This window comes from Paraburkholderia sp. SIMBA_027 (assembly GCF_046535315.1).
In the GTDB taxonomy this organism is placed as follows: Bacteria; Pseudomonadota; Gammaproteobacteria; order Burkholderiales; family Burkholderiaceae; genus Paraburkholderia; species Paraburkholderia tropica.
Genome location: NZ_JAWRWY010000002.1, coordinates 282,983 through 340,082, shown reverse-complemented (window position 1 = coordinate 340,082; position 57,100 = coordinate 282,983). Strand labels below are relative to the sequence as shown.

48 protein-coding genes and 4 pseudogenes (2 of these 52 cut by a window edge) are annotated in these 57,100 nt (G+C 65.5%); 26 read left to right on the top strand and 26 right to left on the bottom strand.

The window, feature by feature from the left end; translation table 11 throughout:
• Positions 1-262, bottom strand: partial view of an asparaginase gene (locus SB764_RS04510; RefSeq protein WP_410862774.1) — the 5' end (the start) only. It extends 806 nt beyond the left edge of the window; 262 of the gene's 1,068 nt are visible here — the first part of the coding sequence; its start codon is at positions 260-262; the stop codon falls past the left edge of the window.
• A 236-nt stretch (positions 263-498) separates the two neighbouring features.
• On the opposite strand from SB764_RS04510, the gene SB764_RS04505 reads away from it, so the two are divergent.
• A complete protein-coding gene (locus tag SB764_RS04505) occupies positions 499-714 on the top strand; it encodes a hypothetical protein (RefSeq protein ID WP_146229948.1) in 216 nt (71 codons plus the stop codon).
• 167 nt (positions 715-881) lie between these two features.
• Positions 882-2,039 (top strand): porin, encoded by a 1,158-nt coding sequence (locus SB764_RS04500; RefSeq protein WP_065060685.1) that lies wholly within the window; start codon positions 882-884, stop codon positions 2,037-2,039.
• Between the two features lie 133 nt (positions 2,040-2,172).
• On the opposite strand, the gene SB764_RS04495 is transcribed toward SB764_RS04500, so the two are convergent.
• Positions 2,173-3,747, bottom strand: coding sequence for an MFS transporter (locus SB764_RS04495; RefSeq protein WP_110326932.1), 1,575 nt, complete (start codon positions 3,745-3,747; stop codon positions 2,173-2,175).
• 133 nt (positions 3,748-3,880) lie between these two features.
• Here SB764_RS04495 and SB764_RS04490 point away from each other — a divergent pair, with 133 nt between their 5' ends.
• Complete coding sequence (locus SB764_RS04490) at positions 3,881-4,759, top strand: LysR family transcriptional regulator (RefSeq protein ID WP_065060687.1); 879 nt, start codon at positions 3,881-3,883, stop codon at positions 4,757-4,759.
• A gap of 15 nt (positions 4,760-4,774) precedes the next feature.
• Here the strand turns inward: SB764_RS04490 and SB764_RS04485 are convergent, their stop codons facing one another.
• Genes SB764_RS04485 through SB764_RS04470 form a run of 4 tightly spaced genes read right to left on the bottom strand, consistent with a single transcriptional unit; the run spans position 4,775 to position 8,355 of the window.
• Complete coding sequence (locus tag SB764_RS04485; protein WP_410862772.1) at positions 4,775-5,224, bottom strand: hypothetical protein; 450 nt, start codon at positions 5,222-5,224, stop codon at positions 4,775-4,777.
• The gene (locus SB764_RS04480; RefSeq protein WP_080180206.1) at positions 5,211-5,894 is read right to left on the bottom strand and encodes a nucleotidyltransferase domain-containing protein; all 684 of its coding nucleotides are present in this window, start codon (positions 5,892-5,894) and stop codon (positions 5,211-5,213) included. The genes SB764_RS04485 and SB764_RS04480 overlap by 14 nt, the downstream gene beginning before the upstream one ends.
• 48 nt (positions 5,895-5,942) lie before the next feature.
• Positions 5,943-7,106: a M20 aminoacylase family protein gene (locus SB764_RS04475; protein WP_183713570.1), complete on the bottom strand. Its 1,164-nt coding sequence runs from the start codon at positions 7,104-7,106 to the stop codon at positions 5,943-5,945.
• Positions 7,107-7,140: 34 nt separating this feature from the next.
• Positions 7,141-8,355, bottom strand: coding sequence for a diaminopropionate ammonia-lyase (locus SB764_RS04470; protein WP_321857801.1), 1,215 nt, complete (start codon positions 8,353-8,355; stop codon positions 7,141-7,143).
• Between the two features lie 173 nt (positions 8,356-8,528).
• Here SB764_RS04470 and SB764_RS04465 point away from each other — a divergent pair, with 173 nt between their 5' ends.
• The 3 genes from SB764_RS04465 (at position 8,529) to SB764_RS04455 (ending at position 11,235) form a co-directional block, all read left to right on the top strand.
• A complete protein-coding gene (locus tag SB764_RS04465; RefSeq protein WP_074982324.1) occupies positions 8,529-9,020 on the top strand; it encodes an Lrp/AsnC family transcriptional regulator in 492 nt (163 codons plus the stop codon).
• 162 nt (positions 9,021-9,182) lie between these two features.
• Positions 9,183-10,292, top strand: coding sequence for an NAD(P)H-dependent flavin oxidoreductase (locus tag SB764_RS04460; protein ID WP_410862770.1), 1,110 nt, complete (start codon positions 9,183-9,185; stop codon positions 10,290-10,292).
• Positions 10,293-10,356: 64 nt separating this feature from the next.
• On the top strand, positions 10,357-11,235 hold the full coding sequence (locus SB764_RS04455) for a LysR substrate-binding domain-containing protein (protein WP_410862768.1): 879 nt from the start codon (positions 10,357-10,359) through the stop codon (positions 11,233-11,235).
• 41 nt (positions 11,236-11,276) lie between these two features.
• Here the strand turns inward: SB764_RS04455 and SB764_RS04450 are convergent, their stop codons facing one another.
• Entirely contained in the window at positions 11,277-11,954 is a 678-nt protein-coding gene (locus SB764_RS04450; RefSeq protein ID WP_074982317.1) for a TetR/AcrR family transcriptional regulator, read from the bottom strand.
• 100 nt (positions 11,955-12,054) lie between these two features.
• Between SB764_RS04450 and SB764_RS04445 the strand changes: the two genes are divergently transcribed.
• The gene (locus SB764_RS04445; protein ID WP_410862766.1) at positions 12,055-13,197 is read left to right on the top strand and encodes an FAD-dependent oxidoreductase; all 1,143 of its coding nucleotides are present in this window, start codon (positions 12,055-12,057) and stop codon (positions 13,195-13,197) included.
• A gap of 44 nt (positions 13,198-13,241) precedes the next feature.
• Here the strand turns inward: SB764_RS04445 and SB764_RS04440 are convergent, their stop codons facing one another.
• The 6 genes and pseudogenes from SB764_RS04440 to SB764_RS04415 form a co-directional block, all read right to left on the bottom strand.
• On the bottom strand, positions 13,242-14,003 hold the full coding sequence (locus SB764_RS04440) for a YoaK family protein (RefSeq protein ID WP_065060694.1): 762 nt from the start codon (positions 14,001-14,003) through the stop codon (positions 13,242-13,244).
• Between the two features lie 255 nt (positions 14,004-14,258).
• Entirely contained in the window at positions 14,259-14,534 is a 276-nt protein-coding gene (locus SB764_RS04435; protein WP_065060695.1) for a DUF4148 domain-containing protein, read from the bottom strand.
• 91 nt (positions 14,535-14,625) lie between these two features.
• Entirely contained in the window at positions 14,626-15,207 is a 582-nt protein-coding gene (locus tag SB764_RS04430) for a c-type cytochrome (protein WP_065060696.1), read from the bottom strand.
• 255 nt (positions 15,208-15,462) lie between these two features.
• The gene (locus SB764_RS04425; RefSeq protein ID WP_234774722.1) at positions 15,463-16,758 is read right to left on the bottom strand and encodes a sensor histidine kinase; all 1,296 of its coding nucleotides are present in this window, start codon (positions 16,756-16,758) and stop codon (positions 15,463-15,465) included.
• Between the two features lie 40 nt (positions 16,759-16,798).
• Positions 16,799-17,488 (bottom strand): response regulator transcription factor, encoded by a 690-nt coding sequence (locus SB764_RS04420; RefSeq protein WP_065060698.1) that lies wholly within the window; start codon positions 17,486-17,488, stop codon positions 16,799-16,801.
• Positions 17,489-17,588: 100 nt separating this feature from the next.
• Positions 17,589-17,786, bottom strand: a pseudogene (locus SB764_RS04415) (N-acetylmuramoyl-L-alanine amidase family protein); the annotation flags it as partial.
• 78 nt (positions 17,787-17,864) lie between these two features.
• On the opposite strand from SB764_RS04415, the gene SB764_RS04410 reads away from it, so the two are divergent.
• From SB764_RS04410 to SB764_RS04385, 6 genes are all read left to right on the top strand, one after another.
• Complete coding sequence (locus SB764_RS04410; protein WP_234774723.1) at positions 17,865-18,002, top strand: hypothetical protein; 138 nt, start codon at positions 17,865-17,867, stop codon at positions 18,000-18,002.
• Between the two features lie 180 nt (positions 18,003-18,182).
• The gene (locus tag SB764_RS04405; RefSeq protein ID WP_074985604.1) at positions 18,183-19,043 is read left to right on the top strand and encodes a MurR/RpiR family transcriptional regulator; all 861 of its coding nucleotides are present in this window, start codon (positions 18,183-18,185) and stop codon (positions 19,041-19,043) included.
• A gap of 219 nt (positions 19,044-19,262) precedes the next feature.
• Complete coding sequence (locus SB764_RS04400) at positions 19,263-20,309, top strand: C45 family autoproteolytic acyltransferase/hydolase (protein ID WP_410862762.1); 1,047 nt, start codon at positions 19,263-19,265, stop codon at positions 20,307-20,309.
• 63 nt (positions 20,310-20,372) lie between these two features.
• Positions 20,373-21,731 (top strand): aspartate aminotransferase family protein, encoded by a 1,359-nt coding sequence (locus SB764_RS04395; protein WP_110326957.1) that lies wholly within the window; start codon positions 20,373-20,375, stop codon positions 21,729-21,731.
• A gap of 123 nt (positions 21,732-21,854) precedes the next feature.
• Complete coding sequence (locus SB764_RS04390; protein ID WP_410862761.1) at positions 21,855-22,421, top strand: carboxymuconolactone decarboxylase family protein; 567 nt, start codon at positions 21,855-21,857, stop codon at positions 22,419-22,421.
• 712 nt (positions 22,422-23,133) lie between these two features.
• On the top strand, positions 23,134-23,418 hold the full coding sequence (locus tag SB764_RS04385; protein WP_065060704.1) for a YodC family protein: 285 nt from the start codon (positions 23,134-23,136) through the stop codon (positions 23,416-23,418).
• Between the two features lie 103 nt (positions 23,419-23,521).
• Here the strand turns inward: SB764_RS04385 and SB764_RS04380 are convergent, their stop codons facing one another.
• Both SB764_RS04380 and SB764_RS04375 read right to left on the bottom strand, forming a co-directional pair.
• Positions 23,522-24,154 carry a LysE family translocator gene (locus SB764_RS04380; protein ID WP_065060721.1) on the bottom strand — a complete coding sequence of 211 codons (633 nt, stop codon included), beginning with the start codon at positions 24,152-24,154 and terminating at the stop codon, positions 23,522-23,524.
• A gap of 218 nt (positions 24,155-24,372) precedes the next feature.
• Positions 24,373-24,741: a superinfection immunity protein gene (locus SB764_RS04375; protein ID WP_065060705.1), complete on the bottom strand. Its 369-nt coding sequence runs from the start codon at positions 24,739-24,741 to the stop codon at positions 24,373-24,375.
• Between the two features lie 162 nt (positions 24,742-24,903).
• Here SB764_RS04375 and SB764_RS04370 point away from each other — a divergent pair, with 162 nt between their 5' ends.
• Complete coding sequence (locus SB764_RS04370; RefSeq protein ID WP_110326961.1) at positions 24,904-26,364, top strand: M20 family metallopeptidase; 1,461 nt, start codon at positions 24,904-24,906, stop codon at positions 26,362-26,364.
• Between the two features lie 116 nt (positions 26,365-26,480).
• On the opposite strand, the gene cadR is transcribed toward SB764_RS04370, so the two are convergent.
• A complete protein-coding gene (gene cadR, locus SB764_RS04365) occupies positions 26,481-26,963 on the bottom strand; it encodes a Cd(II)/Pb(II)-responsive transcriptional regulator (RefSeq protein ID WP_410862758.1) in 483 nt (160 codons plus the stop codon).
• Between the two features lie 82 nt (positions 26,964-27,045).
• On the opposite strand from cadR, the gene SB764_RS04360 reads away from it, so the two are divergent.
• A complete protein-coding gene (locus SB764_RS04360; protein ID WP_410862756.1) occupies positions 27,046-29,601 on the top strand; it encodes a heavy metal translocating P-type ATPase in 2,556 nt (851 codons plus the stop codon).
• Between the two features lie 213 nt (positions 29,602-29,814).
• Here SB764_RS04360 and SB764_RS04355 read toward each other — a convergent pair whose 3' ends face one another.
• Positions 29,815-34,410, bottom strand: coding sequence for a DEAD/DEAH box helicase (locus SB764_RS04355; RefSeq protein WP_410862754.1), 4,596 nt, complete (start codon positions 34,408-34,410; stop codon positions 29,815-29,817).
• Positions 34,411-34,701: 291 nt separating this feature from the next.
• On the opposite strand from SB764_RS04355, the pseudogene SB764_RS04350 reads away from it, so the two are divergent.
• Positions 34,702-34,842, top strand: a pseudogene (locus SB764_RS04350) (aldo/keto reductase); the annotation flags it as partial.
• Positions 34,843-35,086: 244 nt separating this feature from the next.
• Here SB764_RS04350 and SB764_RS04345 read toward each other — a convergent pair.
• The 5 genes and pseudogenes from SB764_RS04345 to SB764_RS04325 all read right to left on the bottom strand — a co-directional run bounded on the left by SB764_RS04345 (position 35,087) and on the right by SB764_RS04325 (position 40,980).
• Positions 35,087-36,814: a ShlB/FhaC/HecB family hemolysin secretion/activation protein gene (locus SB764_RS04345; protein WP_410862752.1), complete on the bottom strand. Its 1,728-nt coding sequence runs from the start codon at positions 36,812-36,814 to the stop codon at positions 35,087-35,089.
• A gap of 894 nt (positions 36,815-37,708) precedes the next feature.
• The gene (locus tag SB764_RS04340; RefSeq protein WP_410862750.1) at positions 37,709-38,485 is read right to left on the bottom strand and encodes a hypothetical protein; all 777 of its coding nucleotides are present in this window, start codon (positions 38,483-38,485) and stop codon (positions 37,709-37,711) included.
• A 2-nt stretch (positions 38,486-38,487) separates the two neighbouring features.
• Positions 38,488-38,991 (bottom strand): annotated as a pseudogene (locus tag SB764_RS04335) (hypothetical protein); the annotation flags it as partial.
• Positions 38,992-39,325: 334 nt separating this feature from the next.
• Positions 39,326-39,844 carry a hypothetical protein gene (locus SB764_RS04330; RefSeq protein ID WP_321893956.1) on the bottom strand — a complete coding sequence of 173 codons (519 nt, stop codon included), beginning with the start codon at positions 39,842-39,844 and terminating at the stop codon, positions 39,326-39,328.
• Positions 39,845-40,035: 191 nt separating this feature from the next.
• Positions 40,036-40,980 carry a helix-turn-helix domain-containing protein gene (locus SB764_RS04325; RefSeq protein WP_410862748.1) on the bottom strand — a complete coding sequence of 315 codons (945 nt, stop codon included), beginning with the start codon at positions 40,978-40,980 and terminating at the stop codon, positions 40,036-40,038.
• Positions 40,981-41,031: 51 nt separating this feature from the next.
• Here SB764_RS04325 and SB764_RS04320 point away from each other — a divergent pair.
• Positions 41,032-41,829, top strand: a pseudogene (locus tag SB764_RS04320) (aldo/keto reductase); the annotation flags it as partial.
• A 109-nt stretch (positions 41,830-41,938) separates the two neighbouring features.
• Here the strand turns inward: SB764_RS04320 and SB764_RS04315 are convergent.
• A complete protein-coding gene (locus tag SB764_RS04315) occupies positions 41,939-42,283 on the bottom strand; it encodes a BON domain-containing protein (protein ID WP_065057530.1) in 345 nt (114 codons plus the stop codon).
• A 395-nt stretch (positions 42,284-42,678) separates the two neighbouring features.
• On the opposite strand from SB764_RS04315, the gene SB764_RS04310 reads away from it, so the two are divergent.
• Together SB764_RS04310 and SB764_RS04305 are read left to right on the top strand one after the other, a co-directional pair.
• Positions 42,679-44,223, top strand: coding sequence for an RNA polymerase factor sigma-54 (locus SB764_RS04310; protein WP_074985619.1), 1,545 nt, complete (start codon positions 42,679-42,681; stop codon positions 44,221-44,223).
• A 159-nt stretch (positions 44,224-44,382) separates the two neighbouring features.
• Positions 44,383-45,033 (top strand): TetR/AcrR family transcriptional regulator, encoded by a 651-nt coding sequence (locus SB764_RS04305; protein WP_410862746.1) that lies wholly within the window; start codon positions 44,383-44,385, stop codon positions 45,031-45,033.
• 24 nt (positions 45,034-45,057) lie between these two features.
• Here SB764_RS04305 and SB764_RS04300 read toward each other — a convergent pair whose 3' ends face one another.
• Complete coding sequence (locus SB764_RS04300; protein ID WP_183716208.1) at positions 45,058-45,912, bottom strand: DUF72 domain-containing protein; 855 nt, start codon at positions 45,910-45,912, stop codon at positions 45,058-45,060.
• A gap of 167 nt (positions 45,913-46,079) precedes the next feature.
• Between SB764_RS04300 and SB764_RS04295 the strand changes: the two genes are divergently transcribed.
• The gene (locus tag SB764_RS04295) at positions 46,080-46,475 is read left to right on the top strand and encodes a transposase (RefSeq protein WP_065057554.1); all 396 of its coding nucleotides are present in this window, start codon (positions 46,080-46,082) and stop codon (positions 46,473-46,475) included.
• Positions 46,476-46,514: 39 nt separating this feature from the next.
• Here SB764_RS04295 and SB764_RS04290 read toward each other — a convergent pair whose 3' ends face one another.
• Positions 46,515-48,212, bottom strand: a complete 1,698-nt coding sequence (locus SB764_RS04290) for an AAA family ATPase (RefSeq protein WP_410862744.1) — start codon at positions 48,210-48,212, stop codon at positions 46,515-46,517.
• 289 nt (positions 48,213-48,501) lie between these two features.
• Between SB764_RS04290 and SB764_RS04285 the strand changes: the two genes are divergently transcribed.
• The gene (locus SB764_RS04285) at positions 48,502-49,473 is read left to right on the top strand and encodes an acetyltransferase (RefSeq protein ID WP_065057535.1); all 972 of its coding nucleotides are present in this window, start codon (positions 48,502-48,504) and stop codon (positions 49,471-49,473) included.
• A gap of 30 nt (positions 49,474-49,503) precedes the next feature.
• On the opposite strand, the gene SB764_RS04280 is transcribed toward SB764_RS04285, so the two are convergent.
• A complete protein-coding gene (locus tag SB764_RS04280) occupies positions 49,504-51,939 on the bottom strand; it encodes a phosphoketolase (RefSeq protein WP_110328214.1) in 2,436 nt (811 codons plus the stop codon).
• Positions 51,940-52,348: 409 nt separating this feature from the next.
• Here SB764_RS04280 and SB764_RS04275 point away from each other — a divergent pair, with 409 nt between their 5' ends.
• The 5 genes from SB764_RS04275 to SB764_RS04255 form a co-directional block, all read left to right on the top strand.
• On the top strand, positions 52,349-53,335 hold the full coding sequence (locus tag SB764_RS04275; RefSeq protein ID WP_074985627.1) for a zinc-dependent alcohol dehydrogenase family protein: 987 nt from the start codon (positions 52,349-52,351) through the stop codon (positions 53,333-53,335).
• Positions 53,336-53,485: 150 nt separating this feature from the next.
• Positions 53,486-53,947: a universal stress protein gene (locus tag SB764_RS04270; protein ID WP_074985781.1), complete on the top strand. Its 462-nt coding sequence runs from the start codon at positions 53,486-53,488 to the stop codon at positions 53,945-53,947.
• Positions 53,948-54,355: 408 nt separating this feature from the next.
• Positions 54,356-54,922, top strand: a complete 567-nt coding sequence (locus SB764_RS04265) for a hypothetical protein (protein WP_065057538.1) — start codon at positions 54,356-54,358, stop codon at positions 54,920-54,922.
• On the top strand, positions 54,912-55,658 hold the full coding sequence (phbB, locus tag SB764_RS04260; RefSeq protein WP_065057539.1) for an acetoacetyl-CoA reductase: 747 nt from the start codon (positions 54,912-54,914) through the stop codon (positions 55,656-55,658). Before SB764_RS04265 ends, phbB begins: the two co-directional genes overlap by 11 nt.
• Positions 55,655-57,100, top strand: partial view of a PHA/PHB synthase family protein gene (locus SB764_RS04255; protein ID WP_410862741.1) — the 5' portion only. The gene runs 426 nt beyond the window's last position; only the first 1,446 of its 1,872 coding nucleotides appear in the window; it begins with the start codon at positions 55,655-55,657; its stop codon lies off the right edge, out of view. Before phbB ends, SB764_RS04255 begins: the two co-directional genes overlap by 4 nt.

Here is a 57,100-nt window from a genome sequence, read left to right as displayed (position 1 = left end):
GGCGCGCTTCGCTGTTGTTCGAGCCGCACATGAGCGCGAGATCGGCGTCGTCGAAACCGAGACGATCGAGCGCGCCCGTTTCGATGACGGCCAGCGCCTGCGCGGGTTTGGCCGCCGAACGCACGAGCGTGAGCCGATGTGGATCGCCGAACGCGTAAAGCAGCGCACCGTGCGCATCGACGACGGCGATATGGGCGAAGTGGGTGGTCTCGACGAGGCCGCCGCGATACAGAACGGCGGCGGGCGGCGTAGCGGTCGTCATGGGGTGTCTCCGTGGCTGGCGGTTCGGGTCGCGCGACGGCTCGCGCCGGATCGGACGTGGCGCACGCGTGCTGCGGATTCTAACGCCGCATGGCGAGCGCATTCGTCATCTGAATGGCGATTTGAATCGCGTCTTGAATACGCTTATGAATTACGCATTGAACGCGCGTAATGTTCACGTCCGGCTTAATCGATATATCGCGATTCAGATTTCATTTTCTTTACGATCGCGTCTGAATGGTCGATTTATTGCATCGCATGCGCTTTTTTGGGGCGCGAATTGCACCGCCGATGCACGCGTTATTGGCAGGTGTTCTTTCGGCGCAACGCCTGCCTCAATTTCAACGCAATTTTTATTTTCGAAGCCTTATGATGCGCCTGATCGTTATTTCCGCCACTGGGCGCGGCGCCACGAGCGGCCTGCCCGGCATGCCTGCCTTGTCTTGCAAGTGAAGGTCGGCATTGCGTCGTTCGCAATAATCGCTTGTCGTTATTGAGGTATTTCGCAATTCAAGCGCGATTCGCATGGATCTGCGAAACGCACTGGCCGCCTCGACAGGTGTTGTGTGGAAAGCGCATTCGATTCAATGAATTAACGCCAAAACCCGGAGCCATAAAACATGAAAAAATCGCTAATCGCCCTCGCACTTACCGGCGCTTTTGCCGTCTCCGCGCATGCCCAGAGCAGCGTCACGCTGTACGGTCTCATCGACACCGGTCTCGTCTACACGAACAACCAGATGGGCCATAGCAACTGGCAGCTCAACAGCAGCTCGACGCAGAACACGGTGTTCGGCCTGAAGGGTACGGAGGATCTCGGCGGCGGTCTGAAGGCGATCTTCAAGCTCGAGCAAGGCTTCATCCTCAACAACGGCGCGCAGGCATTCTCGGGCGACATGTTCGGCTCGCAGGCGTGGGTCGGTCTCCAGGCGGATCAATACGGCACGGTCACGTTCGGCCGCCAGTTCGACGTGATGAACGACCTCGTCGGCCCGCTGACGGCGGAATTCAACACGTGGGGCGGCAGCCTCGCGGCGCATCCGTTCGAAAACGACAACCTCGCGGCGAACTCGGTCGTCATCAACAACTCGGTCAAGTACGCGAGCCCGACGTGGTACGGCGTCACGTTCGAGACGATGTACTCGTTCAGCAACCAGACCAGCTTCGCAAGCAACCGCTCGTACGGCTTCGCGGTGTCGTACGCACAAGGCCCGATCAACCTCGCAGCCGGCTACCTGCAACTGAACGGCGCGGGCAACGGCAGCGGCGCGGTGCAAACGAGCGACGCGAGCGCGAACTTCGTGGCGCAACGTCAACGCGTCTGGTCGCTGGGCGGCAACTACACGTACGGCCCGGTCACGGCCGGCCTCGTCTGGAGCCACTCGCAGATCGACAACGCGTCGGGCGTGTTCTCGTTCGGCACGGGCACGTACCTCGGCAGCGGCGACAACTCGGCCGGCTCGCTCGCGGGCTCGCTGCGTCTGGACAACTTCGAAGCGAACGTGAAGTACGCACTGACGCCGGCATGGTCGGTGTCGGGCGCCTACACGTACACGCACGGCGCGTACAACGGCTCGAACCCGGGCTGGAATACGGCGATGCTGCAAACGGACTACGCGATCAGCAAGCGCACGGACTTCTACCTCGAAGGCGTGTACCAGAACGTCCACGGCGCGCCGGAAGGCTCGGTGCTCTCGCACGCGATGATCAACACGCTGTCGCCGTCGTCGACGGACACGCAGGTTGCCGTCACGGTGGGCATGCGTCACGCGTTCTGATCGACGGGTCGTGTGACTGGCGCGCGCGGCTTGGGCCGCGCGTGTCGATCGAACGATGCGGGTTCGTCCTTCGCGGCGAGCCCGCATTTTCTTTTTCGTCGAATTGTTCGGATGACGAAATAATTGGCGCGATTCAATCGCGTGCGTCGGCCATCAGTTTGACTGCAATGGCGCTCACCAGCGCCACGACGCCGCTCACCAGCAACGCCCGCGCGAAACCGTGCGCGAACGCGAGCGGCGCGGCCTGCGCCAGCAGATGCGCGGTGGGCGCGTCGAGCGTGCGCAGCGCCTCGCCGGGGTCGCCTGCGAGCAGGCTCGCCATGAAACGCGCGTCGATGGCATGGAGCGCGGCCGGCACGCTGGCGATCGACTGCACGAGCGCGCTGTGCGTGCGCACCGCGAGCACGGCGCCGAGCACGCCGACGGCGGTCACGATGGCCGTGAATCGCGTGGTCGTGCTGATGCCCGAGGCCATGCCCGTGCGCTCGCGCGGCACGCAGGCCATGATGGCTTTTTGCGTGTCGCCGTTCATGACGCCCGCGCCGGTGCCGGTCACGAGCATCGCGAACGCCACGGCGAGATAGTGGCCGCCCGCCGCGCACGCGGCCATCGCGAGATTGCCCGCGCCGATCAGCGCGAGGCCCGCGCTCAGCACGCCGCCCGTCGTGACGCGCCGCGCGAGCGCTGCGCCGAGCGACGGCCCGGCGATCATCGCCGCCGCGAACGGCAGCATGCCGAGACCCGCCTGCAGCGCGGTGAAGCCGAACGCGATCTGCAAATAGAGCGGCAGGAAGGTCATCATGACCTGAGCGCAGGCCGCGTAACCGAACATGCCGAGCAGCGCGCCGACGAAGCGCGCGCGCCGGAACAGGCGCAGATCGATCATCGGCCGTGTTTGCCAGCGCTGGCTGCAGATGAAGAGTGCGAACAGCGCGATGCTCGCTGCGCCCCGTCCGAGCGTGGCGCCCGATTGCCAGCCGTGCGCGGGAATGCCGATCAGCGTCGACACGGCGCACGCGAGCGCCGCTGCGAAAAGCATGCCGCCGGGCAGATCGAGGCGCTTGGCGTGCGGATCGCGCGATTCGTCGATGGCGCGCCGCGCGCCGAGCGCGAGCACCGCGCACACGGGCAGATTCATCAGAAAGATCCAGCGCCAGCCGACCCATTGCGTGATCGCGCCGCCGACCCACGGCGCGATGGCGGTCGCGATGCCCATGCACATGCCCCAGATCGCCCATGCGCGCTCGCGCGACGGGCCCTGTGCGAAGCGGTGCGCGATCACGGCGAGCGCAGACGTGAGCAACAGCGCCGCGCCCAGGCCTTTCACGGCGCGCGCGGCGATCAGCAGCGCCGCCGTGGGCGCCGCGCCGCAGCCGAGCGAAGCGAGCGCGAACAGCGCGAGGCCGCATTGCAGCACGCGACGGCGGCCGAAGCGGTCGGCGATTGCACCGGCAGGCAGCAGGCAGGCGGCGAACGCGGTCATGTAGGCGCTCACGACCCATTCGATGTCGGCGAAACTCGCGTGAAAAGCGTGCGCGATCGCGGGCAACGACACGGCGACCACGTTGGTGTCGAGCACGATCAGCGCGCAGGTCGCGGACGCGACGGCAAGCGTGACGTTCGGATGGCGGCTGGAAAACGAATCCGGGTGCGGATCGGTCGGCGCGGCGGAGTCGAGCGCGACGCTGGAAACGGACGAATCGGACATGGCGATGAGCGATGGTGGCGCGCTGGAAAAGACGTGAAGAAAAAGACGCGAAGAAAGAGCCCGCATCGTCGCATCATCGACGGTTATCAGTCATTGCCATAAAATGGCAATTTGCTTCACGAAACCGGTAATCATGAGTCGTCTCGAACTGCGCCACGTGCGGGCCTTCCTCAGCGTGGCGCGGCATCTGCATTTCGCGCGCGCGGCCGAAGAGCTCGACATGGCGCCGCCCGCGCTCACGCGCCACGTTCAGGAGGCCGAGCGTCATCTGGGCGCGCGGCTGTTTCATCGTTCGCGCACGGCGGTGTCGCTGACCGCGGCGGGCGAGGCGTATCTGCCCGAAGCGGCGGCGGCGCTCGAACATCTGCAGCGCGGTCAGGAACTCGCGGCGCTGGCGGCGCGCGGCGAGGTGGGGCGGATCGTGGCGGGCTATGTGTCGTCGGCGGTCTATTCGGGCGCGCTGCAACGCTCGATCGGCGAGTTTCGCGCCGCGTGGCCGCGCGTGGAAGTGAGCGTGACCGAGATCCCGATGGAAGACGTGGCGCGGCGTCTGGAGACGGGTCTGCTCGACGTCGCTTACGTGCGCCCGCCGCTCACGCTGCCCGACACGGTGCGCGTGTTCACCTTGCAGCGCGACGCCTTCGTGGCGGCGGTGCCGGCGGATTCGCCCTATGCGGCGCTGGAGACGCTGCGGCCGGCCGATCTCGCGGAGGCCAGTTTCGCGGTGCCGGAGCAGGAGTTCGGCACGCTCGAACTCGCGCGTCGCGGGCGCTTCGTGCCGCGCATCGCGGCGCGGCCGGGCGGCTTGCTGGCGGTGCTTGCGTGCGTGTCGGTGAACGGCTGGGTGGCGGTGATTCCCGACGCGCTGGCGGGCTGTGTGAGCTTGCCGGGCATCGTGTATCGGCGGATTGCGGGCAAGCCGATTACGTCGGAGTTGGCGCTCGTGTGCCGCAGGCACGAGCGCGCACCCGCGGTGCGGGCGTTTTTGCGGTTGGTGCCGAAGGCGAAGTGAGGGGGCGAGTCGCTTTTACTTGAGCAGCGTCGCGGCGTTGGCCTGGAGCCAGTCGAAGACCTTCGCCTGATACGTCTGTGCCGTTTCGATCGCCTCGGCCACATCGCCTTCCGTCGCAAGAAAAGCCGCCACATACTTGCGGTTCCGCCAGTCCTGCAAGGCCTCGACGCTGTCCTGCAGGCGTTGCGGCGTCTTCATGACGATGGCCGCCGCTTCGAGCACCTTGACGTGATGCCCGGGCCTCGCCGTCGCGCGACAGCCCTGCGTGGAGATCACGCCGAGGGCGCAGAAGAAGACCGCGTCGTAGGCGGCGTCCATGCGTGTGCTTTCGCTGATATCGGTATTGCGTGCGTCGCGCAGTTTCTTGTCGGCCTCGCCGATCCACGCGCGCAGATCCGCCTTGTTCGCCGCGCGGCGAACGAGGGGTGTGTTGGGCTCGTTCAGCAGGTCGTCAAGTGTGGGCATCCAGCGCTCCGATTAACGGAATCGTTGGATTGTGCAGCACGTCGGTGACGAACGCGTCCTGCTTGTTGACGAGTTCACGATATAGCGCAGGCCGAATGACGCTTGCATTGATGGGGCGTCCGCATCGACGCGCCAGCGGCTTGAGCAGTGCGTTGACTTTCAGTTCGGGCACATCGCCGACAATCAGCACGTCGATATCGCTCTCGGCCTTTTCCTCGCCGCGCGCGTAAGAGCCGAAGATCACGGCCGCCACGATGCCCGGGACGGCTTCGAGCGTGTTTCGCAGACCGTCGACGAGTTCGCTGCTCTGACGAAAGAGGGCACCGAGCGGCACGAGCGCCGGATCGAGCGACGCCTGATAACCGGTTTTGCCCGAACCGCACAGGATGCCCACATCGGTCCATTTGCGCAGCCAGCGATGAATGTTGCCGGGATCGACGCCGGTTTCCTCGGCGAGCCTGCGCGCGCTGTAAAACTGCGCGGGATGTTCGAATAGATGTCGCAATACCTTGTAGCGGCCGCTGCCGCCAAACAGCTCGGAGAAAAGTGCTTCATTCATGGCGGCTCCTGTCGAACGGCGAGGGTTGTTGTGTATTAGACAACAAATGTTGTGTTTTGTACAACATTCGAACACCACTTGGCCGCCATTTGACGACTGGTTGTTGTCCATTCTACAACCTTTGTTGTTCAATATACAACGAAACTCCCCACACGCCGCTCACCTCGCCGCCAACTGCATCCGCGCAATCTCCGCAAAATACCGCGCGCCTGTCGTCAGGATGCTGTCGTTGAAATCGTAGCCGGCATTGTGCAGCGGCGTGCCGCCGTCGTCCGCGTCGATGCCGTTGCCGATGAACGCAAAATTGCCCGGCACGACCTGCAGAAACGCGCCGAAGTCTTCCGAAATCATCATCGGCTGAACATTCGCGTCGACCTTGTCCGCGCCGACGACCATGCTCGCTGCTGCCGCAGCCACGTCGACGAATGCCGGTGTATTCACGGTCGGCACGAATTCGTGTGTGTACTCGAACGTGCATTCGGCGCCATGTGTGCGGCAAATGCCTTCGCTCACTTCGCGCATGCGGGTCGCCAGCAGACGCTGCACGTCGGGCGAATAACTGCGCGTATCGCCTTTGATGACGACGTTCGAAGGAATCACGTTGCGCAGACCATCCGTGATGATTTCCGTGCACGAAATAACGGCGCTCTGGCTCGGATCCAGATTGCGCGAAACGATCGTCTGCAACGCGAGCACGATCTGCGCGGCAATCACCACAGGATCGACGCCCATATGCGGCCGCGCCGCATGCGTGCCACGCGCTTTGATATGGATAACGAAGTTATCTTCGCTGGCCATGACGCCGCCGGATCGCGTCGAGATGCTGCCTGCGGGCAGGCCGGGCATATTGTGCACGCCGAAGATGGCGTCGACGGGAAAGCGCTCGAACAAACCGTCGGCCATCATGGCCTTGGCGCCGCGTCCGTGTTCTTCGGCGGGCTGAAAGATGAAGCGCACCGTGCCGTCGAAATCGCGACGTTCCGCGAGCAGTTGCGCCGCGCCGAGGATCATCGCCATATGTCCGTCGTGGCCGCAAGCGTGCATCTTGCCCGCGTTGCACGACGCATAGGGTCGGCCGGGCGCCTGCTCGGCGATATTCAGCGCGTCCATCTCGGCGCGCAGGCCGATCGCCCGCGTTCCGTTGCCGACTTTCAGATTGGCGACGAGTCCGGTTCCGCCGATGTTCCGGTGCACGTCCATGCCAAGCGTCTTGAGAATGTTCGCGACGTAATCGGACGTTTGGACTTCTTCGAACCCGGTTTCGGGATGCTGGTGCAACTGGCGGCGCCAGCCTTGCAGCTTTTCTTGCAGCGAGGTTTCCATGTCGTGACCTGTCTCGTGACTTGTTGTGCCGATGTCAGTGTTCGATCGCGTTCATCCACGCCGCCTGGCGCGTGCCGACGCTGATCGCCGACTCGCCGACCAGCGCCTCGTAGACGCCGGGCGCCGTCGCGCCTTCCGTGTTGATAACGAGCACGTGCGATGCCGATCCCAAGCCGACTTGCAGTGAAAATTCAGGATTCCGTATGAGTTCGCTCAGGCCGGCGAATCCTGCCGCGCCCGATTCGCCCACGACCAATGGCGCATCGCGTTCCGAGCCGGCGGCGAGCGCACGCATGGCGGCCACGGCGTCGTCGTCGCTGATGGTCATGAAGTGGTCGATGCAGCCCTCGAGAATTTTCCACGCGAGCGGCGAGGCTTCGCCGCAGGCCAGTCCGGCCATCACCGAATCGACGCTGCCCGTTGCGCGAGTCGCGCGGCCCGCCATCGCGCTTTGATACAGACAGTCGGCCTGTTGCGGTTCGACGACGATGAATTGCGGTCGCTGCGCGCCGAAGTGTTCCCAGAGATAACTGGCGACGCCCGCCGCCAGGCCGCCGACACCGCCTTGCAGAAACACGTGCGTGACCGGGCTGTCGAGTTGCGAAAGCGTCTCGGCCGCAATCACGCCGTAGCCCTGCATGACGTCGCGCGGAATTGTTTCGTAGCCGTCGTACGAGGTGTCCGAGACGACATGCCATTGATTGTCCGCCGCGAGTGTCGCGGCATGTTCGACGGACGCGTCGTAGTCGCCTTCAATCCGGACGATGCGTGCGCCGTAGTGCGCGATGGCGTCCTCGCGTTCGCGGCTGACGTTGGCATGAAGCACGATCACGCATTGGCAGCCGATATCGCGTGCGGCCGCGGCCAGCGCTTTGCCGTGGTTGCCGTCCGTCGCACTGATGACCGTGAGCGACGCGAGCAGGTCGGCGTAATCGCCGCGCAGCAGGCGCTGTGGATTCAGCTCGTGCGTGTGCCAGAGACGCAGGATCAGCCGCGTCAGCGCGATCGGCGCGCCGAGCGCCTTGAAACTGCCGAGCGGCGAGCGCAATCCTTCGTCTTTCACGCTCAGGCGCGCGATGCCCAGCGCCGAGGCCGCATCGGGCAGATCCCACAAAGGCGTGGCGGAGCGCGAAAGCTGGCCCCAACTGGAGAGCCACGTTCCGCTTTCATCCGCCGCGCGCACGTTCAGGATAGTTTGCAGCGAGGAAGGGTAAGCGGCACACGTGGCGCGCGGATTGGCGATCAGCATTTAACACACTCCGTAAGACATGGCGTCGATTCGATGCGTGAAATAATATTGCGATGCGTGCGTTATTTGTAATCGTAATTCGAGTGGAGAATGCAATAAATTCTCACGCTCGACTGCGGTTTACGCACGTAAATCCGGCTTCTTCCTTGCACTTCAATACGAGAATTTTTCTCATGGCCACGACCGACCGCGGCATCGAACTCGATGATTTCGACCTCAAGATTCTCGACATCGTCCAGCGGGACAATCAGGTTCCGCATCGGGAAATCGGTCAGCAGATCAATCTTTCGGTGCCGTCCGTCGCACGGCGTCTGCAACGTCTGCGCAAGAGCGGTGTGATCGAAAGCGATTGCAGCGTGTTGAATCCGGGCGCGCTCGGTTCGCATGTCACGGTGATCACGCATGTATCGGCCGAGAATGAAGCGGTCGAATTACTCGACGCAATGAAGGCACGCTTCGAAGCGTGCGAGCAGGTCCAGCAGTGTTATTACGTGACCGGCGATGTCGATTTCATTCTGATTTTCTGCGTGCGGGATATGGCCGAGTACACCGCGCTGACGCGCTCGCTGTTTTTCGCGGAAGGGAATGTGAGGAGTTTCCGAACCTTCGTGGCGATGGAGCGTGTGAAGACCACGCTCAACGTGCCGGTGGGCTTGCGCGCTTGAGCGCGCGCGTCGGGCAATCTGACATCGAAACATGATGGCCTGCGCGCCTGCGCGATTAATCTCATAAAAAGATTGATATTATGTAAATAATTTCCATGTAAGATGATGTCGTATTGACAGGCGCATCACTCCTCGCGGTTCAGCGAACGAAATGAGGTCATCATGAACGTGAAATCTTCAGGCACGCTTCTGGAAATCCTGGGCATCGAGAAGCCCATCATTCAGGCGCCGATGGCGGGCGTGGCGACGCCCGCGCTGGCTGCGGCAGTGTCGAATGCCGGCGGCCTCGGCTCGCTTGGCCTGGGCGCCATGAATGCCGCCGACGCGCGCAAGGCCATCGACGCCACGCGCGCGCTGACGCAGAAACCGTTCAACGTGAATCTCTTTTGCCACGCGCCTGCGGTGGCGAATCGCGAGGTCGAGCAAACCTGGCTCAAATGGCTGCAGCGCTACTTCGCGCTGTACGACGCCGAGCCGCCGGCGCAATTGCGCGAGATCTACACCAGCTTCGTCGCCGACGAGGCGATGCAGACGATGCTGCTCGACGCGCGTCCGGCAGTCGTGAGTTTTCATTTCGGTTTGCCGGATGCCGCGCTGATTGCCGCTTACAAACAGGCTGGGATTCGTCTGCTCGCGAGCGCGACCAATCTGGATGAAGCGCGTCAGGTCGAGGCGGCCGGTGTCGATGCGATCGTCGTGCAAGGTATCGAAGCGGGCGGCCATCGCGGTATCTTCGACGCCACGCCGCACGACGATTATCTCGGCACGTTCGCGCTCACGCGGCTCGTGGCCGCGAAATGCAGCCTGCCGGTGATCGCGTCGGGCGGCATCATGGACGGCGCGGGCATCGTGGCGGCGCTGGCGCTCGGCGCATCGGCGGCGCAACTGGGAACGGCGTTCGTTTCGTGTCCGGAAACGTCGGTCGACGACGGTTATCGCAAAGCGTTGCTCGGCGCTGCCGCCGAACACACCACCTTCACGGAGGCCATTTCCGGCCGCGCGGCGCGCTCGATCGTGAACAAATTCACGCAGATCTTGCACGAGGCAGGGAGCCCGAAAACCGTGCCCGCCTATCCCATCACCTACGACGCGGGCAAGGCGTTGAATGCGGCGGCCAAGGCCAAGGGCGAGTTCGGTTATGGCGCGCAATGGGCCGGTCAGGCTGCGCCCTTGTCCCGCGCGCTGCCCGCTGCGGAACTCATGCGGACGCTCGAAGTGGAAATGCGCGACGCGGTGGCGCGACTCAATTCGGTCGTTTCGAATGCCGCTTGAGTGGCAGTAAAATCTCAAATTGAGATGATCGTGATTGACGTATTCGCTATTTGGGAATCGCCGTATGGAACTGCTCGATCTGGAGATTTTCAGCCTGGTCGCGAAGGAACAGAGCGTCACGCGCGCGGCGCAATTGCTGCAGCGCGTGCAATCGAACGTCACGACGCGCGTCAAGCAGCTCGAAGAAGAACTGGGCGTGCAGCTCTTTTCGCGTGAAGGCAAGCGTATGACGCTGACCGAAAACGGGCAGCGTCTGCTTGGCTACGCGCATCGCATGCTCACGCTCGCTGAAGAGGCGCGGCAGGCGATGCAGTCGGACGTACCCGTCGGCAAGCTGAGAATTGGCGCGATGGAAAGCACGGCGGCGGCGCGGCTGCCTGGGCTACTGGGCGCGTATCAGAGTTTGTGGCCCGACGTGCAGCTCGAAATCTCCACGGGCACCACGCGCGCGTTGATCGACGACGTGAAGGCCAGCCGGCTCGATTGCGCCTTCGTGGCGGAAACCGACGAGCGCGCCGCCCTCGAATTCAACACGGACGACGATGCCAGTCTCGCAGCGGTGCCGGTGTTTCGCGAGGAGTTGCTGCTGCTGGTGCCGGGTCGCGCGGGCGCTGCGTCCGCGAGCGTGGCGCATTATCCGCTCGCGGCCTTTCCGAAGGGCTGTACCTATCGCCGGCGCGGCGAGCAATGGCTGGAGTCGCAACACGCGGACGCGGGATCTCGTCCCGAGATCATCGAATACCACTCGTATCACGCGATTTTTGCGGCGGTATCCGCCGGAACAGCCGTGGCGGTGTTTCCGAAGTCGGTGCTCGCCACGCTCGCGGTTGCGAGCACCGTGCAGTCCATTCCGCTGACCGCCATCCAGACCTGGATGGTGTCGCGTCCTGCTTATCAAAGTCGGGCGCTGGACGAATTGAGCCGGCTCTTGCCCACATTCTGAGGGTTACGCACCATTAATTCGGATAGCTGATTAATTGCCGATCAGGACACGATCGTGTTCTGTACGATGCCGGCCAGAATGAAATCGATGCCGGCGAGAAACTGCTCGCGGTCGTCGTGACCCGACAGCATGGCCGCCACCTGACGTACAAACGGGTGTTGTGCCGCATCGAGCTGCGCCCATTTCGCGGCGACGTTTTCCAGCACCGCCGCCCGATCCACGCCTTCGAGCGCCGCTTGCGGACGCGTCGCGTACTGCCCCGCGAGTCCGAGAATGAAGCTCAGAATGGCCGTCGCCGCGTTGAATTGCGCGGGCTCGGGCACGCCCATCGCCTGCACCTGCACGCCGACGCCTTCGAGTATCCGCAAGACCGCGTACTGCCACGGATCGCGCGCCAACTGCGCGCCGACCCATGGATGGGCGTCGATGGCATCGAAGACGCCGAGCGCCAGCGCGCGGATCGCGTCCTGCGGTTGCGGCCGCGTTGCCGCTTCGTGTAGCGCGGCGGCAACGATCTGGTCGGTGGCCTGGGCGAGCAAGGTCTGCTTGTCGGCGACGTGCCAGTAGAGCGCGCCGCTGCCGGTCGCGAGATGCGCCGCAAGGGCGCGAAAGGTCAGCGCGTCCTCGCCGTCCTGGTCGAGGATCTCGATCGCCGCTTCGACGATCCGCTGTTGCGTGAGCGCGTCCGCGCGCCGCCGTGTCCGGTTTTCCGTGGTCATCCCCGTAGCTTGACACTTATGGAACTTCGTTCCAAACTATTTTTCCTATGGAACGTCGTTCCATGAGTGTTTCGTACATGACCAATTGAAAGGAAACGCGATGACGACACCGGTGACGATCGTCGGCGCGGGACTCGGCGGGCTGGTGCTCGCGCGCGTCCTGCATCTGCACGGCATTCCCGCGACCGTTTACGAGGCGGAGCCGTCGGCGCAAGCGCGCACGCAGGGCGGCATGCTCGACATCCACGAGCAGGACGGGCAGGCCGCGCTGGCGGCGGCCGGTTTGAGCGACGCGTTCCGGGCGATCGTTCACGTGGGCGGCGAGGCCACGCGCGCGCGGGACTCGCAGGGCACGCTGCTGCTCGATGAGCCCGACGACGGCACGGGCGGGCGGCCCGAAGTGTTGCGCGGGGAATTGCGCGACGTGCTGCTGACGTCGCTGCCGCCGGGCACGGTGCGCTGGGGCAAGAAGCTCAGCGAGGTCGCGCCGCTCGGCGATGGCGAGCACCGGCTGAGGTTCACCGACGGTTCCAGCGTGATCAGCCGGTTGCTGGTGGGCGCCGATGGCGCGTGGTCGAAGGTCAGGCCGCTGCTGTCGGCGGCGGTGCCGGAGTATGTCGGCACGACGTTCATCGAAACGTATTTGCGCGACGTCGATACGCGCCACGTCGCGGCCGCCGAGGCCGTGGGCGGCGGCGGCTTGTTCGCGCCCGCGCCCGGCAAAGGGATCTTCGCGCATCGCGAACCCGGCGGCGTGCTGCACGCGTATATCGCGCTGAATCGCCCGCTGGCGTGGTTCGACGCGATCGACTTCAACGACGCGGCCAGTGCGACGGCTGCCATCGCGGCGGAATTCGTGGGCTGGGCGCCCGCGCTCACGGCGTTGATCACCCATGGCGAGGGCGCGCCGGTCCCGCGTCCGCTGTTCATGCTGCCGGTCGATCATCGCTGGACGCGCGTGCGCGGGGTGACGCTGCTCGGCGACGCCGCGCATCTCGCGCCGCCCGCGGGCGAAGGCGCGAATCTCGCCATGCTCGACGGTGCGGAGCTAGGCGCGGCGATCGCCGCCCATCCCGGCGATGCCGAGGCCGCGTTCGCCGCCTACGAAACGAAGATGTTTGCGCGCAGCTACGCGGCGGCGGTGGATTCCTGCACCACGCTCGCGCTGTGTCTCGACGAGCGCACGCCCGCGAGTCTCGTCGAATTCCTCAGCGGCGGCGCGGCGAGTCGCGCGACGGCATAGCGAGACTCGCCGCGCCCGAACCGATCAACCTGAACTGGGACGGATCAAGCCGGATCGCGCGGCGACCATCGGCGCAGATCGTCGGCGAGCGGCACGCAGGCGAGCGTGAGCAGCGCGGCCGCGAGCAGGGCCGCGGACGAAAAACCCAGATGCCGGAACGCCAGCGCGCCACCCAGCCCGCCGATCAGGAACATGCCGAGCAGCGAGGCCAGCACGCGCACGCGCAGCATGTCCGCGCGCACGTGCTGCGCCGCGCCCGCCGGCACGCCCCAGTTCCAGTACAGCCCCTTGCCGAGCTCGATGCCGAGATCGGTCACGATGCCGGTCATATGCGTCGTGCGGATTTCGGCGTGCGAGATCTTCGTGATCATCGCGTTCTGCAGGCCCATCACGTAGCAGAGCAGCGCGACGGTGGCGGGCACGAACAGTACGCGATGGTGTTCCATGTTCGCGCCGAGCACGGCGAAGCCCGTCAGCAGCAGGGCTTCGAGCATCATCGGCAAGGCGTAGACGCTGTGGACGGCGCGGCGGCGTCCCCAGTTGATCAGGACCGCGGACGTGGCCGCGCCGCCCGCGAAGGCGAAGATCGCGCTGAGCGCGGCGAGCGCGAGGCCGATATCGCCGAGCGCGAGGTTGTCGGCCACCGACGAGACGATGCCGGACATGTGCGAGGTGTATTGCCCGACCGCCAGGAAGCCGCCGGCGTTGGCCGCGCCCGCGATGCAGGCGAGCGCGCGGCCGAGCCGGAGATTGGCTTTCTCGGTGCGTTCCACGGACGTGAAGCTGCGCAGATACTGGATAGGCACGGGCGGTTCCTCGGCGGGCGACGGTAACCAGTGTAAGACCTGTCGGCTTGACGGGATCGAGGTCCGTCGCACGATAGCGGTGCGGCGGATTGCCGCGATCCGGCGCCCGAGCGCGCGTCGTGTGCCGCGCGCACGCTCGGTTTCATGTTCCGTTTGCACGCTCGGCGCGGCTTGCCGGTCATGCGTCAGCCGCAACCGCGCCGCGCCTGTGAAGCCGACGGGCGCTCATCGGCGCTCATCGGCGCTCACGAGGCCTTACTGGCCCGCTTGCGAACGGCCGCCTGCTGCCGACGAACCGGCCGCGGCGCCGCCCACTGCGCTGTTCTGCGCGGCGACCTTGGCTTCGGCGGCCTGGATCGCTTCCGGGTAGTGGGCGTTGTCGCCGTCGCCCGGGCGATAGCCGGCCTGTTCGAGCTGCACGAGTTCGGCGCGAACCTGCGCGCGGGTCATGCCGCCGTTCGACTGGGCGAACGAGGCAACCGGGAGCGTGAGAGCAAGGGCAACAGCAGCAACCTGGACAAGCGACTTCATGACAACCTCCGATCTGTTTCGTGATTGGCTGCGGCAACTCGCCGCAATCCATGACTAAAAGTCTAGAGGTCTTATCTCCCAGGGTTAACCACTAATCTGCCAAGGGACTCTTCCGGCCGGTGGAAGGATCGCCGCTCGCGTCCGCTACCGGGCCGGTGAGCGCGCGATAGTCCCCGGCGTCGATGCCGCGTCGGGCGCGCAGGAATGCCGCGAGCTGCCAGAGCTGCGTGTCGTCGAGCGATTTGCCGAAGGCGGGCATCGCGGTCATCTTGACGCCGTGGCGCATGACCCAGAACGTCGATTGCGGCCCGTTATGACGTTTGGCCGCGAGCAGATCCGGCGCGCGTGGCGAGATGCCCGCGCCGATCGGATCGAGACGCACGCCGGGCGCGCCGTGGCAGTAGACACAATGCTGCGCATAGAGATGCGCGCCCGCGCGCACGTTGACGTCGTTCACGAGATTGTCCGGCACCGCGACCGCGGCCGACTGCCGGTCGAGCGAGCGCTGGTAGGTCGTGTGCAAAAACCACGCGACGAGCGCATTGTCCTTGTCGGTCGCCGCCACACCGACGTAACCGGAAAACGCCCAGACCGATGCGCCCGCGCCGATCAGCGCGAGCAACAGGAGGGCGGTGAAAATCGTGCGCGTGGCGAAGGCGCGGCGTGAAGTCATACCTGTGCTCATGAACGTGCGTGCGCAATGGCGTTGGCGGAAAACTCCGCATCCTACCGTTGCACGCGTGCGCCGACGTTGAGTAATTTCGCTGACTTCATGAGTTGCACGCATGGTGAGGTGTCACTGTGCGCGCGGAACGACGTCTTAACGTTTTCTTGATGCCGGCATCGCTATGATTCGGGCGAGGGCAGATTTCGCCGATGCGTGGCCGATGCCCGGTCGATGCGAAAAGCCCTTGATTCAAGGCATTTTTCAGTCGATCGCGGCCTTGCTCGCCGTGAGTTCGATACGAAAGCGCGTGCCTGCGCCGGGCGCGGTATCGAGCGTGACAAGCCAGCCTTGATGCTCGCAGATGCGCTGGACGAGCGAGAGCCCGAGGCCGAGATTGTCCGCGCCCGCTTCGCCGCCGCGCACGAATGGGGTGAAAACATGGGGCTTCACGCTCGCCGCGATGCCAGGACCGTCGTCGGCGACTTCGAAACTGGCGGCGTCGGCGCGCACGAGAATACGCGTGCCGCTGGCCGCGTGCTGGAGCGCGTTGCGGATCAGATTCGAGAGCACTATACGCAGCAGTGCAGCCGGAAAAAGATTCGTCATCCCAGGTAATGGATTAGCAGGGGCGAATTCGCCTTCCATGCGCAAGCCGAGTTGCGTGGCGCGTGGCGACCAGTGCGCGATTTCCTCGCGCACCACACTGGCGACGTCGCTTTGCGCGAAGCCCGTGGCCGTGGCCGAACCGCGTGACAGCATCAGATACGCGGCGAGTTGCTGATGAATGTCGCGCGAGGCCGCGTGCGCGCGTTCGAGTTTCGCGCGTTGCGTGGCGGTGAGCGCGGGGTCGTCGAGCAGCAGTTCGCACGAACTCGAAATAACCGTGAGCGGCGTGCGCAATTCGTGGCTCACATCGGCGGTAAAGAGTTTTTCGCGCTGCAGCGCGGCTTCGAGTTCGTTGTAGGTGGCGTCGAAAGCGGCAGCGAGCCGGCCGATTTCGTTCTCCGGATACGCGTGCGCGAGACGCGTTTGCGGCGGCAGCGCAGGACGCTTGACGACCTGTTCCGCGAGCCGGATCAGCGGGCGCACGAAGCGGCGCGTGACGGCGCCGCCCAGCAGAAACGCCACCAGCAGACTCGCGACCACGCTGAGCACCGTGAGCCAGTGCGAATGCACGCGGCGCTCCTCGAAAGCCGTGTAGTCGCGCAGCAGCATGTAGCGCACGCCGTCGCGGTCGTCGGCCATCACATGCCAGTCGCGGTCGCCGTGTTCGAGGCGCGAGAAGCCGGGCTCGACGTCGCGCAGCCAGGTCGGAAACGTATCGCTGCCCGGTTCGCCGTGAAAGAAGCGGTTCACGCGGCCAACGCTCTTGCCCGCGAGATATTCGTCGCGCACGCGGTCGAGCGCCATGCCCATATCGATCTGCTGCAAATGCGTTTCGAGGCGGTTGACTGTCCACATCGAGACGAGCGAGAGCAGCGCGCCGACGATCAACGCGAGCACCAGATAGGCGAGCACGAAGTCGCGCGCGAGCGTGCGGCGCGGACGCGTTTCCAACCGAGTCTGCGGCTGAGTCTGGCTCGCGTCTCGCGGCGCGTCAGCGCGCATCGTCTTGCGCCGCGCGTAGCTGATAACCCACGCCGTGCACCGTCTGCAGCAGCGCTTGTTCGAACGGCTTGTCGATCACCTGGCGTAGCTGATGAATGTGCGTGCGCAGGCTGTCGCTGTCGGGTGGCGAGTCGAGCCACAGCGCTTCCTCGAGACGCACGCGGGCCACCACCGACGGGCTTTCCTGCATGAGAATTTTCAGCAAGGTCATGGGCGCGGGCGGCAGACGCAAGGTTCGGCCCGCGCGCGCGAGTTCGCGCGTGTCGAGATCGAGCACGAGGTCAGCGACCTGCAGCGAGCGCGCGACCGAGCGTTTGCGCGGACGCTGCGAGAGCGCCTTGACGCGCGCGCCGAGTTCGGCGAGCGCGAACGGCTTCACGAGATAGTCGTCGGCGCCGGCGTGAAAACCCGCGAGCCGTTCGTCGAGCGTGTCGCGCGCCGTGACCATGATGAGCGGCGTTTCGCATTGCGCGTCTTCACGCAGGCGGCGGCACAATTCGTAGCCGTCGAGCCGCGGCAGCGCGAGATCGAGAATGATGACGTCGTATTCGTTGCGCGTGGCGAGCGCATAGCCTTGCACGCCGTCGAGCGCGCAATCGACCATCGTGTTTCGGGCACCCAAATAGCTGGCGATATTGCCGAGAATATCGGGGTCATCTTCAATCGCGAGAATTCGCATGGTCGATGCACGGAGAAAAGTGGCTGAAATCGCGGGCATTTTAACAGCGCACCGCGAAACAAGCTGTCCTGAACGTCGATGTGCGATGTGGCCGCGAGATTCAAACGGTGACGTTGCGCTTAAGCGGCGGATGACTCGCGAAATATTGACGGATGCCGTCGTAAATCGCATCGGCCATTTGCTGGCGGTAAGCCGGAATCTGGAGTTTGCGTTCTTCGTCCGGGTTGCTGATAAACGCGGTCTCCACCAGAATCGATGGAATATCGGGCGCTTTCAGTACGGCGAATCCGGCCTGTTCGCGGCGCCGGCTTATCTCGAAGCGCATGGCACGCCGGTCGATGTGGTCGATTTGAGTCGTCACGAATTCGCCTCGTATGTGAACGACCTGATTCAACTCGATACGGTGCGCTGGCTCGATGAAGTGGTGAGCAATCCGCGTCTGTCGTTCCAGTCGTCGAGCATGATTGCGCAATTGTTTGCGGCGATGTCGGCGGCGGGCATCGTCATGCATTAAATCGGTGACGCAGTTTCTTCAGGAAACGATCGCCCGCGACTATCCGTTGCCACGCAGCGCTCAATACATTCGTGAGTGAGGTGGTGAAACGCGAGGGTCTGTCCGCTCCGTTCACAACATTGCGCAACACCAGTGGTAACATTTGTTGTCGCCCACTGCCCGGCTTACGCCGCCATTCGCATGCCAGACAGCTTCGACCAGCTTGCCGCGCTGATTCGCGCGCGCTTTTCCGACCTGAGCCCGCAGTTCCAGACGGGCGCGGCATTTCTGCTCGATCATCCCGATGAAGTCGCCGTCTCGTCGATGCGCAAGGTCGCCGAGCGCGCCAGCGTGCAGCCCGCATCGCTCGTGCGGCTTTCGCAGCAACTGGGCTTTCCGGGCTGGAACGAGCTGCGCGATCTGTTCGTGGCGCGCGTGCGCACGCGTCCCGAGCCGCTGTCGAGCCGCGCGCGTTCGCTCGTCGCCGGCAGTGCAAAGGACGCGCTTGCCCGCGATCTGCTCGCCGCGCAACAGCACAACCTTGACGCCAGCGCCGTCCACAACACGCGCACGCTCGTCGAGGCCGCGCGCGTGCTCAAGAAGGCGAAGCACGTGCACGTCGCGGGTTTTCGCTCGTGCTACGCGGTCGCGTTCGGGCTCGTCTATGGCTACCGCTTGTTCCGGCCGTCCGTCTCGTTGCTGGGCGGCGAAGCCGGGACGCTCGAAATGCAGTTGCTCGGCATCGAGCACGACAGCGCAACGATCGTTGTCAGCTTTGCGCCGTATTCGGTCGAAGCGGTGCGCGTGGCCGAAGCCGCGCTCGAAAAGGGCAGCAAGCTGATCGCCATTACCGACAGCGCCGTGTCGCCCATCGCGCTCAACGCCGAAAAGGTGCTGATCTTCACGCACGAGAGCCCGTCGTTTTTTCCGTCCCTCGTGGCGGCGACGGCGCTGGCCGAATCGCTGGTTGCGCATCTGCTCTCGCTGGAAGGGGCGGGCGCGGTGGCGCAGCTGGAGGAAGCCGAGCGTTCGCTCAACGCGCGCGGCGCTTATGTCCCGTGAAGCGTACTGATCCGTACTGTATTGAAGTGTCCTGAAGTGTCCTGAAGTGTCCGGTCAGTACACCGGTTCCGCCATGCCGCCTTCCAGGGCGGCTTTTTTACGCGCCGTGTAAACCCATTTGTTGCAAATTGCTTTTCATTTGACAACATATGTTGTGTGGCGTATAAATCCGACATCGGCCGTTTCAGGCGCGGCCCAGACTGACAGGCGGAACAATCGATGCAGGGACTGAAGTCTTTCCGGATGGGCGGCACGCCCGAGGCGATCGGGCGGCAGCTCGGCGAACTCGCGAAGCCCGTCTTCGACAGCTATATGGCGCGAAGCGCCGCGTGGCAGGCGGTGAGCCGCTGGCGCGGTCACGCGTTCGTGCAGGCGCTGCGCGCGGCGGCAGAGCGTCATTTCCCGGCGCAGGTGGCCGAACTGGACGCGATGGCGGCGGCGCTCGGCTGGCCGGCGCACGATCTGTTCCTCTGGAATTGCCGCGGCGAGCTGATCCATAACGCGCCGGACGGCTGCACGACGCTGGCGACGGCCACGCCCGAGGCCGGGCTGATCGCGCACAACGAAGACGGCGATCCATTTCTGCGCGGTCGCTGCCACATGGTCGAGGTGGAGCCGGCGGGCCGGCCCGGTTTCGTCAGCTTCTATTACCCGGGTTCGCTGCCGGGCCACACGTTCGCGGCGTCGCGCGCCGGGGTGGCGCAGGCGATCAACAACGTGCGCATCCGCGAGCCGCGCGCGGGCGTGCCGCGCATGATCCTCGCGCGCGCCGTGCTCGACGCCGCCTCGCTCGACGACGCGCTCGCGCTGCTGCGCGACACGCCGCGCGCGAGCGGATTTCACCACACGCTGGGCGGCACCGACGCAACGGGCGCGGTGCGCGTCGTCAGCGTCGAGGCCACGGCGCAGCGCGCCTCGGTCGTCGAGGTCGGCGCGCCGTCGGGCCACGCCAATCACCTGATTCACGCGGATCACCCGGATGGTGAGCGCGAGCCGCAGATCGTCACCGATTCGTCGCGCGATCGTCAGGCGCGGCTCGCGGACCTGCTGCCGCCGCTCGGCGCACATCCCGACCGCGAGGCTTTCGTGCAGACGCTGCACGACCGAGGCGGGGCGGGCCTGCCGATTTTCCGCGACGACCCGCACGATCCCGACGACGAAAACACGCTCGCCACGGCCTGCATGCGCATCGAGCCGCGCGGCGTCGCACTCGACGTCTGGCAAGGCGGCGAGCGCGTCATGCGCCAGCAGATCGCGCGCATCTGACGCGCGCGTCCGAACATTCCCCGATTTCATCGCCTCACTTCGCACTATTCAGCGAGACCGCACATGAGCAAAGTCTTTCATCGCATGCCCAAACAGACCCTGCCGGTGGCAGTGGCGGGCGAGGGTATCGAGATCATCGATTCGACCGGCAAGCGCTATATCGACGCGAGCGGCGGCGCGGCCGTGTCGTGCCTCGGTCACAGCAACCAGCGCGTGATCGACGCGATCAAGCGCCAGGCGCAGCAACTGCCGTACGCGCACACTTCGTTCTTCACGACCGACACCTCCGAGCAACTCGCCGATCATCTGATCGCGAACGCGCCCGAAGGGCTCGATCACGTCTATTTCGTCTCGGGCGGTTCCGAGGCGATCGAGGCCGCGCTCAAGCTCGCGCGCCAGTTCTTCGTGGAGAAGGGCGAGCTGACGCGCCGTCATTTCATCGCGCGTCGCCAGAGCTATCACGGCAATACGCTCGGCGCGCTGGCGATCGGCGGCAACGCATGGCGACGCGAGCCGTTCCTGCCGATCTTGATCGAATCGCATCACGTGAGCCCGTGCTACGCGTATCGCGAGCGTTACGAAGGCGAAACCGACGAAGCCTACGCGCAACGTCTCGCCGATGAACTCGAACAGAAGATCCTCGAACTCGGCGCGGAAAACGTCGCGGCTTTCGTGGCGGAGACGGTGGTCGGCGCGACGGCCGGCGCGGTGCCACCGGTGCGCGACTACTTCCGCAAGATCCGCGCGGTGTGCGATCGCTACGGCGTGCTGCTGATCCTCGACGAGATCATGTCGGGCATGGGCCGCACGGGCTGGCTGTACGCCTGCGCGGAGGACGGCGTCGCGCCCGATCTGCTGACCATCGCGAAGGGGCTGGGCGCCGGTTATCAGCCGATCGGCGCGACGCTCGTGAGCGCGCGCATCTATGAAACCATCGTGGGCGGCAGCGGTTACTTCCAGCACGGCCACACTTACATCGGCCATGCGACGGCCTGTGCGGCGGCGCTTGAAGTGCAGCGCGTGATCGCCGAGGACAAGCTGCTCGACAACGTGCTCGCGCGCGGCGAGCAACTGCGCGCGCGGCTGCGCGAGCGTTACGCCGAGCATCCGTATATCGGCGACGTGCGCGGCCGTGGGCTGTTCGTCGGCGTCGAGCTGGTGAAGGACCGTGAAACGAAGGCGAGCTTCGATCCGGCGCTCAAGCTGCATGCGGCGATCAAGCGCGAGGCGTTCGCGCGCGGGCTGATGGTGTATCCGATGGGCGGGACCGTCGATGGCAGGAACGGCGACCACGTGCTGCTCGCGCCGCCGTTCATCTGCACGGCGCAGGAGATCGATACGATCGAGGACCGGCTTGCGGCGGCGATCGGGGCGGCGCTGGCGTCGACGGGCGTGAACGTGGCTGCGTCGGCGACGGCCTGACTGTCCGCGCGCCGTTGCGCCCGAATGGCGTAATCCGGAGTGGCGCAATCGGCATACTTTTTCGACCTCAACCGGGAAGCCCGGAGTCAATCGCAGTTAATCGAAGTCAATCGGAGTCAAGCGATGACGCAATCCCAGAACCCGCGGCTGCCGGCCTTCGACGCCGCGACCGCGACGCCCGAGCAGAAAGCCGTGCTCGAAGAAATCCTTTCCGGCCCGCGCGGCAATCTGAACGGGCCGTTTCTCGGCTGGGTTCACAGCCCGGAACTGGCGCAGCATGCGCAGCGTCTGGGCGCGTTCTGCCGGTACAGCACGGGCCTGTCGCTGCGTCTGTCCGAACTCGCGATTCTTGTGACGGCGCAGCGCTGGCAGGCGCAGGCGGAGTGGTTCATCCACTATCCGATCGCGCTGAAGGCGGGCGTGCCCGAAGCGCTGGCGGAGCAGATCCGCACCGGCGCACAGCCGGTTTTCGACGAAGCCGACGACGCGCTGATCTACGCATTCACGACCGAGCTTTACGACACGAAGCGCGTTTCCGACGCCACGTATGCCCGCGCGGTCGAGCGCTTCGGCCACGAGACGACGATCAACCTGGTCGGCCTGCTGGGCTATTACGCGCTGGTGGCGATGACGCTCAACGTGTTCGGCATGCGCGCCGAAGGGCAGACCACGCTGCCGTTCGCGGAGTAAGCGGCGGTTCGTCGGGCAGTGACCGGCTGTTAAACGCCCCGTCCGGGTTGACCGGACGGGGCGTTTTACCTTGTGCGGCGGGCCCTTGCCATCCCCTGCGCGTGACAGCCATATTTCACGCGTGATTTTGAAACCGTATGTTTATTTGAAAACAACGGTGAGCGATAAATAATTGCCCGCATCCTAAACAAAAAATAAAACGAACGGACGGTTTTGACGGCGCGCTTTTTCAGATGGCTTTTTTTAGTGTGGTTTTACCTTGCAGTTACGAATGCCGTGGTTTTGAACTGAATGGTTAATGCAGGGATTCTGGTCGAATTGTCGCAGCACCCAACTCGTCAAAAAAGCGTAGCAGCGCGGAAATAATAATACTGTTTGCGCAGTCGCGGCCCGGGACGGTACGAATTGCCTGCTCCAGTCGCCCAGTGGCGGGGGCTGACGGTAGTTTCTGCGTGCTTCAATGCCCACGCCGATGCGTATTGCAATTACGCAAATTGATGACCGTTCTGACAGGTGAGCAATGCTAATACGGGTTTTCCGTAGTCTGGCTAAAATTGCTTGCGCGGATTAAATCGGGTTGATAGTCTTGCGAAACTCATTAATAGCCGCGTAAAAGCCATTATTGTGAAAAATGGCGTCGAAGCGGCATCAAGGCGGGACACGAGGCCCGCTCCGGGGATTTCAATGGGCCGATCTTTTTCCGGGGTACATCATGCTTGATACGACCGTAGAGCTAGCGCTTGCAGAAAGCCAGCCCATCGTCCTGGCCGGTATTGGCGATGTCGTCACCCTTATGTCGGGTGGGCCGCGCATGACGGTGATGTATGCGGGGCCGGTGGGCTTCGCCAGTGGTCACTGGCTGATCTGCCAATGGTTCGACGAACAGGGCGAACTGCGTCAGGACATGTTCGCGCAGGACATGGTCCGCATCGAGCCGCGCTCGATTCCCGCGGGTTCCGTGAAACTGCGCATGCCGCCGGCCGCACGCGCGGCCTGAGCGCCAGGTCGCGCGTGCGCGTACAGGTTGAACGCAGGTTCGGCGCCTTGCGCGTGCCGTGCCCGCAGCGGTGCCGCAGGCACATACTGGTTCGCGCTACGTCTTAACGTTGCCCTTCGGCGGCAATCCGCACGGCCAGACCGGCCAATACCGTCCCCATCAGATAACGCTGGATCACGAGCCATGTCGGGCGACGCGCCAGGAACGACGCGATCGAGCCGGCCGTGATCGCGGCGGCGGCGTTCACCGTCACCGAAAGCGCGATCTGCACGGTGCCGAGTTCGATCGACTGCGTGAGCACGCTGCCGCGCGACGGGTCGATGAACTGCGGCAGCAGCGAGAGATACAGGATCGCCACCTTCGGATTCAGCAGATTCGTGACGAAGCCCATCAGGAACAGCTTGCTGGGACGGTCCGGCGTGAGTTCGCGCACCTGGAAGGGCGAGCGGCCACCCGGCTTGAGCGTTTGCCACGCGAGCCAGGCCAGATAGAGCGCGCCGCCGAGGCGCAGCGCGTCGTAGGCGAACGGCACGGCCATGAGCAGTGCGGTAATGCCGAAAGCGGCGCACAACATATAGAAGATGAAGCCCAGCGCAACGCCGCCGAGCGAAATGAGCCCGGCCTTGCGACCCTGGCAGATCGAGCGCGAGATCAGATAGATCATGTTGGGACCGGGCGTGAGCGCCATGCCGAGAGCGACGGCGGCAAAGGCGAACAGCGGGGCGACGTGGGGCATGGCGGGCTCCGTGGGCATGCGGGTGGCGTGGCGGGAGGGACGCGTTCGAGCCGTATCAGGACAACGGCTCGAACGCGCTTGAACGTCCTTGAAGCTGCTCGAACGTTAATGGACCGATTATTTCATGCGCCGCGTCCGTGTGCGCGGCCTTCCTTCGACGTTGGCCATCTGGCCAAGGCGTGGCCAGGCGTGACCCCGTGATCACGCGATGGCGCGATTCAATGCGACGAGCGTTCGCGGTCGGCGTTCCTGGGCTCGCCGGCGGGAGCGCTGGTGGGCGCGGTGTCGGTGTCGCGACGTGCGCCGCGTGCCTGAACGCGGTCGTCGAGACGGCGCGAAAACAGCTGCATGCCGACGCGCCGGCTGCGCACCTTGACGTTGCCGCCGAGGTCCTTGGGGGGATTCGGCTGCAGCGCCCAGTAGAGCGCGAGCAGCCAGCCCAGCACGGTCCAGCCGATCACCGCATTGAATAGCGCGATGGTCAGCAGGTCGTGGCGCGCGCGCCGGTCCGCGATCATCGCGGGCAGGAAGTAGATCACGACCGCCGCGAGCAGCACGACGATCTCGAAGAGGGAATGGCTCGCCATGGTCGATCCTCCGTGGAAAGGGCGCCGCCGGTGGCCCATTGTCGCGCGGATCGGGGTTGCGCGGTTATCGGTCCTGGCCGGATGGCCAACGTTTTTGGCGAACCCTCCGCCCGATGCCTGTTCGGGTCTATCATCGGGTTTTTCTTCGCAGGAATGCCCGCCATGAGCTCAGACACGACAGAGGACACCCGTCAACTCGATCACGACGCCTTGCGCGCCTTCGTCGAGCGTAAGTGGAACGACGAAATCGTGCCCGCGCTCACGGATTACATCGCCGTGCCGGCGAAGAGTCCGGCGTTCGATCCCGACTGGGCGAAGCACGGTTATCTGGAGCGCGTCGTGCAGGAAGCGGCGCAATGGGCCGAGCAGCAGCCGGTGCGCGGCCTCAAGCTCGAAGTCGTCAGGCTGGCGGGCCGCACGCCGGTAATCTTCTTCGAGGCGCCCGCCACGCGTTCGGGCAGCACTGAAACCGTCGTGCTCTACGGCCACCTCGACAAGCAGCCCGAGTTCGCGGGGTGGCGCAACGACCTCGGCCCGTGGACGCCGAAGCTCGAAGACGGCCGCCTCTACGGTCGCGGCGGCGCGGACGACGGCTACGCCATCTATGCGAGCGTCACCGCGCTGGCGGCGCTCGACGCGCAGGGTATCGAGCGTCCGCGTTGCGTGGGCCTCATCGAAACCTGCGAGGAATCGGGCAGCTACGACCTGTTGCCGTATGTCGACGCGCTGCGCGATCGTCTGGGCGATGTCGGTCTCGTGGTGTGTCTCGACTCCGGCGCGGGCAATTACGATCAGCTCTGGCTCACGACTTCGTTGCGCGGGCTCGTCTCGGGCGATCTGGAAGTCGACGTGCTGGAAGAGGGCATTCACTCGGGCTCGTATGGCGGCATCGCGCCGTCGAGCTTCCGCATCATGCGTCAGTTGTTCGAGCGGCTCGAAGACGCCGCGAGCGGCACGCTGCTGCCCAAGGGCTTCCATTGCGCGATTCCGTCCACGCGGCTTGCGGAGGCGCAGGCCACGGCGCAAATCCTTGGCGAAAACGTCTGGAAGAGCATGCCGTGGGCGTGCGGTCAGGATGGCCGCCGCGTGCTGCCTACCACGAGCGATCCGCAACAGGCGCTGCTCGATTCCACGTGGCGGCCTTCGCTGTCCGTGACGGGCGCGGCGGGCCTGCCCGCGCTGGCCGATGCGGGCAACGTGCTGCGTCCGCGTACGGCGTTTAAGCTTTCGCTGCGTTTGCCGCCGCTCGTGGAGGCGTCGAAGGCCGTGGCGGAACTCAAGGCCCTGCTGGAACTCGACCCGCCGTATAACGCAAAGGTCACCTTCAAGCCCGACGCCGGCGCGGCCAACGGCTGGAGCGCGCCCGATCTCGCGCCGTGGCTGGCGGGCGCGCTCGACGACGCCTCGCGCACGCACTTCGGCGCCGACTGCGCATACCTGGGTCAGGGCGGCACGATCCCGCTGATGAACGTGCTGCAGGCCGGTTTCCCGAAGTCGCAGTTCATGGTGTGCGGCGTGCTCGGGCCGAAGTCGAATGCGCACGGGCCGAACGAATTCCTGCACGTGCCCTACGCGAAGAAGCTCACGGCGACGGTCGCCGAAGTGATCGCCAAGGCGCCGTGATGCGCTGAAACGGCCATCTTGCCGTCATGCGCCGCCCGGAACGTTGCCGGGCCGTGCATATGAGGATGTCGCGCGGGCTTGCCGGCTTCCAGCGCGGCGTGAATCCGTGCTGCGGTTCAGTGATGCGACTGATTCGCGCGCTGGGAGTGAGGCGCCTGGGCGTCGAGCGGCGCGTCCGCGTGGCACGAGCAGTTTTCATCGTCGATCGGCTGCTCGAGATTTTTCATGATCCCGCACTCGGCGCTGCTGCTGTGGTGCGCGTGGCAGCTGTCGCGCAGCGTGCGCAACTGCTGTTCGAGCGTGCGCATCGATTCGATCTGCTGATGAATGCGCGCGATCTGGCTGTCGATCAGCTCGTTCACTTCGTCGCACGGCTGGCTCGGGTCCGCCTGAAAGCGTCGCAGCGTGCGGATGTCCGCGAGACCGATGCCCAGCGAACGGCAATGGCGGATGAAGTTCAGCTGCGCGGCATGCGCGACCGTATAGCTGCGGTAGCCGTTGGTTTCGCGCGCGGGTTCGTCGAGCAAACCCTCGCGCTCGTAGAAGCGCACGGTTTCCACGTCGCAGTGGGCGTGGCGCGCCAATTCACCGATTCTCATCGTCACAGTTCCCAAAAATGGCTTGACCCTGTAGCGACTACAGGCTGTCCAATGATTCTGTCATCTTTGGGAGAACTCGGCCATGGGTCAGGCATTCTTGTCGCGGTTGGTGCTCGCTCGGCGCTATCGGGCGCGCGCCGGTGCGTCCGGCGCGGACGGCGCAGCCGCGGCATCGGGCGTGGCATCGAAGCGATCGGGGCACGATCATAAACCTGCCTGCGGCTGTCATGCCGATCATGGCTGTCACACCGAAGTCGCGGACGCGGCGGCAACGGCCGATTCGGCCGCGCCGGCTGGCGGACATGAACACGATCACGACCATTCGCACGGCCACGATCACGACCATGCGGATCACGCGCACGATCACGCCGATCACGACCACACCCACGACCACGCCGCGTCGTCCTGCTGCCAAGGCGCCGCACCGCAACCCGCCGCACGTCTTCGCGCGCTGGCGCCCGCGCCGGAAGGCACGCGACGCGCGCGCTACCGCATCGACAACATGGACTGTCCGACCGAGGAGCGGCTGATCCGCAACCGGCTCGAACCGATGCCGGGCGTCGCGCGCCTCGACTTCGACCTGATCGCGCGCGAGTTGACCGTCTATCACCGTCTGCCCGATGCGCAGCCGCTCGAATCCGCGTTGCGCGCGCTCGACATGGCGCCGCGTCCGCTCGCCGACGATGACGCCGGGAATCGCGCCGATGCCGGCTTGTCGCCGGGCGTCGGCCTCGCGCTGCGCCAGAAGCTGCTGCTTGCCGCAAGCGGCGTCGCGGCGGCGGGCGCGGAAGTGCTCGCGTGGACCACCGGCCACGAAACCGGCGTGCCCGTGCTGATCTGCGCCGTCGTTTCGCTGCTCTGCGCGGGTCTGCCGACGCTGCGCAAAGGCTGGATCGCGCTCAAGAACTTCACGATCAACATTTACTTTCTGATGTCGCTGGCGGTGGCCGGCGCGATCGTCATCGGCAAGTGGCCGGAAGCGGCCATGGTCGTGTTCCTGTTCGCGCTCGCCGAGCAAATCGAGGCCCTCTCGCTCGAACGCGCGCGCAATGCGATCCGCTCGCTGACCGCGCTCGCGCCCGAAACGGCCGACGTCTGGAGCGCAGGCGAGTGGCGCACGCTGGCGGTGGCCGACGTCGCCGTCGATAGCCGCATCCGTGTGCGCACCGGCGAGCGCGTGCCGCTCGACGCCCGCGTCGAATCGGGCCGCGCCGCGCTCGACCAGGCGCCCATCACCGGCGAGAGCCTGCCCGTCGACAAGGCGCAAGGCGATGCGCTTTACGCTGGCAGCATCGTCGTCGACGGCGTCGTGGAGGCGCGCGTCACGGCGGTCGCGCGCGACAGCACGCTCGCGCGCATCGCGGCGGCGGTTCAGGAGGCGCAGGCGCAGCGCGCGCCCACGCAGCGTTTCGTCGATCAGTTCGCGCGCTATTACACGCCGGCGGTCGTCGCGCTCGCGGTGCTGATCGCCGTGGCCGGGCCGCTCGCGTTCGGCGGCGCGTGGAGCGCGTGGCTCTACAAGGCGCTCGTGCTGCTGGTGATCGCGTGTCCGTGCGCGCTGGTCGTGTCGACGCCCGTGACGGTGGTGAGCGGCCTCGCCGCCGCGGCCCGCGCGGGCATCCTCGTGAAGGGCGGCGTGTGGCTCGAACGCGGGCGTCTGCTCAAGGCCGTCGCGCTCGACAAGACCGGCACGCTCACGCGCGGCCAGCCCGCGCTGACCGATGCGTTTGCGCTCGGCGCGCTGTCCGTCGATGACGCGTTACACCTCGCCGCGAGCCTCGACGATGCGAGCACGCATCCGGTCGCGCGCGCCGTCGTCGCGGGCTGGCGGACGCGTGCGGAGCAAGGTGCGCCGGCCGCGCTGGTCGCCGTCGACGATTTCGCGGTGCTCAACGGACTCGGCGTGAAAGGGCGCATCGCGGGCGAAGTCTGGCATCTCGGCAATCACCGGCTGGTGGAGTCGCTGGGCGTGTGCTCGCCCGACCTCGAAGCGCGTCTTGCAACGCTCGAAACCCAGGGCAAGACGGCGATCGTGCTGTGCTCGCCGCGCGAGGCCGTCGCGCTGTTCGCGGTCGCCGACGCCGTGCGGCCCGAAAGCGCGGACGCGGTGCGCGCGCTCAAGCAGCTCGGCGTGACGCCCGTCATGCTGACCGGCGACAACCCGGCGACGGCGCGTGCGATCGCCGCGCAGCTCGGCATCGACGACGCGCGCGGCAATCTGCTGCCGCAGGACAAACAGGACGCGGTCGCGGATCTGTCGGCGCGCCACGGCATGACCGCGATGGTCGGCGACGGCGTGAACGACGCACCGGCGCTGGCGCGCGCCGACATCGGCTTCGCGATGGGCGCGGCGGGCACGGCGACGGCGCTCGAAACTGCCGACGTCGCGATCATGGACGACGATCCGCGCAAGATCGCGGCGTTCGTGGGACTGAGCCGCAAGGTGTCGGCGGTGCTGATGCAGAACATCGCGCTGGCGCTCGGCATCAAGGCCGTGTTTCTGGTGCTCGCGCTGGCGGGCGAGGCGACGCTCTGGATGGCCGTGTTCGCCGATGTCGGCGCCAGTTTGCTGGTGGTCGCGAATGGTCTGCGTGTGCGTCGGCATTTTGGCGGCGTGCCGGTGAGCGTTCGCAACTAACTGCCCGCCTATTTGCCGCGCAGTGAATTGCAACTAACTGCCATTCCTGCGCGAGACGGCTGAACAGAAAGGTCCATCGTAAAAGCGCCCGCATTCATCGCGAAGCTATGGCTTGCAACGCGTGGATGCGGAGCGGGCCGTTTCTAGCGCGGATATCGAGGCAAGTCAGAGTCCACGATAAAGGCACACACGCGCAGCCCGAGCGCCCCGCGCCTAAGCCCCTCGCGCCAACGCGGCGCGCAATTCCGCGCGCGTCGCCTCATCGAACTCGCCGCGAAATTCAAACCGTCCCGCGACCAGCGCGGCAACCGGCACGCCATCACGAAAAGCCAGGCGATTACCCGTGACCGCCGGCACCTTCTCGCCAGGCAGCACCGATCCCACGAGATTCAGCGGATCGACGGCGGCGATGCACACCGTTTCGCCCTCCGAACGATCCGAGCGATCTGAATGAACGGACCGCTCCCCGCGCCGCCGCACCTCGCGCAACAACGCCACCGCTTCGGGCAGCGCGAACTGTTCGCCCGATAGCCCCGCGACGAAGCGTCCGCCGCGCACGTTTCCGCGTGCTTCCATCCGATGCAGCACGCGCAGCAGATCGCGCCACGGCGGCAGCCACGCGGCCTCGCGCGCGAGCACTTGCCAGCACACCACGCCGTAGCGGCGCAGCAGCACGTCCGCGACGTGCTCGAGCAAGGCCGGATCGGCGGGCGGACGTCGCGCAGGATTCGCCGTCACCGCACGCGGCGTTCGCGCGCTGCCATCGTCCGTCGCGCTTTCCTGCTCATCGGCCGGCTCCACGCGCCGCAACACCGCCCAGCGGCCCGCGTCCGCCATGCCGCCGGCGAGCGGCCCGAAACCGCGCGGCTTGCGGCGTCCGTGATGCGCATTGCGCTTCGCGGCGGGCTTCACCAGCGCGCGCAAGCCGGCGAAACTGTCGGCGTTCACGAGCCCGGCGGCGACGAGTTCGCCCAGCGCGTTCTCCAGTTCGACGCCGAGCAGATGCGCATCGGCGGCCAGTTCGTCGAAGAACATCGCGCCGTGCCGCAGCAGCGCGCCATACACGCGCTGCGCGCGCACCGAGAGTCCAGCGGTGTCGGTCGCATCGACGAGCGCAGTCCAGCGCGCCATTTCGCGGCGCGGCAACAGCACGACCGGCGTGCTGCGCACGGTCGTCGTCGCCGCACCCGCGCGCGCGGGCAGCCGCGCCCACGTGAGGCGTCCGGAGCGGCACAACTCGTCGAGCAGCATCGGCGTGTAATCGTCGATGCGCGCGGGCAGGATCTCGTCCTCCCACGCGAGCGCCGACGCTTCCCAGCCTTCCAGTTGTTCGAGCATCGCGGCGAGCGCGTCGCGCCCCGAGCCGCGTGCGTCGCGCGCGACGTGCTGCCATTCGAACAGGAAGCGCATGAAATCGTGGCGCTCGACCGGCTCGATTTCGCGGCGCAGCTTGCGCACGGTATAGCGATGGATGCGCGCGAGCAGGTGACGCTCGCACCATTCCTCGTCGCGCGCGCCCGGCGTGAAGCGACCGCGCATCACGCTGCCCTCGGCTTCGAGCCGCGTCAGCGCGAGCGCGACCACGCTCGCTTCCAGCGCGAGCGGCCGCGCGATCTGCGCGACCGTCAGCGGCCCGAAACCCGAGAGCCGCGCGCGGATCAATTCGACGAGCGCGGCGTCCTCGGTCCACGGCTCGTCATAGTCGGGCGGCGGCGTGAGCGGCGGCTCGCAACGCGCTTGCGGATAGACGGCGCGCACGCACGCGAGCCGCTCGATGCTCACCCACAAGGCTTCGTCGCGGCTGTCGTTGTGGACGATCGGCACGCGCGTCGCGCGCCCGGCGGCGGCGAGTCCCTCAAGCCACGTCTGCCAGTCGCGCGCGTTCGGCTCGCTGTCGATTTCGCTTTGCGCGAGCGCGCCGAGCGTGGTGAGCGCGTCGTGCATTTCGTCGGCGCTGCGCACTTGCGGCCACGCTTCTCCGCGCACGTTCGCGATGGCGTCGGCGTCGAGCGCGCCCAGATCGTCAGCGGATTCGGGATCGCTCCAGCGCCGCGACAGCACGGCCTGCGTGCGGCGCTCCTCGATCGGCGCGTCGTCGAGAAAAGCGTAGGGACGCGCGGTCAGGATTTCGGCCGCGAGCGGCGAGGGCGCGGAGAGCTCGCGCGTCACGAGCGCCACGTCGTGCGACTCGATGCGGCGCAGCAGCGCGAGCCACGCGTGCGTATCCATCGCGTCGTGCAGGCAATCGTCGAGCGTCTGGGCGACGAGCGGATGCGCGGGAATCTCGCGCTCGCCCGCGAGATTTTCGACGCACGCAACCTGATCGGGAAAGACGGCGGCGAGCAGATCCTCGCTGCGCATGCGCTGGATTTGCGGCGGCGTCTTGTGTCCGCCGGTCTGGCGCGGCAGCGCGAGCGCGGTGGTCGCGTTCCAGCGCCAGCGCACGCCGAACAGCGGCGCGTCGAGCAGCGCCTGCACCAGCAGATGCTCGGCGGAATTCGAATGCAGATAGCGCCAGACCTCGTCGAGCGCGAAGCTGTGCGCGCCCGTCAGCGACAGAATGATGGCGTCCTCGGTCGCGGCGGCCTGCAGTTCGAAATTGAACTGGCGACAGAAACGCTTGCGCAGCGCGAGTCCCCACGCGCGATTCACGCGGCTGCCGAACGGCGCGTGGATCACGAGTTGCGTGCCGCCCGCTTCGTCGAAAAAGCGCTCCATCACGAGCGTGTCCTGCGAGGGCAAGACGGTCAGCGCCTGGCGGGCGCGCGCGAGATAGTCGACGATTTGCCGCGCGCTGGCGTCGTCGATACCGGCCGTGTCGATGAGCCAGTCAATCGCGCGCTCGATGTTCGCCGCGCTGCTTGCTTTCGCTTTCGACGATGATTCGGCATCCGAATGATTTGAATCTTCATCGTCGTCGCTCAAGAGCGCCTCGATCTGCGTGCGCAAACGCGAAATCGCGAACGACAGCTCGTCGCTGCGTCCGGGCGCTTCGCCGAGCCAGAACGGGATGTTGGGCGGCTGACCCTGCGCGTCCTCCACGCGCACGCGGCCCGCTTCGATGCGCAGAATCCGGTACGACGCATTGCCGAGCTGAAACACATCGCCCGCGAGACTTTCGACCGCGAAATCCTCGTTGACGGTGCCGATCCGCACGCTTTGCGGTTCGAGCAGCACGGCGTAATCGGCGTTGTCGGGGATCGTGCCGCCCGAAGTCAGCGCGGCGAGTCGCGCGCCACGCCGCGCGCGCAGCGTCTGGCTCACCACGTCGCGATGCAGATACGCGGCGCGCGGCCCGTGACGGCTCGTGTAGCCTTCGGCGAGCATGCGCAGCACGGCGTCGAATTTCGCGCGTTCGAGCGTCGCGAACGGCGCGGCGCGGCGCGCGAGCGCATAGAGCGCGTCCTCGTTCCATTCCTCGCAGGCCACTTCGGCCACGATCTGCTGCGAGAGCACATCGAGCGGCGTGTGCGGCAGCGCGAGCCGGTCGAGTTCGCCGCGCCGCACGCAATCGAGCAGCGCCGCGCATTCGATCAGATCGTCGCGCGAAGTCGGAAAGAGCCGGCCCTTCGGCGTGCCGCCGACCTGGTGGCCCGAGCGCCCGACGCGTTGCAGGAAGGCGGCAATCGAGCGCGGCGAGCCGACCTGCACGACGAGATCGACATCGCCGATATCGATGCCCAGTTCAAGCGACGCCGTCGCGACCAGCACGCGCAATTCGCCGCGTTTGAGGCGCTGTTCGGCGTCGAAGCGCTGCTCGCGCGCGAGGCTGCCGTGATGCGCGGCCACCACGTCGTTGCCGAGCCGCTCGGTCAGATGGCGCGCCACGCGCTCGGCCATGCGCCGCGTGTTCACGAACACGAGCGTGGTGCGATGCAGCGCGACCAGCTCGGCCATGCGGTCGTAGACGCGCTCCCAGACGTCGTTGGCCATCACGGCTTCGAGCGGCACGGGCGGCACTTCGAGCGCGAGATCGCGCTCGCGCGCGTGTCCCACGTCGACGATTTCGCAGGCGGGCGCGGCGCGTTCGTCGCCATTTTCATCGCCATCGCTATCGCCGAAGCCGACCAGAAAGCGCGCCACGGTCTCGATCGGCTTTTGCGTCGCCGACAAGCCAATGCGCAGCAGCTTGCGCCCGCACAGCGCGTCGAGCCGTTCGAGGCTCAGCGCGAGATGCGCGCCGCGCTTGTTGCCCGCGAGCGCGTGAATTTCGTCGACGATCACGCTGCGCACGCTCGCCAGCATGCGTCGGCCGGATTCGGAACCGAGCAGCACGTAGAGCGATTCGGGCGTCGTCACGAGGATGTGTGGCGGGCGTTTGCGCAGCGCGGCGCGTTCGTGCTGCGGTGTGTCGCCGGTGCGCACGGCGGTGCGGATCTCGACGGGCGGCAAATGCAGGCGCGCGAGTTCCTCGCCGATGCCCGCGAGCGGCTGCTCCAGATTCAGGCGGATGTCGTTCGAGAGCGCCTTGAGCGGCGAGACGTAGAGGACGAGCGTCGCGTCGGGCAGCGCGCCGCCGTTCGCGAGACCTTCGCGCACGAGTTCGTCGAGCGCGGCGAGAAAGGCCGTCAGCGTCTTGCCCGAACCCGTCGGCGCGGCGACCAGCGTGGCGCGATGGGCGGCGATCAGCGGCCACGCGGCGCGCTGCGCGGGCGTGGGCGCGTCGAAGCTGCGCCGGAACCAGCCGGCCACGGCCGGATGGAACTGCGCGAGCGCGTTGTCGCCGGCCGCGGCGCGGCGGCGGCGCGGCTTCACCGGCGGGTCGGACGGCGGGTCGGCGCGGCTTGAGGCGGTCGAGGGCGGGTTCATGCGCACGAAGATGAGGGCGCGTTACGCGAATTTCCAGGCGTGCGAATTTCCAGGCGTCGCGCCGGATGTCGCGGGCGGGCGCGGCGTGTCGAAAGGCGTCCGGTAACGTCGTTCGCGGACAGGATTCGATGAAGTCGTCCGCTCACGGTGTCCAGAGCGTCACGCCAGTCTGGCAGGTTTCGGCCGCGCGTGCCGGCGTCGCGCCCGCTTCCGGCACGCGGCGCGCGAACGCAGTATCCTCGCCCCGTTGGACGTTTCCTCGACCCCGCAAGTGTCATCAGGAGTTCCACCATGCGATTGAATCCTCTGGGCCGCACCGGCCTGTTCGTGTCCGAACTATGTCTTGGCACCATGACGTTCGGAGGCGGCGCCGGCATCTGGAACCAGATCGGCGACCTGCAACAGGCCGACGCCGAACGCCTCGTCGGCCGCGATAAATCACTCAAACTTTTTTGGCACGATTCAAAGAGTAACTTCACTCGCGATGGAAGACGGACTATCGAAAGAGCAGTTGCACGAATGCCTGGCCGCGCTTGAGGGCGTAGCGTCGGAAGGCAGCCAGTCGTCAGAAATGGACATCCGATGTCCCGTGCATGCCTACAGAATCGGACCTGACGAAACCGAGAAGTTTAACGAAGTGATCGGTGCCCTCAAAGTGCCGGCGACACAGCACTAGTCAGAACTGCCCCGTGATCTGGAACCCGACTGTCCATCGCGCGGTCGGGAAGTTTTTGGGCTTGTAGATCGGCGTCCCTGCAAACAGGTCGTACGAGACGCCAACAACTTTCGTCGGCACGCCGCCGCGAATGCCAATCACCGCGCCCGCCAGTTGTGTTCCAGCCAGTGCTGCCGTGTTCGGCCCGAACACGCGCCCGTAGTCGATCCCCGCGTACAACGTCTGTCCCGTCTGGAGCACGGGCCATTGCAGCTCGTTGCGCCAGTAGAAGCCGCGTTCGGCCGCGAGCATCGTTTCGCCGTCGAAGCCGCGCACGGTGTAACGGCTGCCGATGGTCAGGTCGTCGATGTAGAAAAGCGTGTCGTTGGTGAACTGGCCGTGGAACGTCGTGACGTACCGGAATGGCTGGTTGGCGATGGCGAACGGCACCGACAGGTTCGCATCGAGCACGGCCATGTGGAAGCGGTACGTCGGGCCGTCGATATACGGGTCCGGCGTTGCACCCAGGTCGCCGATGCCCTGCCGATACGCGAGCGTGCCGTCGAATTGCGCCGCGCCGAAGTAGTGACGGTCGGTCGCACCGAGTTCCAGAAACGTGTTGTTGCGCGCCTGTGTCGGTATCGTCGTGTCGTCGATGAAGCTGTCGCCGAAACGCTTCGAGAGCTGCACATAGCCGCCGAGCACGTCGTTCTGGCCGCGCGAGAGCACGCGCGCGATGCGCAGCGCGGCGGTCTGTGAATTGCCGCTCGATACGAACGTGTCGTTCACGACTGCGATGTTCTGGTAATAGGTGTTCGTGTTGCCCGACAGGGTCACCGTCCAGTAGCCGAACGGAACGGAGTACGAACCATTGAACCCGTGCGAACCGAGCGCCTTGTTGCCGAACGACAAATCCTGATTCGCGCCGACCGTGAACACGTCGTTCAGGCCAAGCGGGTTATCAATGCCGAGGCTGACGTTGCCTTGCCATTTGCCCGTCGACGACGTGCCTGAGTTATCGACCGACGCGACGAACGTCCAGGGCTTTGCACGTCTTACCGACACGACGACATCGCTTTCGCCTGGGATGTCGGTCGGTTCGATCTTCATGTCCACGTCCTGACTCGCCACGCGTTTCATCTGCTCCAGACCTTGCTCCAGATCGCGCATGTTCAGCAGGTCGCCGCCGCTGACCGGAAACGCGCTCTTCCATGTTCCCCACATCGAAGGATCGGCCAGACGGACCTGTCGCACGAGACCCGGCACGAGCGCGAACGACAGCGTGCCAGTCGTCAAATCCTGCTGCGGCACGAGTATGCGCGTGGTTACGTAGCCGCGACTCAGCACGGCTTGCTGTAGTGCTTTGCTCAGTATGTCGATACCTTGCTTGCCGACGCATTGTCCTGTGTAGTGGTCGAGCCATTCGCGCGCAAAGGCGAACGGATCGAGCGGGAGCGCGGATGCGCCTTTTGCGTGCGCTGCGGCCGGCAGCGTCTCGGGCACGTCGAGCGCGAACCGGTCGATGCGGAAACACGGCGTTTCGGCTGGCAGCGCGGGATAGGCTTCGATCTTCGTCACAGTCGAGCGCACAGCAGGCGCCGATACGGCGGCTTCGCGCTGCTGCGCGTCGCGGCGTTGTTGCTGGTTCTGTTCCGTTTCGATACCGCCGAGGCTTTGTCCGTGGACGTTGGGCGCGAGCGCGACCATAGCCGATAGCGGCAGCGCCGCCAGGCTCTTTCTGATTTTCATTGCGAGAAGTTCTTTAAGCTAAATTTCTATGGGCTTTTCTTAGGCATCGAAGTCATTTGAACCACAGTCCGAAGCGAGAGGGCGAATCGCTCAACAACCCCATTTTTCGGAGCCACCTTGGCAAGAGCTTCACCAGCAACAGAAAAAGCAATATGGCAGCGGGAACAAAAACGTTCTGCATTCCCGTTGAATCGCCACGGTGGAACAAAAATCTGCATATGCCGGTAAGAAAAAATGCCCAAAAAGCAGCGATGAACGCGGCGAACAGACCTACCGTGATGCATAGGTCCATCGTCGCGTACAGTCTTCGCCAGTTCATTTATCGCGGGGTTACTTGTGCTTTTCGATTACTAGTCCTTGAACCACGGACCGAACCTCTCCGGTTCGTCGCTTAACATTCCCGCTTTTCGCAGTCGATCCGGAAGCTTCTTTATCCAATAGGTCGTAAGAACCAGAAAAACGGGAAGGAAAACGAAAAGCATGGCTGGCTTCTCTTCAAAATTGAACACATATCGACATAGTCCAGTGGCAAGCATCGCGAGAATAATTCCAGCACTGATGGCTGAACCCCATACCACGCAGGTAGTCTGAACGGCCGCGTATAGACGTTTCCAGTTCACTTGCTAGCTCATTTCTTGAACCAAGGACCGAAGCGTTCAGGACTGTCGCTTAGCATGCCGGCCTTGCGCAAATGCTTGGGCAATATCAGAACGAACCAGATAAACAACGCAATCAACAAAGGCAGGCCGATCCAATAGACAGCGATGGATTCGCTAACGGCCAATATCTTCCTGCACACACCAACTACAATCACAGAGTACAGAATGGCGCTCCCAAGCGCTAAAGAGCCAACCGTCAGCCATATTTGGGCAGTTGCGTATAGCCTGCGCCAATTCATTTTTTGCCCCCAGAATTTCGAATGTCGTTTATGACAGCTGCCCCCTTCGAGCCTACTCCGAATATCAGAATACCTTGGTTTACTCCATAGGGTGCCACCTGTCCGGTGAAAGGAATCAGCGTATTATTGTTGATACGCGGCACTGTCACGTCAAACATTGAACCGGAACGATTCAGGCCGTCTGCCGTGCCCATTTTCAGAGGAGTATGAGCCGTCAAGGCTCCTACTGCAAAGATGACGTTTGCGCCGTCATACGCGACATTGCCCCACCCAGCAGGCAGCACTTGATTGAAACCCCATCGCAGCGGATTCACACCCGGAGAACTGATGCCGTTGTAACGGTTGTAGAGACCGTCCGCACCCTCGGCAATGTCACTCGCGCCGAAAGCAATCATTCCCCCACCGCCCAACGCACAGCCCGCGCCAGTGGTAGCGCAAATTCCGACGCCAGTCTTGACCGTCAGTCCACCCGTCACAACCTTGGCGGCGTCCTTTGCAGTACCCAGCGGATCGCTCTGTACCATGTCCGCAATCTTCTGTGTCGGCGTGTAGTTGAACAGCCCAGCTTCCTTCTGGTTATTCACCCACTGCAACTCCGGCCCGAGCTGCGAAGCTTCAAGCTGACTCACATAATTCGCATTGTATTGATCGCTGCCCTGCGGATATTCGGCCCAGCACTTCACCGCATAGCACGCTGCCTGTGTCAGCTTCTTCTCTTCTGCCTTGTCTCCATTGGCCTGCTTGGCAATCTTCTGCTTTTCCTCGGGATGCAACTGCCGATTAAAGCGGTCGACGTTGTAACCCGAATCTGGTTGCGGACAAGCTGCTGTTCGTAGAACCCGTCACCCAGGCGCTTGATCGTCGTCTGCGGATTCAGGCCAAGCTGTTGCAGGTAGTAGTCGCTCGAAATGAACGTCTTCGCGTTCGTGAACGCCGGATTGGTTTCGATGAGGTACGTTGCGCCCGGTGCGCTCGCGGGGCTGAACAGTCCGCCCTGGGGAATCGACAGATTTTGCAGGACGTTTTGCGCCGTGGCGGTCGCAATCGCCGGGTCGACCATGTTGCCGCCGCCACTGACCGATGCCGCGCCAGACTTGCCGCCGCTCGCGTTACCGCTGATGTCGTTGACGCTGACGCCCGAAGTCACCTGACCGGGCGCGAGATTCAGCGATGGCACGCCCGCATTGCCCGCCGTGTTGTCAATGCTGATGCCGTTGCCCGACAGCGTGCCGCCCGCGACGAAACTCGACTCATACGACGGCAGCGCGTAGTGGCGGATATAGACCAGCCTGTAACAGCGATTCATCGAAGCAACCCCGTAAGAATTCAGCTTTCGATTCTTGCGGTGAGCCCCGAAAATATGTGTCAAGGATCGTTAACGTGTACCGTTTTTCAGAAACGTCTTAACAATGTCATGCGCAATAGATCGAACCGTGGCGCGTCGCCCACACAGGCAAAAAAAAGCCCGCATTGCGCGGGCTCAAAAAGACCAGCAAGCCGCTCCGTGGGGGCGTTACGGCTTCTGTGTATCGTCGATGCCAGGCGAACGACACGAAGACACTGTGGCAACGTCGTCATCCTGACGCCATGCGACAACTCCTAAAATGCAGGGTCTAGCGTCGTCGCGAATGTGTACGCACGCCGTCCAGATAGGCGTCAAGGATGACCGACAATTTAGGCACCAGTTGCGGGTGATCGCGATCTACGGCGATTACCTTCTCGACAATGGCGCGCGCCTCTCCAGTTGCCAGGGCGAACCGGCCAGCAATCGCAATCAGGTCGCCAGGCACAGGCGAATTGGGATCGGCACGAAGCAGTTTCACCTCAGGCAGAGTGAGACTCGTCAGGTCTCGGTTGAGCAGGACCGAAGGGGCAATGCCGAACAGTTCCGAAATTGGAAATAGCAACTCCGAGCGACGCGACGAACGACGCTCAAGCTGATAGACCTGTTGGCTGACACGCGCGCGCTCTTTGCCGTTTGCATTGGGGCACAATCGCTTGAGCATTTCGCTACGCGTCCAACCAAGCAGATGCCGGATGTGTTTCACGTTTTCGCCGAAACTCATGACACAGCCCTCAAATAAGCGACGCCCGCGGATGCGGGCGTGCAGGGTTAAGTCGGTTACGTCCACGGCGAACGCCTAGTGCTTGTTTCGCAAACTTCCGCTCTACAGCCTCCCTTGTTTTGCATCGCCGCATTAGTTCTCCGCCGCTGCGGTACGCACATAGTTCTGATTCGCGAGAAGCAAAAACGCCGCCCTGAAATGCCCTTTACTCAGACATTTCAGGGCGGCGATTCCCTGATTTCGGGTCTGCTGGTCAGCTACATGGCGGCTGCAACCTGCACCCCGTCATGTGCCTGACCGCGTAGTGCGGGCCGCTTGACCTTGTGCGGCTCGACAACCAGACCGTCCGGCCGTCTAAGCTGGTCTTCGGTGCAGTGGAAGATACGGCCAAATTTCCGTAATGTTTTGTCGCTCAGGTGTTCCGCTTTTATCATTTTCTGTAATAGCGTCTCACTCGTGCCGAACTGCTCGGCAAGCTGTTTATCAGTCATACGCCTGTATATGCGCCACGCCGTGACGGGCGATTTTCCGGTTCGGATATGGTCAATAACCGAATCTGGATAATCGGTGTCAATCGGCGCACTTTTTATGGGCATGATTTGGGTTGCCCTGACTGTCCTATTAACAGCGCGCGAGTCCGGTTTCGCTGTCAATTGCTCAAGCGTGCAATCATAAATATCAGCAAAGCGCTTCAGTGTTTCGCTTGTCGGCGTGTTATAGCCCTGTTCGTGACAGGTGATCGTGACGACCTTGAGGCCCATCAGTTCGGCCGCGTCACGGGGTTTGTACTGCCGGGACTCGCGCCACGCGCGCAGAAAGTACGTGCCGCGCGAGATGGCGTCGGCGACTTCGTCGGGGATAGGCGCATGGAATTCGCGCGGAAAGAATGTGTGCCGGTCTTGACCAGTGGGGCGGCCCCGTCGGGAGGCTGGCCCGGTGGCGGGAAGATCGCCTGGTGGCTCGTCGGGTGTCTGCTTCGCGAGCGGCGCGTTGTCGAACAGTGCTTCCAGTCGCTGCCGGCTCTCCGACTGACGGCCTGCACGTCCATGCTGCGGAATTGCGGGTACTGCCGTGGGTGGCGGGCTTTCCGTTGCAGCCTCGCTGACGTTGATGAGCGAGCCCTTGTATATGCCGGGCCGGCTTGAGTTTTCAGTGTGCTGCGTTTGCGCGCGAGGCGCGGCCTGGCGAAACTCGATCAACATAGAAAACAGGTTGTATGGATTATCGGCACGCAGCCGGTTCCCTTTACAGTCCGTTACTTGATCGCGACCAAGGTGCTCGGCGAGATGGGCCCGTCGCCGAACCAGCGCGGCGCAACGCGCTATCACATCATGGAAGGCGTGAAGGCGAGCCTCAAGCGCCTGCAACTCGACCACATCGACCTCTATCAGATTCACGGTTTCGACCCGGCCACGCCGATCGAGGAAACCGTGCGCGCGCTCGACACGCTCGTGCAGCACGGCCACGTGCGTTACGTGGGCGTCTCGAACTGGGCGGCGTGGCAGATCGTGAAGGCGCTCGGCATCGCGCAGCATCGCGGGCTTGCGCAGTTCCAGTCCTTGCAGGCGTATTACACGATCGCGGGCCGCGATCTCGAACGCGAAATCGTGCCGATGCTCGCGAGCGAAGGACTCGGGCTGATGGTGTGGAGCCCGCTTGCGGGCGGCCTGCTGAGCGGCAAATACGGGCGCGACAAGCAGGGCGAAGCGGGCAGCCGTCGCACGACCTTCGATTTTCCGCCCGTGGAGCGCGAACGCGCGTGGGATTGCATCGATGCGATGCGGCCGATCGCGGAGCAAAAGGGCGTGTCGGTGGCGCAGATCGCGCTGGCGTGGCTGCTGCATCAGCGCGCGGTGACGACGGTGATCATCGGCGCGAAACGCACGGATCAGCTCGACGACAACGTGGCCGCCACGAAGGTCAAGCTCAGCGCGGAAGAACTTGCGATGCTCGACGATGTCAGCGGTTTGCCCGCCGAGTATCCGGGCTGGATGCTCGCGCGTCAGGGCGATGCGCGCCGCGAGCAACTGAAGCAGGCCGGGCGCGATTAAAGCCGCAGCGTGGAAAGAGAAAGGCCACCCGCGCACGCGTTCGTGAGAACGCGGCGCGGGTGGCCCGGCAGCGGCAGTTACGCCGCGAGCGGCACTAACTTTAGCGCGATTACTGCGCCGCCACGATCTTCAGATGGTTCTTCACCGAGCTCACGCCCGACACGCCTTCCACAACTTGCTTGGCGTTGTCGCGGTCTTCGGCGGTCGGCACCGTGCCGGTCAGCGAAACGATGCCCTTACGCGTCTTCACGTGAATGTGTTCCGACTTCACGTTCTTCGCGCCGAGCAGCTCGGCCTTCACCTTGGTCGTGATGGTGGCGTCGTCGACGTGCTGGCCCACGCTTTCCGAGCTGGCCGGCGCGGTGGACGCGCTGTTCGTCTGGGCGCCCGCCACGAGCGCGAAGGTCATGCAGGCCACGCCTGCGGCGGTCTTGAGCAGAGGAATGCGGTTCATGGTTTCTCCTTTTCTGGTTGTATCCGACAGGGGCTACCGCAAGGTCCGTGCCGCGCCGCGTAAAAAGCCCGAAAAAGGGGCCGGCGCGAAACGCGCGGAACGCACACTATCTGGGACCTGCGTGGGAATCGAGCCGAGTTGGCAGCGATGGCCGAAGAATCTCGCGACGGCTTCCTGTCGCGAAAATGGCAGGAAGATGGCGCGTCCATCCGGCGCTAATCGGGCACGCAATTTTTCCGGGTCGTTGTAAAAACGTCGGTGGCGCACTCGAATTTGTCCGTTGATTTGCGCTGTCGCAAGACGTGATCCCGTTTGAAAACAAGCTCTTGTAATAACTGGCATGGGTGTTGCATCAGGAAGGCCAACGCTCAACTCATTTCAAGAACGGGACCGCCATGCCTTCCATCGCGTTACAAACGCGCCAGCATCTGGCGCTGACGCCGCGCCTCCAGCAGGCTGTGCGTCTGCTGCAGCTCTCGTCGCTCGAATTCCAGCAGGAACTGCGTGAAGCGCTCGACACCAATCCGTTCCTCGAATACGTTCCGCCCGCGACGGAAACCGGCGAAGCCGCCGAGGCCGCCGACGGCGCGGCGGGCATCGGCGCCGCTGCCGATGCGCCCACGGCCGTGGCCGAGATGCCCGAGGGCGGCATGGACGGCGGCATGGAAGCCGCGATGCCGCAAGACGCATCGAGCTATAACGACGAACCCGCCAGCTATGGCGACGACAACTCCGGCTATCCGGACGACGGCGGCGCGTATTCCGCCGACATGCCGTCGACGGGCGCCATGCGCACCTCGTCGAATTACCGCGGCTCGGAAGATGGCGACTCCGACGCCTCCGACTGGGTGCGCGTGCCGCTCTCGCTGCGCGAGCAACTGCATGACTCGCTGCGTCTGTCGCCGCTCGACGACCTCGACCGCGCCGCGGCGCAGATTGTCATCGAAGCGCTCGACGACGACGGCTATCTGCGTCAGGAGCTGTCCGAACTGACCGATTTCGAAGATATCGGCGAAGCGCTCGACGAAGACCGCCTGCGCGTGGCGCTGCGCGTCGTGCAGACGCTCGACCGGCCCGGCATCGGCGCGCGTTCGTTGTCCGAATGTCTGTCGCTGCAACTCGAGGCGATGCCCGAGGACACGCCGCATCGCGATCTCGCGCTCCAGATCGTCACGCAGCATCTCGAACGCCTCGCGCGCCGTGAAAACGGCGAGCTGCAACGTCAGCTCGGCTGCGATGCGCAGGCACTCCAGGCCGCGACCGCGCTGGTGCGCCGCCTCGATCCGAAGCCGGGCAACCACTACGGACGCGCCGACGGCGGCTACGTGGTGCCGGACGTGATCGTGCGTCAGGTGCGCGGCAAGTGGGTCGTGAGCGTGAATCCGGCGATCGAACCGCGCGCGCGCATCCACAAGCTCTATGCCGAAATGTTCGCGCGTTCCGATCAGACGAGCCGTTCGCCGCTCGCGCAGCAATTGCAGGAAGCGCGCTGGCTGATCCGCAATGCGCACAAGCGCTGCGAGACGATTCTGCGCGTGGGCGAATGTATCGTCGCGCGTCAGAAGGCGTTCTTCCAGTACGGTGAAATTGCGCTGCGTCCGATGCTGCTGCGCGATGTCGCCGACGAACTCGGCCTGCACGAATCCACGGTTTCGCGCGCCACGGGCAACAAGTACATGGCCACGCCGCGCGGCATTTTCGAATTCAAGCGTTTCTTCCCGCGCGAGCTGGAAACGCGCACGGGCGGCACGTGCTCGGCGGCGGCGGTGCGCGCGCTGATCAAGGAAATGATCGATGCGGAAAATCCGAAGGATCCGCTGTCGGATGTCGTGCTGACGCAGGAACTCGAAAAGCAGGGCGTGCAGGTGGCGCGCCGCACCGTGACCAAGTATCGGCAGATGATGAAGCTGCCTGCGGCGGAAATGCGTCGGCAGATTTAAGCGGCATTCGGATCGAATGATCTCGATCCAGCGGCGGCGGAGCGATCCGCCGCCGCTTTTTTTTTGCGTGCAGGATGGGGTCGGCGGGTCATCGACGTGCCTGGTTAGAATGCGAGCGAATGCTCAGTTTTCAACGCTCGCACTGATTTGCCGACCACCATGACCACCACGCCACGCGGCGGCGCACGTCGTCGCCCCACGCCGCTCGACGCGCGCAAGCTGCCGCGGCAGCGCCGCTCGGCCGCAACCGTCGACGCGATTCTCGAAGCCGCCGCACGCCTGCTCGAAACGCGCGGACCCGGCGGCTACACGACCAACGCCATCGCCGAGCGTGCGGGCGTGAGCGTCGGCTCGCTCTATCAATACTTTCCGAACCGCGACGCACTCACGGCCGCGTTGATCGACCGCGAGAGCGTCCCGTTGCTCGCGGCGCTGGAACGCGCGGGCGAGTCGTCGAGCTGCGAGACGGCCATGCGCGACCTGATTCGCGCATCGGTCGCGCATCAGATGCGGCGGCCCGTGCTCGCACGCGTGCTCGATTTCGAGGAAGAGCGCCTGCCGCTCGGCGAGCGCGATGCGCGCGTGCGCGAGCGCCTGCACGCCACGCTGATGTACGCGTTCGCGCTGCCCGACGCGCCGCGTTTGCCGGATCCTCGCACGGCCGCGCACGACGTCTATGCGATCGTGCGTGGCATGGTCGATGCCGCAGGCGCGCGCGGCGAAACCGACGCCGCCGCGCTCGAAGCACGCGCGACGCATGCGGTGGTGGGCTATCTGTCGTGCGCGGAGCGCGCGAGTGAGACCTTGTGACGCCGGACGTTGAGCGACGCGGTCTCAGGCGTTCGCGCCGCGTTCGCGCAGCCGCTCGATGAGCGCCATCGCGGCGGCCGGGTTGTGCGCCTTGTGGCCGCTGATCACATAGAGAAATACGTCGCGGCCTGTTTTCGCCTTGAGCGGTTTCGCGTAGGTGTCGAGATCGTCGGGCGTCTCGCCTTGTGCCCACGCGATCGCGCGATCGGCCCAGCGGTCGAGGTCGGCGTTCGCGTAGCCGTGCCGATGTTTCGCCTGCGTGCCCATGATGCGCGCGTAGACGAAGGGCGCGCTTGCATCGGCGATCTGCGGATAGTCGGAATCGCCCGACATCACGATCGCCGCGTTGCGGCTGCGTGCGAGCGCGACGAACTCCGGCGTGCAGAAACTCTCGTGCCGCACTTCGAGCGCGTGCCGCAGCGGACGGCCTTCGACCTGCGCGGGCAGCAGTTCGAGAAAGCGCGCGTAGTCGTCCGGCTCGAAGCGTTTGGTCGGCATCAACTGCCAGTTGATCGGGCCGAGTTTGTCGCCGAGTTCGAGCAGGCCGCCCGTCAGAAAGCGCTCGATCGACGCGCCGGCTTCCGCAAGCACGCGCCGGTTCATGGCGAAACGCGGGCCTTTCAGTGCGAACACGAAGTCCTCAGGCGTTTCGTCGCGCCAGCGCGCGAAGCTCGTGGGACGCTGCGCGCCGTAATACGTCGAATTGATTTCCAGCGAGGTCAGGTGGCGGCTCGCGTAGTCGAGTTCGAGGCGTTGCGCGAGTCCGTCCGGATAGAACGTGCCGCGCCACGGCGCAAAGATCCATCCGCCGATACCGACGCGGATGCGTCCCGTTTTCTTGCGCGCAGTCGCGCGGGCTGTCGCAGGGGAACGTGTCATGAATTCGTCCGTTTTCGATCGCTGGCAGCGGCGATTTGGCGCGCCCGCCGCAGGGCCGATTGACTGGCAGATTTTCGGAGCGTTTTAGGCATAGTCCGATATTTTCTGGGATGGAGTGAGGCTAATTTAGTCGGTGTGTGTCAGACAAACCTCACTTGGAATATCAGATGCAGTCTCGTCCTACTTCAGAGCTGACCGACGCGCAATGGCGCAGCGTCGAGCCGCTCTTTCATGAAATCCGCTCCAGCGGTCCGCGTCGCGGCCGTCCCGCGCATAGCTCGCGCGCCGTGTTCGAAGGCATCGTCTGGGTGCTCACCACCGGTTCCGTCTGGGCGAAGATGCCCGAGTGCTACCCCGACTTCCGCACCTGCCATCGCCGCTTCAAGCTCTGGTTCGACGCGGGCCTCGTGCAACAGGCCATGTCGCATCTTTACGGCGAAGAAGGCCTCGCGATGTGTGCGGCCATGAGCGCGCGCATGCAGCCGTGGCGCGCGCCGGCCGGGCGCAAGGCGCCGCGGTTTCCGCTAGCCTTTTCGCTGCGCTGGCCGGTCGCGCGCACGTGATGCGACGGGGCGGCCGTCGTCCACTGGCCGTCGCCTGTCTCAGGCGGACGATGAGTCCGCTGCCGCGTTCATGCGCGCCCACAGCGGCGCCCACCACGCCGTGTCGCTGAACGCTTCGATCGGCACGTCCGTATCGAGTTGCACCGTCATGCGCCGCTCCTCTGCGTCGAGCGCTTCGGCACTGGCCATCTGCGCGGTGAGCACCGCTTCACCCGCATCGGACGGATCGCGCGGCCCGGCGGCGCGCGCTTTCACGCGTTCCTTCAGCCGCGCCGCGTCGGCGTGAAAATCGAGAATCAGCATCGGCACGTTCATACGCCGCGCCAACTCCGCGAAGCGCTTGCGATTGGCCGACTGCAGGAAGGTCGCGTCGATCAACACCGTGTAGCCCGCGTCGAGCACATCAGTGGCCAGCGCGACCAGCCGCGCGTAGTGCGCATCGATGGCTTCACGCGTATAGGCTTGCGGCGGCAGCGCGCCCAGCGTGGGGGCGTCCAGCACATGGGCGCGTTTGCGCTCAATATCGCTTGAAATGCGGATCGCGCCGCTCAGCGCCGCGAACTCGCGGCTCGCGACCGATTTTCCCGACCCCGACAACCCGTGGCAAAGCAGCAGCCAGGGCGGGCGTCGATCGCTCGCTTCGCGCGCCGCGAGCTGGAGATAGCGCTGCCCGGGTTGGGCTGATGGGGCAGACGTGACGTGTGCCGCATCGTCGGCGGGCGGCGTCTTCAGATGCGCCACGAGCGCCCGCACCAGTGCGCGATAGACGACGTAGAGCCGCAGCGCGGCAAGGCCGCCGAAGTCGCCGGTCGCATCGAGATAGCGCGCGAGCAGGCGATTCGCGAGGTCGTCGCGGCCGTGCGCGCGCAGGTCCATGACGAGAAAAGCCAGGTCGCTGGCGATGTCGATCCAGCGCAGCGCCTCGCTGAACTCGATGCAATCGAACAGCAGCGCGCGACGCCCTTGCCGCACGATATTGTCGAGATGCAGGTCGCCGTGGCAGGCGCGCACGAATCCGCCGGCGCGGCGCGCGTCGAGCCGCGGGGCGACGCGGGCGAGGCTGGCTTCGCACCACGTGCGCAGCCCGGCGTCGCGCACGAAAGCCGCGCTGCGCACGTCGCGTTCGAGCGGCGCGAGCGCGTCGAACACCTGCTGGCCGAGCAGCGCCGCCGATCCATAAGGCGTGCCGCGTCCACCGCGAACCGGAGCCGCACGCCGCGCCGCGCGATGACAGACGGCAAGCGCGTGCGCGGCGGCATCGATATCGGCCGACCCGAGCACGCCGGCCGCGAGCCGCTGCGAAAACAGCGCGTGCTGATCGAAGCGCCGCATGCGCACGGCGTAATCGATCACGCCGTCGCACGTTCCGCGCCGCGCCGCGCGCTTCAGTGCGACACCGCGCGCCTGCGGCACGACTGCCTGAACGTCGCGATAAATCGGTCCCGCGAAGGGCCGGTTGAGGCGGATTTCGGCCTCGCAGCAGCGCCGCCGCGCGTCGAGCGTCGTGAAATCGACGAAACCGAAGTTCACCGGCTTCATGAGCTTGTACGCGTAGCGCCCCGCCAGATAGACCACGGAAATATGCGTTTCGATGCGCACGATGCTGCCCGCCGGATGCGCGTAAGTGCGCGCGCGGCGCAGCGCTTTGTCGAGCGCGTGGCCGTGGCGGCGCGCGGCGCGCAGGCGGTTCTGGACGTGGAGCGGGGCGCGAGGGCTGGGGCGGCGGGCTTCGGGCATCGATGGCGGGTGGATCCGGTCGGTGGCAGGGAAGGGTTGCGTAGCGCGTGGTCGAGCGCTATCCGGCATTCGGGCATTCGAGCATACCCCGCGACGGGTGCCGCCCGTACGCCGGCCGCGCGGCGCCGCCTCGCGTGCGCGCCTGTGTCGCGTTCCGATGACCGCACCGGATCGGCATCCGCGCGACTGAGCGAATCAGCCCGCGCGGGCGTCAGGCTTGGGCGACCTTTGCGGGATTGGCCGCCAGTGCGCGATACTGTGGGGCTCAACGCAACGGATTATTCGGCACATGGCGCATTTCGATGTATTCAACGGCGACGCGGACGGCATTTGCGCGCTGCATCAGCTTCGACTCGCCCGGCCGCGCGAGGCCACGCTGGTCACCGGGGTGAAGCGCGACATCGCACTCGTCAAGCGAGTGGAAGCGCACGAGGGCGACTCGCTCACGGTGCTCGACATCTCGTTCGACACCAACCGCGAAGCGGTCAACGCCTTGCTGCACAAGGGCGTGCACGTCGAGTACTTCGACCACCATCACGCCGGCGACCTGCCGGCCAACGTGAATCTGATCGCCCATATCGACACCACCGCGCAGGTCTGCACGAGCGTGCTGGTCGACCGTCATCTGGGCGGCCGCTATCGTCCGTGGGCGATCGCGGCGGCGTTCGGCGACAATCTGCCCGCCACGGCGCAGGCGCTCGCGCGCGAGTCCGGCCTCACGGAGGCGCAGACGGAGCAGCTCCGCGAACTCGGTGAATCGCTCAATTACAACGCTTATGGCGACAGCGTCGACGATCTCTTCATCGCGCCCGCCGCGCTTTACGAGGCGATCAAGCCTTACGCCGATCCGTTCGAGTTCATCGCCTCGGCGCCGCTGATGCAGCGTCTGTCGGCCTGCCGTCGCGACGATCTCGAACTGGCCCAGGAGATCACGCCGCTGGTCGCGTTCCAGTACGGCAGCGTCTGCGTGCTGCCCGACGAACCGTGGGCGCGGCGCGTGCGCGGCGTGTTCGCAAACGTGCTCGCGCTCGAGGAGCCGTCGTGCGCGCACGCGGTGCTCAGCGTGAACGCCGACGGCAACTATGCCGCGAGCGTGCGCGCGCCGATCGAGCGTCCGCGTGGCGCCGACGAACTGTGCCGCGCGTTCCCCGGCGGCAACGGCCGGGTCGGCGCGGCGGGCATCGACTGCCTCGCCTCGGACAAGCTCGACCAGTTTTGCACCGCGTTTGCGCGCGTGTTCGGCGGCGTCAAAACCCGCTGAATCGCGCGCGTTTGAGCCTCAGGTCGGGTTTCAGCTCGCGCCGCCCGGCTGCGGCGTGCGCGAGCGCGACCAGCGCCAGTTCTTGATCTCGGGCATGTCGTCGCCGTATTCGTCCACGTAGCGGCGGTGCTCCGCAAGCTTGTCGTGCAGCGTCTGCCGCAGGTGCGCTGCGCGCTGCGCGAGGCCTTCCACGCGGTCGATCACCGCTTCGCAAAGGTGGAAACGGTCGAGTCGGTTCACCACCGTCATGTCGAACGGCGTGGTCGTCGTGCCTTCCTCGATAAAGCCGTGCACGTGAATATTCGCGTGATTCACGCGCCGGTAGGTGAGGCGGTGAATCAGCGACGGATAGCTGTGATGCGCGAAGATCACGGGCCGGCTCACGGTGAACAGCGCGTTGAAATCGGCGTCCGACAGACCGTGCGGATGGCGGTCGGCCGGTTCGAGCGTCATCAGATCCACCACGTTCACGACGCGTATTTTCAGATCGGGCAGCCAGCCGCGCAGCAGGTCGACGGCCGCGAGCGTCTCCAGCGTCGGCACGTCGCCCGCGCAGGCCATCACCACATCGGGCTCGCCGCCTTCGTCGTTGCTCGCCCATTGCCAGATGCCGATGCCGTCCGCGCAATGGCGGATCGCCGCATCCATATCGAGCCACTGCGCCTGCGGCTGCTTGCCCGCCACGATAATGTTGATGCGGTTCCAGGTGCGCAGCACGTGATCGGTCACGGCGAGCAGCGTGTTGGCGTCGGGCGGCAAATAGACGCGCACCGTGTCCGCCTTCTTGTTCACCGCGTAGTCGATGAAACCCGGGTCCTGATGGCTGAAGCCGTTATGGTCCTGACGCCACACATGCGACGTGAGCAGGTAATTGAGCGAGGGCAGCGGCCGCCGCCACGGAATCTCGCGGATGACCTTCAGCCACTTCGCGTGCTGGTTGAACATCGAATCGATGATGTGAATAAACGCCTCGTAGCACGACATGAAGCCGTGCCGGCCCGTCAGCAGATAGCCTTCGAGCCAGCCCTGGCAGGTGTGCTCGGAGAGGATTTCCATCACGCGTCCGTCCTGCGCGAGCTGCACGTCGTCGGGCGTGGTGTCGGCGAGCCATGTGCGCGACGTCACGTCGAAGACGTCGGACCAGCGGTTCGAAGCGGTTTCGTCGGGGCCGAAGATGCGGAAGTTGCGCGTCGGCAAATTCACGCGCATCACTTCGCGCAGGAATGCGCCCATCACGCGCGTGGCTTCGGCGTCGACCTGGCCCGGCGAGGGCACCTCCACGGCGTGGCGCTCGAACGCGGGCACGCGCAGTTCGCGCACGCGTCCGCCGCCGTTCGAACGCGGATTCGCGCTCATGCGCCGTTCGCCGCGCGGCGAGAGCGCGGCAATCTCGGGCGCGAGGTGGCCGTGCTCGTCGAACAGTTCCTCGGGCCGATAGCTGCGCATCCAGCTTTCGAGCAGCGCCAGATGACCTGGCTTGGCGATGTTCGCGAGCGGCACCTGATGCGCGCGCCACGAACCTTCGGTCTTGAGTCCGTCGACAGTCTTCGGGCCGGTCCAGCCCTTGGGGGTCCGTAGCACGATCATCGGCCAGCGCGGCCGTTCGATCGCCGCCTGGGGATCGGTTTCGGCCTGCGCCCGCGCGGCTTGCTGAATGCGCGCGATCTCGTCGAACACGGTGTCGAACGCAGCAGCCATCAAGCGATGTCCCTCGACCGGATCCTCGGTTTCGACGAACACGGGCTCGTAGCCGTAGCCGCGCATCAGCGAAGCGAGTTCTTCGTCGCCGATGCGCGCGAGCACGGTCGGCCCCGCGATCTTGAAGCCGTTCAGATGCAGGATGGGCAGCACCGCGCCGTCCGTCACCGGATTGAGGAACTTGTTCGAGTGCCAGGCGGTGGCGAGCGGACCGGTCTCGGCCTCGCCGTCGCCGATCACGCAGGCGACGATCAGGTCGGGATTGTCGAACACCGCGCCGTACGCATGCGACAGCGCGTAACCGAGTTCGCCGCCTTCGTGGATCGAGCCGGGCGTCTGCGGCGCAACGTGACTCGGAATGCCGCCCGGAAAGCTGAACTGCTTGAACAGCACGCCCATGCCTTCTTCGTCCTGCGGCACGTTCGGCCAGGTCTCGCTATAAGTGCCTTCGAGCCAGGTGTTGGCGACCACGGCCGGGCCGCCATGTCCCGGCCCCGCGAGAAAGAGCAGATCGAGATCGCGCTCGTTGATGACGCGGTTCAGATGCGTGTAGAGAAAATTCAGGCCGGGCGTGGTGCCCCAGTGGCCGAGCAGGCGCGGCTTCACGTGCGTGAGTTGCAGCGGTTCGCGCAGCAGCGGATTGGCGAGCAGATAAATCTGGCCGACCGAGAGATAGTTCGCCGCGCGCCACCAGGCGTCCATAAGCTGCAACTGATCGTCGGAAAGCGTCGGGCGGGAAGACGGCGTGATGGGCGTGATGGGGCTCATGCGTGCTCCTGTGGCGCGCGGTGGCGCGGCATGGGACGGATCGGCGCGCGAGGGTGCTCGCGCGCGAGAAGACTGGTTTGCGGATGCCGCGACACAGGCACAGCGCCGCGCGGGCGGTCGGCCGGCGGTCGAGTGCCAGGCTTGGGCGTGGCGTCGCGGCTCGCGCTATGGTGCCACGTTCGATGGAAGCGCTTTCGCTGAGTGTGCGTTCGGAGTGCATTGACTGTGCGTGCGGCGTGCATCCGTTGTGCACCCGGAGCGCACTGCGGCGGACGCGCTCGTCGCGGCGCGCGTGCCGAGCGCGTAACATGATCGATGCGTCCCGGTTCGCGAAGTGCGGCGCACGGCTCTCCCGACGCGATCCCGCCACACACGGCACCCTGCAAGGCGCAAGGCCAGGAGGACGACGATGCGAGCGATGTTGTTCGACGGCACGAGTCCGCGACTGCGCGAAGTGGATCTGCCCGATCCGACACCGCGCGCGGGAGAATTGCTGATCGACGTGGAAGCCTGCGGCGTGTGCCGCACCGATCTCCATGTGGTCGACGGCGACCTGACGCACCCGAAGCGGCCCGTGGTTCCGGGCCATGAAATCGTCGGCACGGTGGCGGCGCTCGGCGAGGGCGTGACGGGCTTCGCGCCCGGCGACCGCGTGGGCGTGCCGTGGCTCGGCCACACCTGCGGCCACTGCCGTTTCTGTCTGCGCGGCCGCGAAAATCTCTGCGACGCGCCCGGTTTCACCGGCTACACGATCGACGGCGGCTACGCCGAACGCACGGTCGCCGACGCGCACTACTGCTTCCATTTGCCGCGCCAGTACAGCAGCGTCGCGGCGGCGCCGCTGCTTTGCGCGGGGCTCATCGGCTATCGCACGCTCGTGCTGGCCGGCGATGCCGACTGCATCGGCATCTACGGATTCGGCGCGGCGGCGCATATCGTCGCCCAGCTTGCGCGTTATCAGGGCCGCACGGTCTACGCGTTCACGCGCCCCGGCGACACGGCCGCGCAGGACTTCGCGCGGCGGCTCGGCGCGGCGTGGGCCGGCGGCAGCGACGAAACGCCGCCCGCGCCGCTCGACGCCGCCTTGCTGTTCGCGCCGGTCGGCGCGCTCGTGCCCGCCGCACTGCGCGCGGTGACGAAGGGCGGCACGGTCGTCTGCGGCGGCATTCACATGAGCGACATTCCGTCGTTTCCGTACGCATGGCTCTGGGAGGAACGGCGCATCGTCTCGGTCGCGAACCTCACGCGCGACGACGGCACGGCCTTCATCGCGATCGCCGCGCGTCACACGCTCGACATCGAGACCACGACGTACCCGCTCGCGCGCGCGAACGAGGCGCTCGCCGATCTGCGCGAGGGGCGGCTAACGGGCGCGGCGGTCTTGACGATGCGTTGAGCGGCGCGCAATCGTCCCCATGTGGACAGTGCGGGCCGAGCGCGCAAAAGCGCCAGAGCAGCGAGCAGGCCGGTCGGCGGACAGATTTTCGGTTGCGCGAACGGGATGAGCCGTTCGCCGCGGATCATGGGCGAAGCCCGGGAGGTCACGATGTACAAGCAGATTCTGGTGGCGGTCGACGGCAGCCGCAGCGGCCGCCGTGCGCTGGACGAGGCGATCAAGATCGCGCAGGCGACGGGCGGCGCGATCACCGCGTTGTATGTGGTGCAGCATCCGGCGCGTCTCGTCGATATCAGCACGGGTTTTGCGGAAGAACAGACGCGCCATGCCGCCGAAGCCGATGTCGCGACCGAGGCGCTCGACGAAGCGAAAACCGCGCTCGCCGACGCCGGCGTGAACGGCAGCACGCGTGCGGCCGATTCGAACGGCGAGGAGGTCGCGGCGGTGATCTACCGCATCGCGGCGGAGGAGGACGCCGATCTCGTCGTCATGGGCACGCGCGGGCTGTCGGGCGTGAAGCGGATCCTGCTAGGCAGCGTCGCCGAGAGTTTTCTGCGCACGGCGGATCGTCCCGTCATGCTCGTGCGCAACGAGGACCCGCACGCGGCGTGAGCCGGAAAAGCCGCCAATCGGTGCGGACCGTGCGCGACGATCTGTCGCAAAAATGACGCTCGCGCCTGACTGGTGATGCGTTTTGACGTAGTTGACATCCCAAAATATGACGTCGATCAGTCGTGTCGACGTCATGTGGCGCGCGGACGCGGGGCTTCGTGCCTATGATGTGGGTTCGATCCCGTCGGCTCCGAAATAGGCCGTAGTCCGAACGATTGCCTCGCGGCACCGCTCACGGCGGTTTGTTGCGATGCAGCGGTCGGCAGCACGCCGCCGCGAGTGGACGGGACCGCGCTCGTCGCGATTGCGCTTGTGCAGCGCAATGCGCGGCGTCGCTCACGTTCCGCCCGGCGTTCAGCCGGATCACGCACTTTCCGCACTCGCCGCACTCTTGTGAGGACCTCGATCATGACCCAGGCTTCCCATCCCTCGTTCGATGCGTGGCGCACCAGTGCGTCCGCCGCGCTGCAACTGCTCGTGCATCAACAGCAATGGCGCGAGCAGATGCTCAAGCTCTGGCAGCGCCGCCTCGAACGCGACCGACATGCGCTCGATGGCACGCTCGAGTCGCTGCATGGCGCACAGGACTGGAGCGATTTCTCGGCGGCGGCGCAAACGGTCTGGCGCGACTATCTGAGTGCGAGCGCGGCGCTCTGGCAGGAGGGCGTGACCACGTCGATGCAGAACGCGGGCGCATGGAGCGACGCCGCGCGCGACATGGCGCAGCACTGGCAGACTTCGCTCGAAGTCTTGCAGCGCGGCGCGGCGGTGCCGAAAAACGGCGCGGCCTTGCCGATGCGCGAGTGGATGGCGGCGTTCGAGCGCGCGATGAACGGCGCGGCGGCGCAGGCGGCAGGCGTCGCGAACACGATGGCGCAGGCGGCGAACGCTGCCACGGCCAGTCCGGCCGCGGACGGCGCGCGCACGTCGAAAAAGCAGGAAGCCGGCGCCGACGGAGGCCAGCATGGACGCTGAGCGCATCGCTTTCGTCACCGGCGGCATGGGCGGGCTGGGCGCCGCGATCAGCCGCAGCCTCGCCGCGGCGGGCTTCAAGGTCGCCGTGTCGTGCTCGAAGGGCAACGACCACGTGGCCGCGTGGCTCGACGCGGAGCGCGCGGCGGGCCGCGCGTTCGAACACTACACGATGGACGTCGCCGATCACGACGACTGCGCGCGCACGGCGGAGCGCGTGCTCGCGGACCTGGGCCGCATCGACGTGCTCGTGAACAACGCGGGCATCACCTGCGACCGCAGTTTCGTGAAGATGACGAAAGCCGACTGGGACTGCGTGCTGCGCACCGATCTCGACGCGCTCTTCAACGTTACGAAACCCTATCTGCCGGGCATGCTCGAACGCGGCTACGGGCGCATCGTCAACGTGGGTTCCGTGAACGGTTCGCGCGGCGCGTTCGGGCAGACCAACTACGCGGCCGCGAAGGCGGGGCTGCACGGCTTCACGAAATCGCTCGCGCTCGAAGTGGCGAAGAAGGGCGTGACGGTGAACACGGTGTCGCCCGGTTATCTCGCCACGCAGATGGTCGCGGCCGTGCCGGAGGAGGTGATGAAGACGCGCATCCTGCCGCAGATTCCGGTCGGCCGTCTCGGACGGCCCGAGGAAGTGGCGGCGCTGGTCGCATTCCTCTGTTCCGACGACGCGGCGTTCATCACGGGCGCCGATATCGCCATCAACGGCGGGATGCACATGCAATGAAGCCGACGAGGACGCGCAGCGCGCTCGCTCAACCGCGTCCGCCGCTCAGCGGCGCCGAGGGCGGCACAGGGCGCGAGACCGCCGGTGCGACGGCGCCGCGCGCGAAGGGCGTGGACGCGCCGCCGCCGCCGCTTGCGCCGGATTGGCACGATCCGCTCGATCAGGCCGCGCGCGCCGCGCTGACGTTGCAGGCGAGCGGGTTGTCGCCCGTGTCGGCGTCGCTGGCGTGGCTCGACTGGAGCACGCATCTGGCGAGCGCCCCCGCCACCTGCTTCGCGCTGACTACGTGTGCGTGGTCCGACGCGCTGGCCGCGTGGGGCGCGGCGTGGCCCGGCGCGGCTTCCTCGACGCAAGACCCGCCGCCGGGCGCGTCCGCCGATGCGCGATTCGCCGCGCCCGCGTGGTCGGCCTGGCCGTACAGCGCGTGGCGCGACGGTTATCTGCGCACGCAGTCGTGGTGGCGCGAAGCGACCGAGACCGTCGCCGGCGTCGATCCCCATCGCGCCGATCTCGTGCGCTTCATGGTGCGGCTCTGGCTCGACGCAGCGTCGCCGGGCAATTTCGCGGCGACCAATCCCGTGGTGCTCGATGCGGCGCGTGCGAGCGGCGGCGCGAATTTCGTCGCGGGCTACCGGCACTGGCTCGAAGACTGCGCCGCGCAGGCGCGCCGCGCGGCAGGCGGGCCGCCCGAGCCGCTTGCGTTCGTACCGGGCCGCGACGTGGCCGTGACGCCCGGCAAGGTCGTCTGGCGCAACGCGCTCTGCGAGCTGCTGCAATACGCGCCCACGACGCCAGACGTCGCGCGCGAGCCCGTGTTCATCGTGCCGTCGTGGATCATGAAGTACTACGTGCTCGACCTGCAACCGCACAATTCGCTGGTGCGTTTTCTCGTCGATCAGGGCTTCACGGTGTTCATGCTCTCGTGGCACAACCCGTCGCCGGCCGAGCGCGACTGGCATCTCGACGACTATCTGAACGCGGTATTCGAAGCCCTCGCGGCCGCCCGCGCGCGTTGCGGCGACGCCCCCGCGCATGCGGTCGGCTATTGTCTCGGCGGCACGCTGCTCGCGATCGCCGCGGCGGCGCTCGGTCGAGAGCCGCAAGCGGTGAACGGCAGCGCGCCGATGCAAGCGGACGCGCTGCGCACGGTATCGCTGCTCGCCGCGCAAACCGATTTCCGCGCGCCGGGGGAGCTGCGTTTCTTTATCGGCGAGAGCGAGCTAGCGGCGCTCGATGCGCTGATGGCGCGCCAGGGTTGTCTCGAAGGCGAGCAGATGGCCGCGACGTTCCAGTTGCTCAATTCGCGCGATCTCGTCTGGTCGCGTGCGGTCAACGAGTATCTGCTCGGCCAGCGCTCGAAACCCAACGACCTGATGTCGTGGAACGCCGATACCACGCGCATGCCGTACCGCATGCACAGCGAGTACCTGCGCCGTCTCTAT

What these genes read in the sequence shown, in the direction of transcription:
- SB764_RS04505 (WP_146229948.1), top strand. Translation starts at nt 499, where the DNA reads ATGGTCGATTTATTGCATCGCATGCGCTTTTTTGGGGCGCGAATTGCA.
- SB764_RS04500 (WP_065060685.1), top strand. Translation starts at nt 882, where the DNA reads ATGAAAAAATCGCTAATCGCCCTCGCACTTACCGGCGCTTTTGCCGTC.
- SB764_RS04495 (WP_110326932.1), bottom strand. Translation starts at nt 3,747, where the DNA reads ATGTCCGATTCGTCCGTTTCCAGCGTCGCGCTCGACTCCGCCGCGCCG.
- SB764_RS04490 (WP_065060687.1), top strand. Translation starts at nt 3,881, where the DNA reads ATGAGTCGTCTCGAACTGCGCCACGTGCGGGCCTTCCTCAGCGTGGCG.
- SB764_RS04485 (WP_410862772.1), bottom strand. Translation starts at nt 5,224, where the DNA reads ATGCCCACACTTGACGACCTGCTGAACGAGCCCAACACACCCCTCGTT.
- SB764_RS04480 (WP_080180206.1), bottom strand. Translation starts at nt 5,894, where the DNA reads ATGGACAACAACCAGTCGTCAAATGGCGGCCAAGTGGTGTTCGAATGT.
- SB764_RS04475 (WP_183713570.1), bottom strand. Translation starts at nt 7,106, where the DNA reads ATGGAAACCTCGCTGCAAGAAAAGCTGCAAGGCTGGCGCCGCCAGTTG.
- SB764_RS04470 (WP_321857801.1), bottom strand. Translation starts at nt 8,355, where the DNA reads ATGCTGATCGCCAATCCGCGCGCCACGTGTGCCGCTTACCCTTCCTCG.
- SB764_RS04465 (WP_074982324.1), top strand. Translation starts at nt 8,529, where the DNA reads ATGGCCACGACCGACCGCGGCATCGAACTCGATGATTTCGACCTCAAG.
- SB764_RS04460 (WP_410862770.1), top strand. Translation starts at nt 9,183, where the DNA reads ATGAACGTGAAATCTTCAGGCACGCTTCTGGAAATCCTGGGCATCGAG.
- SB764_RS04455 (WP_410862768.1), top strand. Translation starts at nt 10,357, where the DNA reads ATGGAACTGCTCGATCTGGAGATTTTCAGCCTGGTCGCGAAGGAACAG.
- SB764_RS04450 (WP_074982317.1), bottom strand. Translation starts at nt 11,954, where the DNA reads ATGACCACGGAAAACCGGACACGGCGGCGCGCGGACGCGCTCACGCAA.
- SB764_RS04445 (WP_410862766.1), top strand. Translation starts at nt 12,055, where the DNA reads ATGACGACACCGGTGACGATCGTCGGCGCGGGACTCGGCGGGCTGGTG.
- SB764_RS04435 (WP_065060695.1), bottom strand. Translation starts at nt 14,534, where the DNA reads ATGAAGTCGCTTGTCCAGGTTGCTGCTGTTGCCCTTGCTCTCACGCTC.
- SB764_RS04430 (WP_065060696.1), bottom strand. Translation starts at nt 15,207, where the DNA reads ATGACTTCACGCCGCGCCTTCGCCACGCGCACGATTTTCACCGCCCTC.
- SB764_RS04420 (WP_065060698.1), bottom strand. Translation starts at nt 17,488, where the DNA reads ATGCGAATTCTCGCGATTGAAGATGACCCCGATATTCTCGGCAATATC.
- SB764_RS04405 (WP_074985604.1), top strand. Translation starts at nt 18,183, where the DNA reads ATGCCAGACAGCTTCGACCAGCTTGCCGCGCTGATTCGCGCGCGCTTT.
- SB764_RS04400 (WP_410862762.1), top strand. Translation starts at nt 19,263, where the DNA reads ATGCAGGGACTGAAGTCTTTCCGGATGGGCGGCACGCCCGAGGCGATC.
- SB764_RS04395 (WP_110326957.1), top strand. Translation starts at nt 20,373, where the DNA reads ATGAGCAAAGTCTTTCATCGCATGCCCAAACAGACCCTGCCGGTGGCA.
- SB764_RS04390 (WP_410862761.1), top strand. Translation starts at nt 21,855, where the DNA reads ATGACGCAATCCCAGAACCCGCGGCTGCCGGCCTTCGACGCCGCGACC.
- SB764_RS04385 (WP_065060704.1), top strand. Translation starts at nt 23,134, where the DNA reads ATGCTTGATACGACCGTAGAGCTAGCGCTTGCAGAAAGCCAGCCCATC.
- SB764_RS04380 (WP_065060721.1), bottom strand. Translation starts at nt 24,154, where the DNA reads ATGCCCCACGTCGCCCCGCTGTTCGCCTTTGCCGCCGTCGCTCTCGGC.
- SB764_RS04375 (WP_065060705.1), bottom strand. Translation starts at nt 24,741, where the DNA reads ATGGCGAGCCATTCCCTCTTCGAGATCGTCGTGCTGCTCGCGGCGGTC.
- SB764_RS04370 (WP_110326961.1), top strand. Translation starts at nt 24,904, where the DNA reads ATGAGCTCAGACACGACAGAGGACACCCGTCAACTCGATCACGACGCC.
- cadR (WP_410862758.1), bottom strand. Translation starts at nt 26,963, where the DNA reads ATGAGAATCGGTGAATTGGCGCGCCACGCCCACTGCGACGTGGAAACC.
- SB764_RS04360 (WP_410862756.1), top strand. Translation starts at nt 27,046, where the DNA reads ATGGGTCAGGCATTCTTGTCGCGGTTGGTGCTCGCTCGGCGCTATCGG.
- SB764_RS04355 (WP_410862754.1), bottom strand. Translation starts at nt 34,410, where the DNA reads ATGAACCCGCCCTCGACCGCCTCAAGCCGCGCCGACCCGCCGTCCGAC.
- SB764_RS04345 (WP_410862752.1), bottom strand. Translation starts at nt 36,814, where the DNA reads ATGAAAATCAGAAAGAGCCTGGCGGCGCTGCCGCTATCGGCTATGGTC.
- SB764_RS04325 (WP_410862748.1), bottom strand. Translation starts at nt 40,980, where the DNA reads ATGTTGATCGAGTTTCGCCAGGCCGCGCCTCGCGCGCAAACGCAGCAC.
- SB764_RS04315 (WP_065057530.1), bottom strand. Translation starts at nt 42,283, where the DNA reads ATGAACCGCATTCCTCTGCTCAAGACCGCCGCAGGCGTGGCCTGCATG.
- SB764_RS04310 (WP_074985619.1), top strand. Translation starts at nt 42,679, where the DNA reads ATGCCTTCCATCGCGTTACAAACGCGCCAGCATCTGGCGCTGACGCCG.
- SB764_RS04305 (WP_410862746.1), top strand. Translation starts at nt 44,383, where the DNA reads ATGACCACCACGCCACGCGGCGGCGCACGTCGTCGCCCCACGCCGCTC.
- SB764_RS04300 (WP_183716208.1), bottom strand. Translation starts at nt 45,912, where the DNA reads ATGACACGTTCCCCTGCGACAGCCCGCGCGACTGCGCGCAAGAAAACG.
- SB764_RS04295 (WP_065057554.1), top strand. Translation starts at nt 46,080, where the DNA reads ATGCAGTCTCGTCCTACTTCAGAGCTGACCGACGCGCAATGGCGCAGC.
- SB764_RS04290 (WP_410862744.1), bottom strand. Translation starts at nt 48,212, where the DNA reads ATGCCCGAAGCCCGCCGCCCCAGCCCTCGCGCCCCGCTCCACGTCCAG.
- SB764_RS04285 (WP_065057535.1), top strand. Translation starts at nt 48,502, where the DNA reads ATGGCGCATTTCGATGTATTCAACGGCGACGCGGACGGCATTTGCGCG.
- SB764_RS04280 (WP_110328214.1), bottom strand. Translation starts at nt 51,939, where the DNA reads ATGAGCCCCATCACGCCCATCACGCCGTCTTCCCGCCCGACGCTTTCC.
- SB764_RS04275 (WP_074985627.1), top strand. Translation starts at nt 52,349, where the DNA reads ATGCGAGCGATGTTGTTCGACGGCACGAGTCCGCGACTGCGCGAAGTG.
- SB764_RS04270 (WP_074985781.1), top strand. Translation starts at nt 53,486, where the DNA reads ATGTACAAGCAGATTCTGGTGGCGGTCGACGGCAGCCGCAGCGGCCGC.
- SB764_RS04265 (WP_065057538.1), top strand. Translation starts at nt 54,356, where the DNA reads ATGACCCAGGCTTCCCATCCCTCGTTCGATGCGTGGCGCACCAGTGCG.
- phbB (WP_065057539.1), top strand. Translation starts at nt 54,912, where the DNA reads ATGGACGCTGAGCGCATCGCTTTCGTCACCGGCGGCATGGGCGGGCTG.